The organism is Longicatena sp. (genome assembly GCF_982403165.1).
Genome location: NZ_CEVYEL010000008.1, coordinates 1 through 57,671, shown reverse-complemented (window position 1 = coordinate 57,671; position 57,671 = coordinate 1). Strand labels below are relative to the sequence as shown.

The 57,671-nt window shown below is 38.4% G+C and carries 54 protein-coding genes and 1 riboswitch (1 of these 55 running past the window's edge); of the genes, 1 reads left to right on the top strand and 53 read right to left on the bottom strand.

What is annotated here, in order from left to right; all coding sequences use genetic code 11:
• From AC1VS3_RS02935 to AC1VS3_RS02730, 42 genes are all read right to left on the bottom strand, one after another.
• On the bottom strand, positions 1-658 hold the 5' portion of the coding sequence (locus tag AC1VS3_RS02935; RefSeq protein WP_008689434.1) for an alpha/beta hydrolase family protein. It extends 1,334 nt beyond the left edge of the window; only the first 658 of its 1,992 coding nucleotides appear in the window; the start codon lies at positions 656-658; the stop codon falls past the left edge of the window.
• Positions 659-908: 250 nt separating this feature from the next.
• Positions 909-2,054 carry a glycerate kinase family protein gene (locus AC1VS3_RS02930; protein WP_008689437.1) on the bottom strand — a complete coding sequence of 382 codons (1,146 nt, stop codon included), beginning with the start codon at positions 2,052-2,054 and terminating at the stop codon, positions 909-911.
• Between the two features lie 33 nt (positions 2,055-2,087).
• Positions 2,088-2,519: a DUF4430 domain-containing protein gene (locus AC1VS3_RS02925; RefSeq protein WP_008689439.1), complete on the bottom strand. Its 432-nt coding sequence runs from the start codon at positions 2,517-2,519 to the stop codon at positions 2,088-2,090.
• Complete coding sequence (locus tag AC1VS3_RS02920; RefSeq protein ID WP_008689441.1) at positions 2,512-3,015, bottom strand: hypothetical protein; 504 nt, start codon at positions 3,013-3,015, stop codon at positions 2,512-2,514. Before AC1VS3_RS02920 ends, AC1VS3_RS02925 begins: the two co-directional genes overlap by 8 nt.
• Positions 2,996-3,499 carry an ATP:cob(I)alamin adenosyltransferase gene (locus AC1VS3_RS02915; RefSeq protein ID WP_008689444.1) on the bottom strand — a complete coding sequence of 168 codons (504 nt, stop codon included), beginning with the start codon at positions 3,497-3,499 and terminating at the stop codon, positions 2,996-2,998. Before AC1VS3_RS02915 ends, AC1VS3_RS02920 begins: the two co-directional genes overlap by 20 nt.
• A gap of 54 nt (positions 3,500-3,553) precedes the next feature.
• Positions 3,554-4,897 carry a 6-phospho-alpha-glucosidase gene (locus AC1VS3_RS02910; RefSeq protein WP_008689447.1) on the bottom strand — a complete coding sequence of 448 codons (1,344 nt, stop codon included), beginning with the start codon at positions 4,895-4,897 and terminating at the stop codon, positions 3,554-3,556.
• Positions 4,898-4,911: 14 nt separating this feature from the next.
• Complete coding sequence (gene larA / locus AC1VS3_RS02905; RefSeq protein ID WP_008689449.1) at positions 4,912-6,219, bottom strand: nickel-dependent lactate racemase; 1,308 nt, start codon at positions 6,217-6,219, stop codon at positions 4,912-4,914.
• An 11-nt stretch (positions 6,220-6,230) separates the two neighbouring features.
• A complete protein-coding gene (locus AC1VS3_RS02900) occupies positions 6,231-7,193 on the bottom strand; it encodes a biotin synthase BioB (protein WP_017144590.1) in 963 nt (320 codons plus the stop codon).
• A complete protein-coding gene (locus AC1VS3_RS02895) occupies positions 7,156-8,025 on the bottom strand; it encodes a GTP-binding protein (protein ID WP_481275510.1) in 870 nt (289 codons plus the stop codon). Before AC1VS3_RS02895 ends, AC1VS3_RS02900 begins: the two co-directional genes overlap by 38 nt.
• 56 nt (positions 8,026-8,081) lie before the next feature.
• Positions 8,082-8,732 (bottom strand): DUF1638 domain-containing protein, encoded by a 651-nt coding sequence (locus AC1VS3_RS02890; protein ID WP_481275509.1) that lies wholly within the window; start codon positions 8,730-8,732, stop codon positions 8,082-8,084.
• A complete protein-coding gene (locus tag AC1VS3_RS02885; RefSeq protein WP_008689457.1) occupies positions 8,729-10,183 on the bottom strand; it encodes an ASKHA domain-containing protein in 1,455 nt (484 codons plus the stop codon). Before AC1VS3_RS02885 ends, AC1VS3_RS02890 begins: the two co-directional genes overlap by 4 nt.
• Positions 10,184-10,199: 16 nt before the next feature.
• A complete protein-coding gene (locus AC1VS3_RS02880) occupies positions 10,200-10,841 on the bottom strand; it encodes a cobalamin B12-binding domain-containing protein (RefSeq protein WP_008689458.1) in 642 nt (213 codons plus the stop codon).
• 11 nt (positions 10,842-10,852) lie between these two features.
• A complete protein-coding gene (locus AC1VS3_RS02875; protein WP_008689459.1) occupies positions 10,853-12,013 on the bottom strand; it encodes a uroporphyrinogen decarboxylase family protein in 1,161 nt (386 codons plus the stop codon).
• On the bottom strand, positions 12,014-13,390 hold the full coding sequence (locus AC1VS3_RS02870) for a uroporphyrinogen decarboxylase family protein (RefSeq protein WP_008689460.1): 1,377 nt from the start codon (positions 13,388-13,390) through the stop codon (positions 12,014-12,016).
• A 15-nt stretch (positions 13,391-13,405) separates the two neighbouring features.
• Positions 13,406-14,953: a PTS transporter subunit EIIC gene (locus AC1VS3_RS02865; protein WP_017144588.1), complete on the bottom strand. Its 1,548-nt coding sequence runs from the start codon at positions 14,951-14,953 to the stop codon at positions 13,406-13,408.
• A gap of 253 nt (positions 14,954-15,206) precedes the next feature.
• Positions 15,207-16,052 carry a PRD domain-containing protein gene (locus tag AC1VS3_RS02860; RefSeq protein WP_008689462.1) on the bottom strand — a complete coding sequence of 282 codons (846 nt, stop codon included), beginning with the start codon at positions 16,050-16,052 and terminating at the stop codon, positions 15,207-15,209.
• Positions 16,053-16,054: 2 nt separating this feature from the next.
• Positions 16,055-16,543, bottom strand: coding sequence for a PTS sugar transporter subunit IIA (locus AC1VS3_RS02855; protein ID WP_008689463.1), 489 nt, complete (start codon positions 16,541-16,543; stop codon positions 16,055-16,057).
• 306 nt (positions 16,544-16,849) lie between these two features.
• Complete coding sequence (locus AC1VS3_RS02850) at positions 16,850-17,596, bottom strand: RDD family protein (RefSeq protein ID WP_008689465.1); 747 nt, start codon at positions 17,594-17,596, stop codon at positions 16,850-16,852.
• A 17-nt stretch (positions 17,597-17,613) separates the two neighbouring features.
• The gene (locus AC1VS3_RS02845) at positions 17,614-18,801 is read right to left on the bottom strand and encodes a MalY/PatB family protein (RefSeq protein ID WP_119983459.1); all 1,188 of its coding nucleotides are present in this window, start codon (positions 18,799-18,801) and stop codon (positions 17,614-17,616) included.
• A gap of 3 nt (positions 18,802-18,804) precedes the next feature.
• The gene (locus AC1VS3_RS02840) at positions 18,805-19,893 is read right to left on the bottom strand and encodes a M24 family metallopeptidase (protein ID WP_119983460.1); all 1,089 of its coding nucleotides are present in this window, start codon (positions 19,891-19,893) and stop codon (positions 18,805-18,807) included.
• A gap of 191 nt (positions 19,894-20,084) precedes the next feature.
• Positions 20,085-21,410, bottom strand: coding sequence for a PTS sugar transporter subunit IIC (locus AC1VS3_RS02835; RefSeq protein WP_119983461.1), 1,326 nt, complete (start codon positions 21,408-21,410; stop codon positions 20,085-20,087).
• A gap of 47 nt (positions 21,411-21,457) precedes the next feature.
• Positions 21,458-21,790: a PTS sugar transporter subunit IIB gene (locus AC1VS3_RS02830; protein ID WP_008689469.1), complete on the bottom strand. Its 333-nt coding sequence runs from the start codon at positions 21,788-21,790 to the stop codon at positions 21,458-21,460.
• 1 nt (position 21,791) lies between these two features.
• A complete protein-coding gene (locus AC1VS3_RS02825; protein ID WP_008689470.1) occupies positions 21,792-22,112 on the bottom strand; it encodes a PTS lactose/cellobiose transporter subunit IIA in 321 nt (106 codons plus the stop codon).
• Positions 22,105-23,169: an aminopeptidase gene (ypdE, locus tag AC1VS3_RS02820; protein WP_008689472.1), complete on the bottom strand. Its 1,065-nt coding sequence runs from the start codon at positions 23,167-23,169 to the stop codon at positions 22,105-22,107. The genes AC1VS3_RS02825 and ypdE overlap by 8 nt, the downstream gene beginning before the upstream one ends.
• Positions 23,166-25,067: a BglG family transcription antiterminator gene (locus AC1VS3_RS02815; protein WP_119983462.1), complete on the bottom strand. Its 1,902-nt coding sequence runs from the start codon at positions 25,065-25,067 to the stop codon at positions 23,166-23,168. The genes ypdE and AC1VS3_RS02815 overlap by 4 nt, the downstream gene beginning before the upstream one ends.
• 547 nt (positions 25,068-25,614) lie before the next feature.
• Positions 25,615-26,658 (bottom strand): bifunctional GrpB family protein/GNAT family N-acetyltransferase, encoded by a 1,044-nt coding sequence (locus tag AC1VS3_RS02810; protein WP_008689477.1) that lies wholly within the window; start codon positions 26,656-26,658, stop codon positions 25,615-25,617.
• Positions 26,659-26,759: 101 nt separating this feature from the next.
• Complete coding sequence (locus tag AC1VS3_RS02805) at positions 26,760-27,176, bottom strand: pyridoxamine 5'-phosphate oxidase family protein (protein ID WP_481275508.1); 417 nt, start codon at positions 27,174-27,176, stop codon at positions 26,760-26,762.
• A gap of 166 nt (positions 27,177-27,342) precedes the next feature.
• Positions 27,343-27,762, bottom strand: a complete 420-nt coding sequence (locus AC1VS3_RS02800) for a helix-turn-helix domain-containing protein (RefSeq protein ID WP_270373315.1) — start codon at positions 27,760-27,762, stop codon at positions 27,343-27,345.
• A 205-nt stretch (positions 27,763-27,967) separates the two neighbouring features.
• On the bottom strand, positions 27,968-30,427 hold the full coding sequence (locus AC1VS3_RS02795) for an ATP-binding cassette domain-containing protein (RefSeq protein WP_481275507.1): 2,460 nt from the start codon (positions 30,425-30,427) through the stop codon (positions 27,968-27,970).
• A gap of 221 nt (positions 30,428-30,648) precedes the next feature.
• Entirely contained in the window at positions 30,649-31,404 is a 756-nt protein-coding gene (gene pflA, locus AC1VS3_RS02790; RefSeq protein ID WP_119983469.1) for a pyruvate formate-lyase-activating protein, read from the bottom strand.
• Positions 31,405-31,466: 62 nt separating this feature from the next.
• Complete coding sequence (gene pflB / locus AC1VS3_RS02785) at positions 31,467-33,722, bottom strand: formate C-acetyltransferase (protein ID WP_008689521.1); 2,256 nt, start codon at positions 33,720-33,722, stop codon at positions 31,467-31,469.
• Between the two features lie 127 nt (positions 33,723-33,849).
• Positions 33,850-33,931, bottom strand: a riboswitch (ZMP/ZTP riboswitch).
• A gap of 321 nt (positions 33,932-34,252) precedes the next feature.
• Entirely contained in the window at positions 34,253-34,522 is a 270-nt protein-coding gene (locus AC1VS3_RS02780; RefSeq protein ID WP_008689523.1) for a short-chain dehydrogenase, read from the bottom strand.
• A 347-nt stretch (positions 34,523-34,869) separates the two neighbouring features.
• Positions 34,870-35,175 carry a hypothetical protein gene (locus tag AC1VS3_RS02775; RefSeq protein ID WP_008689526.1) on the bottom strand — a complete coding sequence of 102 codons (306 nt, stop codon included), beginning with the start codon at positions 35,173-35,175 and terminating at the stop codon, positions 34,870-34,872.
• Positions 35,172-35,804 carry a zeta toxin family protein gene (locus AC1VS3_RS02770; RefSeq protein WP_008689528.1) on the bottom strand — a complete coding sequence of 211 codons (633 nt, stop codon included), beginning with the start codon at positions 35,802-35,804 and terminating at the stop codon, positions 35,172-35,174. Before AC1VS3_RS02770 ends, AC1VS3_RS02775 begins: the two co-directional genes overlap by 4 nt.
• A gap of 1 nt (position 35,805) precedes the next feature.
• The gene (locus tag AC1VS3_RS02765) at positions 35,806-36,669 is read right to left on the bottom strand and encodes a class II fructose-bisphosphate aldolase (protein ID WP_008689530.1); all 864 of its coding nucleotides are present in this window, start codon (positions 36,667-36,669) and stop codon (positions 35,806-35,808) included.
• 74 nt (positions 36,670-36,743) lie between these two features.
• Positions 36,744-37,322 carry a D-sedoheptulose-7-phosphate isomerase gene (locus AC1VS3_RS02760; protein ID WP_008689532.1) on the bottom strand — a complete coding sequence of 193 codons (579 nt, stop codon included), beginning with the start codon at positions 37,320-37,322 and terminating at the stop codon, positions 36,744-36,746.
• 26 nt (positions 37,323-37,348) lie between these two features.
• Positions 37,349-38,626 (bottom strand): PTS ascorbate transporter subunit IIC, encoded by a 1,278-nt coding sequence (locus tag AC1VS3_RS02755; protein ID WP_008689534.1) that lies wholly within the window; start codon positions 38,624-38,626, stop codon positions 37,349-37,351.
• Between the two features lie 195 nt (positions 38,627-38,821).
• Positions 38,822-39,097, bottom strand: coding sequence for a PTS sugar transporter subunit IIB (locus tag AC1VS3_RS02750; protein ID WP_008689536.1), 276 nt, complete (start codon positions 39,095-39,097; stop codon positions 38,822-38,824).
• A 20-nt stretch (positions 39,098-39,117) separates the two neighbouring features.
• Positions 39,118-39,597, bottom strand: a complete 480-nt coding sequence (locus AC1VS3_RS02745; RefSeq protein WP_481275506.1) for a PTS sugar transporter subunit IIA — start codon at positions 39,595-39,597, stop codon at positions 39,118-39,120.
• Positions 39,590-41,578: a BglG family transcription antiterminator gene (locus tag AC1VS3_RS02740; protein WP_481275505.1), complete on the bottom strand. Its 1,989-nt coding sequence runs from the start codon at positions 41,576-41,578 to the stop codon at positions 39,590-39,592. Before AC1VS3_RS02740 ends, AC1VS3_RS02745 begins: the two co-directional genes overlap by 8 nt.
• A gap of 624 nt (positions 41,579-42,202) precedes the next feature.
• The gene (locus AC1VS3_RS02735) at positions 42,203-44,293 is read right to left on the bottom strand and encodes an alpha-helical endospore appendage domain-containing protein (protein WP_481275504.1); all 2,091 of its coding nucleotides are present in this window, start codon (positions 44,291-44,293) and stop codon (positions 42,203-42,205) included.
• A complete protein-coding gene (locus tag AC1VS3_RS02730) occupies positions 44,293-44,589 on the bottom strand; it encodes an alpha-helical endospore appendage domain-containing protein (RefSeq protein WP_008689543.1) in 297 nt (98 codons plus the stop codon). Before AC1VS3_RS02730 ends, AC1VS3_RS02735 begins: the two co-directional genes overlap by 1 nt.
• Positions 44,590-44,730: 141 nt before the next feature.
• Between AC1VS3_RS02730 and AC1VS3_RS02725 the strand changes: the two genes are divergently transcribed.
• A complete protein-coding gene (locus tag AC1VS3_RS02725) occupies positions 44,731-45,693 on the top strand; it encodes an alpha-helical endospore appendage domain-containing protein (RefSeq protein ID WP_008689546.1) in 963 nt (320 codons plus the stop codon).
• A 222-nt stretch (positions 45,694-45,915) separates the two neighbouring features.
• Here the strand turns inward: AC1VS3_RS02725 and AC1VS3_RS02720 are convergent, their stop codons facing one another.
• The 11 genes from AC1VS3_RS02720 to AC1VS3_RS02670 form a co-directional block, all read right to left on the bottom strand.
• A complete protein-coding gene (locus tag AC1VS3_RS02720; RefSeq protein WP_226897024.1) occupies positions 45,916-49,035 on the bottom strand; it encodes an ABC transporter ATP-binding protein/permease in 3,120 nt (1,039 codons plus the stop codon).
• A 484-nt stretch (positions 49,036-49,519) separates the two neighbouring features.
• On the bottom strand, positions 49,520-50,260 hold the full coding sequence (locus tag AC1VS3_RS02715) for a sugar isomerase domain-containing protein (RefSeq protein WP_008689551.1): 741 nt from the start codon (positions 50,258-50,260) through the stop codon (positions 49,520-49,522).
• 9 nt (positions 50,261-50,269) lie between these two features.
• Positions 50,270-51,019 (bottom strand): sugar isomerase domain-containing protein, encoded by a 750-nt coding sequence (locus tag AC1VS3_RS02710; protein WP_008689553.1) that lies wholly within the window; start codon positions 51,017-51,019, stop codon positions 50,270-50,272.
• Between the two features lie 63 nt (positions 51,020-51,082).
• The gene (locus AC1VS3_RS02705) at positions 51,083-53,008 is read right to left on the bottom strand and encodes a BglG family transcription antiterminator (protein WP_481275503.1); all 1,926 of its coding nucleotides are present in this window, start codon (positions 53,006-53,008) and stop codon (positions 51,083-51,085) included.
• A 62-nt stretch (positions 53,009-53,070) separates the two neighbouring features.
• Positions 53,071-54,255, bottom strand: a complete 1,185-nt coding sequence (locus tag AC1VS3_RS02700; RefSeq protein WP_119957550.1) for a MalY/PatB family protein — start codon at positions 54,253-54,255, stop codon at positions 53,071-53,073.
• Between the two features lie 99 nt (positions 54,256-54,354).
• Entirely contained in the window at positions 54,355-54,843 is a 489-nt protein-coding gene (locus tag AC1VS3_RS02695) for a PTS sugar transporter subunit IIB (RefSeq protein WP_008689558.1), read from the bottom strand.
• Between the two features lie 13 nt (positions 54,844-54,856).
• Positions 54,857-55,651, bottom strand: coding sequence for a PTS system mannose/fructose/sorbose family transporter subunit IID (locus tag AC1VS3_RS02690; RefSeq protein ID WP_008689560.1), 795 nt, complete (start codon positions 55,649-55,651; stop codon positions 54,857-54,859).
• The gene (locus tag AC1VS3_RS02685; protein ID WP_008689562.1) at positions 55,644-56,417 is read right to left on the bottom strand and encodes a PTS mannose/fructose/sorbose/N-acetylgalactosamine transporter subunit IIC; all 774 of its coding nucleotides are present in this window, start codon (positions 56,415-56,417) and stop codon (positions 55,644-55,646) included. The genes AC1VS3_RS02690 and AC1VS3_RS02685 overlap by 8 nt, the downstream gene beginning before the upstream one ends.
• Before the next feature lie 14 nt (positions 56,418-56,431).
• Positions 56,432-56,845, bottom strand: coding sequence for a PTS sugar transporter subunit IIA (locus AC1VS3_RS02680; protein ID WP_008689564.1), 414 nt, complete (start codon positions 56,843-56,845; stop codon positions 56,432-56,434).
• 28 nt (positions 56,846-56,873) lie between these two features.
• Positions 56,874-57,278, bottom strand: a complete 405-nt coding sequence (locus tag AC1VS3_RS02675) for a PTS sugar transporter subunit IIA (RefSeq protein ID WP_008689567.1) — start codon at positions 57,276-57,278, stop codon at positions 56,874-56,876.
• Positions 57,265-57,624 carry a PTS sugar transporter subunit IIB gene (locus AC1VS3_RS02670; RefSeq protein ID WP_481275513.1) on the bottom strand — a complete coding sequence of 120 codons (360 nt, stop codon included), beginning with the start codon at positions 57,622-57,624 and terminating at the stop codon, positions 57,265-57,267. Before AC1VS3_RS02670 ends, AC1VS3_RS02675 begins: the two co-directional genes overlap by 14 nt.
• Between the last annotated feature and the right edge of the window lie 47 nt (positions 57,625-57,671).

Sequence of the window (57,671 nt, the reverse complement as noted above, 5' to 3'; positions counted from 1 at the left end):
TATAATATAGCAGCTGCTTTTCCTTATCCCATTTCACATCCATTACATCCATGATATCCGTGCTGATGCGTGTCAATGTGTCACTATTTTCTTCATATAGAAATAAGCTATTTCGTTTTTTATTAGTATAACCTAAACCATTCCCATAAAAAGGAAGCTCATCTAAGATCTCATAATCCTCCATGTCTTTCTTTTCTTTTAATGCCTTGACTTTTTCTTCCTCACCCAATGAATAGCAATATGAGTAATTCAGATCGTAATCTACCGTACAGGCATAACAGCCATCACTTACTTTCTGGATGCCGGTTACAACTAGCGGTATTGTAAATGCTTTAATTGCTTCTCCTCCATGTAAAGAAATACGATAAAAGACCGTACGTTCTTCTCCATTTTCCACAGCTTCTTGATCTTGTTTATCACGCAAAGAGGAAAACAACAGGGTATCTTTATCTTCCCAAAGATACATGCTTTCCTTACCACCATTGGTAAGCTGTTTGTGTGTTTTTCCATCCCATACATACAAACGTTGTTGATACGTATTATGTTTTTCATCACAAGTTGCTATGACATAAGCCGCATGTTCACCATCTTGTGCATAGGTTACATTGGATACAAATCGATACTTCAAAAAATCCCTTAACTGTAATGTTTCTTTCATACAAGCTCCTCCTGTTACATAGTATCATTATAAGCTTTTAATTCCAGGAAGACAATCAGAAGATGCCTTGATAATACAGTGAAAAGCTAACGAAGTTATCTTTCCCAGACGTATTTGTAAGTAGGAAAAAGAAGGTGTTTTTATGGTAACATTTTTTTCATCCTACCCTTCTTACGTAAGCCATCAAAGCTCCTCAACCTAAAAAAAGCTTCTCGTAAAACACAATCTTTTACTAGAAGCTTTTTAAGCTTTATTTTAATAACCGCAAGGGATGTATTGCATGCAGGCTACGCATCAATTGATAACTGAATTCTTCTAAATTTTTTTCGGTATTCGTTATTGCGTCAGGAAGCGTAACTACGCCGGGTTGAATAGAGAAAACACCGTTAAAATATGTATCAAAAGATGAGACTTCTCCTTTTTTCTGTCCACAGACTGCAATTACCGGTACCTGCATCTGCTTTGCGATGGACGCTATACAGACCGGCAGTTTTCCTTGTAAGCTTTGCTCATCCATTCGACCTTCTCCGGTAATTACTAAGTCCATATCTTTCATGCTGTCTTCAATATGTAAATAAGTATTCAAAAGCGTGAATCCAGAACTTACGCTTGTCGCAAATAGTGATAAAGCTGCTGCAATACCTCCACCAGCACCATAATAAGGCTGTTTCAGATCACGTTTTAGTAATTTCGCAACCAATTGTAATTGATTATCTAAGAAAACAATCTGATCATCTTGTGCTCCCTTTTGTCTTGCGAACATAACAGCCGCACCTTTTTCGCCATATAAAGGAGCATCCACATCGCATCCTACTGCTATTTCTACATCCGCAAATTGTTTTAAAACAGTATCCAGACTGTTTTGATCAAGCGTTTTAATCTTTAGCAAGGGATTTTCGTTTAAACCAAGTTCGCGATGATCCTTATCATGCAACCGGACACCTAATCCCTGAAGCATTCCTAAACCACCATCGGTTGTAATTGTGCCACCTATAAAAATTATAATTTTTTTATAATCATCCATTTGCAGCTGCTTTAATAAAGTGCCTAATCCAAATGTAGATGTTTGCTTCACTGTATCACGTGATACCTTTTTATCATGCAATCCGAAAATGGCCGCTGTTTCAATTGCACAAGTTTTTTTACCATTGTCATAAAAACTCAATACTGTTACTTTACTATCTTCAAAAAAAGCATTTTTACATGAATACCAAATCCATTCATAATCTGAAAGTGCATGAGCTAACGCCTGTAAACTATTCTCCCCTCCATCTCCTACCGGAATCACCACTGTGTTATCGGCATGATATTTCTTAATACCTTTTTCTATGGCAGTTCCTGCCTGGATAGAAGATGTAGCGCCTTTAAAAGAATCTATTGCTATTACAATCTTCATTGTTAATCATCACCCGACCTTTTTCTAATGATCTTAAAAGGAAGAAGTGAAGTGGAACGTAAATTGATCTTGATCATTCACTTGTAAAATGTCAATTGCATCACACTGCCCCTTTTCCTTGCAAGAGGTATTATTATCTGAATCATATAGCCACCAAGGACCCTTTTTAAAATCTTCTGTTCTTACTCCCAGCATTCCCATTAAGGTTGTACCATACTGTCCTTTTGTTGTTTCTACAGCTAATTCATCCGCATGTTGTAAAAAATCCTCTAATGTATGAATATTGCCCTTTACCGTGATATCTTTGTTCATTAATTCTTTCTTTTCCACTTCATGAATGACTTGAATATGCAGAGTGATTTCTCGTTCTTTTTGATCAGATTTCACAATCTTTTCATCTTTTTTCATACATCCGCTTACGCATAGGAAACAAATAATAAGGAATACTTTCCACATCTTATTCATATAAAAACCTCCTTTCGATTCGCTCTAATACCGATAAAACCGGTCTGGCACACACCAAATATAAACAAAAAGATAAAATGAACTGGATTGTTGAAGCCTTGAGTCCAACGATGAAATAAGCAAGCGCAAGATGCTTCGAAAATAACATAAATGGCAATTGCAGAAATTGTCCAGTGAGAAAAGAAAATAGTCCGCATAAGAATGCCGCAAGCAGAAAATGCCTCTTTAAACACTTAGCAAATACACTGATCACTAAGCTGTATAATGGATATAACAACAGATACATGAATGACCAAGGAGTCACTCCCTGTATCATCATGTTTAGTGTCGTAAATACAAATGCTGCCAATACCGCTTGTTTACGTGGGAAGATCAAGGCAAATACAACAAGTGTAAACGTGATACATTCTAAATATAGGATGTAGGAAAAGGAAGTAAAAATCAGCAGTTCCAATGCAGCCATAACCGCTATACAACTAAGATTTCGTGCATGCATAAGATTTACTTTCAAATACTATTTCTTCCGTATCCGCTTGCTGATTCTCATATAAACACATCATAAAAATGATATTTGATAAAAAATTCATAAAGTCCCATAAGATAGGATTTACCGGGATTCCTTCTTGTTTAACAGCATTTAAACAGCGTATGACGACCTTTGTTTCTGTTCGAAGGGTATGCAGCCAGCATGCTTGAAGACTTCCGCCGGGCAATACAAAGCACTTCATTTCAACATAGTACTTTTCATATAATCTCTCCAATTGTTGCATATCTTCTTGCGTAATTGCACAATTTCCGCGAATAGATCCATTCGCGTGATAGATCATAGATGTCAGCAGTTGAAGATCATCGCTATCAATTACTTTGACATAATGGGCACATAGCGCTGTTAAAGATGCCAACTTATCGGTCGCTACTTCATAATCACATAATGATGATGATTCATCTAAATAGCTGTATGCGCAATATTTCATCTGCATGCACATTCCTCCTCTTGATGTACTTCTTGTAATTGTTTGAAACAATACTCTGGTTTAGGATAATGTTGGCCAATACTCTTTGTTCGCCTCCATTAACTCATCAAGAATTTTCTTTGCTACAGAAGCACTTGGCACCGTTTTACTAAGTGTAAGCGCCTGCCACAATTTTCCATAGCTACCCTCGATCCAAGCTTCTACAACAAGTTTTTCCACATATAATTGTTCATTGATCAACCCTAATTGAAAGGATGGAATTTTACCTACCGTTAATGCTTCCGCTCCTGAAGATCCAACTAAGCACGGTATTTCAACCATTGCCGTATCATCCAGATTCGCTATCGCACCATTATTTTCAACAATTAGCAGCATTCGTTCTTTGGTGTTATAACGAATGGCACAAGCTAAATCGACAATAAAGCTTGCATGAACACCAACGGCAAACGTATCCTCTTTGGCTGTTCCCTTAGCTATAATGCGCTCTGCGATTCCGAAAACTTCCTTTTCTCTTCCTTCCATGACTTCATTTGCTCTTGTATAAGCTGGATTGCTATGTGCAACAACTTCATCCGGGAACAGATAATATTTTAAATATGTCGATGGAATCGTGGTAGGATCTAAGGCATAAATATCTTTTGCTTTCTGATATGTTTCTTTCCAGCTAGCATCTTTATGCTGAAAATCCTTCGCATTTGTCGCAAAACCGTTTTCTTTGATGTAGTCTTTCAAAATCGGCATCACATCTTTTCCATCTTTTGTATGGATATCTGTCCACCATCCAAAATGATTTAAACCATAATAGCGAACTTCAAAATCTTTTCTGGTATATGTTTTTCCTGTACGTTCACTAAGTGCAGCAGCCATCATCGTCTCTAAAGCAACCGGCATATCACATATATTGATAATATGTTTTCCCGGACGTAAACGTCTTGTAGCTTCAGCGACAATGGATGCCGGATTTGAGTAATTCAAGAGCCAGGCATTTGGTGAATACTTTTCCATGTAATCTGCTATTTCAATGACTGGTCCAATCGAACGCATGCCATAAGCAATTCCTCCAGGACCACATGTCTCTTGACCGACTACGCCGTATTTCAAAGGAATTTTTTCATCCTTTTCCCGCATTTCATATAGACCTACCCGAATATGGGCCATTACGAAATCAATTCCGGTAAAAGCGGTTTGGGGATCACTTGTCCAATTAAATACGATATCAGGTGCTTTCTCTTTCATCATGATCGCACATGCTTGCGCAAGTTTCGCTTGCCGTTCTTCATTATTATCATATAGCGTTATGCGTGAAATCGGAAAGCGATCTAAATTATCTAATAACATTAATACAATACCGGGCGTATACGTACTGCCCCCTCCTGCTATACAAATTGCTGATGATTGTTTCATTTTTATCTTCCTCCTTACGCAGAAACTTTTGTTCTGCTATTAACAATTTCTTTTGGTGATATGATCACGGAAACGCCATCAGGAATGACGTTAATGCTAAACGTTTCGTTCGGTAACATTGCTTTTGCCAGATTCATTGCCTCATCTAAGCTATGTGCCGGTACCATATGAAAATTGCGTACGGTTTTATCGTCTAACGAGGATACTAATATTACACGAGCTTTTAATAATACACGCACCAACACCTGAACTTGCCATTGATCAGGTACAGTATCTTCCGCCTTTATCGCCAAGATTTTCTCCATTAAGGTCGCTAAATCACGTTCTTCTTCAAACATGTGATAAAACATTTCGCCCCCATGCCCATCAATGGCTTCTGCTAATAAAAGGATTACCCCACCTTCTTTCACGGCTCTTTCGGCAGCACTTAGTCCTTTGACTGCCTGATAAAGATTTTGATCGAGTGGATAACCGCCATTTGTTACAATGACAAGATCTGTTGGCTGTGCATATACCTGATTATACTTCCTTACAAATGCCACACCGTTTGCATGTGCTTTCTGCACATCGCCGGCAACCGCATGAATAATCTTTTTCTGCTCATCTAGAACAACATTCACGATAAATGCCAAACGTGCCTTACGTGCAGCATATAACATATCTTTATGAAGAGGGTTGTCTTTTAAAATGCCACATCTGGCATACTCGCTGGAAATGAAGAAAGAATTATGATTATACATAACACTTGCCCTTGAAGCTACCCCAGGCAATACACTTTTCCTTCCTCCTGAAAAACCGGCAAAGAAATGCGGCTCAATAAAGCCTTCCGCGAGCAATAAATCCGCATCTGCGGCTATCGCATTGATCCATAGCTCACCTTTTGATGGTAATATACCAAGAAAACGCATGTGTTTTTGATCATCACAGTCATGTATGATGATTGTTTCTTTCTCAACAATTTCTTCACCAAACTTCGCAATCAATTCTTCACGTTTTGTTTCTCTATGTAAACCAGTCGCAATTAATATCGTGATTTGCGCATGTGGATTGCCTTTTCGTATCTTTTTAAGTATGAGTGGCATCAAGATGCGGCTTGGCACTGGTCGTGTATGATCCGATGCTATGATCACAATCTTTTCTTTATGCTCCGCCAACTTATCCAATCTGCTGGAACCGATTGGATTTTGTAAAGCTGTTTCCACTATAGCCGCTTCTGTCATTGTAGGTTTCACCCTCATTTGGGCAGATAGTATCTGCTTAACACATGCATTTTCGATATTGAGTTTTTTATATCCTTTTCCATAAGGCAATGATAATTTCATAGGTGCTCCTTTCAATTAAGGTGATAGCCTCCTTGCAATAAAAGATTACATGCTTGATCAATATTCCAGCCTCTGTGATATTCTGTTTCATTGCACTCATCTCTTGGATTACTTCCACACTCTGCATACAATTGATTAACACCGGCAAGAATTCCGAGAGATCTTGGTTCATGCATATTCATGGAAATTGATGGATTACATACCAATCTGGTAACTGCCGCAATTTTAGCAAGCTCAAAATCATCAATTTCTCCATACTTCTTCAACGCACAATCTGAAGTGTTCACACGCGCCATTACCGCCATCACCTTGACATCATATTCTCTGGCACGTAACATTTCTTTTACTATTTCCTCATAGGTGTGTTCCGGTCCTATTGGTTCAATACAATAATATAATTCTAAACCGACGGATTTGATTGCATCCAATGTTTGAATTCGTTTTTTCACTGGTATTGCCGTATCAATTCCTTCACGAAGTCTGACTATATGATAAGCACCGTAAAATCCTGCATCCTTTAATGCTTGAGCCTGTGTTAAAGTAAAATCTTTGATATTCGCTATCAATTTGATATGTGATGGCAGCAAACACTTCACAGCTTTTCCGATATCAAGAAAACGCTGAAAAGGATAGTCTGCCGTTGTCATTAAAAATAAAGAATCAAGTTTATGAAAAGGTAAGGATACTACCTTTTCAATGACTTCTTCTTTTGATAGTTCCATTTGCATGTCATCATGAAATCCATCCATCCGCATTGAACAAAATTTACAATTTCCGGAACAAGGTGCAGCATTCAAACCAATTTGCAGAAATACATATCCCTTGCTTTGATAATGTGCTTTCGAAATTGCATGTGCTGTTGATAAAAGTTCAAAATAAGATGTAGATAAATTCGTTATGGATAAAAGTTCCAACGCTTCTTTTTCATTCAAAACCTCATTGTTTGTTGCTTTTTTCAGTATTTGTCGAATCATTCTCACGCACCTCCCATATCTTTGCATGTAATGTTGTAGCTATTTCAGAACTTGATGTGAAACGTGCAGAATACAAAATGACAAGCAGATTATCTTTCTTTCCATCTATGCTTTTCCAAGATAATTGATCCCCTGCAAGTTCTATATAGAAAGCACCCTCAGCTAAATGTAAATAACCTTTTGCTCGAAAAATTTTATCTTGTAATGTTTCCAAATATTTAAGTAATTTACTTAAAGACATATCTTTAGCAATTAGGCACACTGTAGAAGATAAATCCATATATTTCTGATGAATTATTTCTTCATTTGCTTTATTTGTATAATGATCGGTTAAGATTTGTAAAGGAATTTGACAATAATCCGTTTCTATTATTGGTGTCTGATAGATACTCTCTAAATGTATATGTAATGTTTGCTTTTTTTGCTTAGTCACGAAAGATATTTTATTTATTATAATATAATCCGACTGTTGAAGTTGACGATGTAATAAAGGCACTACCCGACTCCATTTTTCAAACGTCACTGCATCTACAACAGTAATATTGCATATTGAGAATATATATCCCTGTTTCCTTAAATAAGCAAACGTTGATTTTTGCGTACTTGGATCACTGAAACCGCTCGTTTCAATTACAATATAGGACAAATCAAAAGACAACATCTGTTGCAACTTATCTAGAAAATCATATTGACGACAAGTACAATAGATAGAACCATGATGAATCTCTGTCATAGGAATCGACATCCCTTTAAATTCTTCTTGATCAATGTTCACACTACCAAACTCATTGATACAAAGTCCGATTCGCTGCCCTTTTAAAAGGGTAATCAATCATTTAATCAAGGTAGTCTTCCCGCTTCCTAAAAAGCCATGGACACAAATAATTTTCATATGCTTTTTTCCTTCATGACCTCTACCATATCATAAAGACAACATATCTTATTTCCCTTTCGCACATGGAGAAGTCCTTGCCCATCTTTTGGTAATAATATATTTTTCAGCTTATCCAATGTTCCCTCTATTACTTCAACTTTATGAGTTTCCTTTAAGTTCGCTATATTCTCATTGTCTTTTTGAGTATGAAACGTGACGTACAATAACGTTTGCTCATGATACAGCATATGCATTACATAATCTGCCATTTCTTTTCCATAGCTTTCAATATAAGATGCATATTCCTTATTTTGATCATTGCCATCCATATTTGATAAGCATCTCCAACATGCATTTTTAACCTGTAAATCCTCAGCACAGTTATCATCACATAAGAGCGAAAAACAGTCATGTACCCTTGGAACATACATATCACAGGTTCTGGCACAAAGGCCTTCAATTGCATTTCCACAAATGCCATACAACAAAATAATTTCATCTGCATCGTATGCTTCATCACAAAGACTCTGTAGTTTATCGTGAAGCAGTGAAGGATGATTATGTGATGCGATGGTTACATAAGTTATCGTATAGGCATATGGCAGTTGCTGCTTGATCTTATCAAAAAAAGGACGAAAAATTTCACATGCTATGATTTGTTTCATAAGAACCACATATGCTCCATATAGGTATCCATGAAGCCTTCTTGTTGTGCCAATTCCACACAGACACCTTCTTTCTGTAAAGTTTCTGCTTTTGACAGCGCATTTGTTTGCATGATTTGAATAGTTCCTTGCAAAGCACTGTTACCAATTATGGAGCAACGTCCAAGAAATGCTGCCGGTAAGATACCCAGAGTAATCAATGTCTGTATCTTTAATGCTTTTCCAAAACCACCTGCGATATAAACATGTTGAATATCCGATGCTGTTAATTGACATGTGGCTAATAAGCTTTCGATACCGGTACGAATGGCCGACTTAGCCAATTGAAAATTGCGAATATCTTCTTGTACAATGGAAACATTTGCAGATAATTGACATGTTTGTTTTAAATAACCGGTTTCATCCATATCCTTCATTCTTAATAATTCAGCAATTCCTTCCATATAGCCACTACCGCAAATGCCGATTGGTTTCGTATTTCCAATTGTGTTAAAGCACCAACCGTTTTCGTAACGAATTTGATAAATCGCACCATCGGTTGCTGCCATTCCATGTTTCATATTCCCACCTTCAAAGGCAGGTCCGGCAGCCGTTGACGTCACATACATCTTCCCGTGATGACATAAGACCAATTCACCATTCGTCCCCAAATCAAGCAGCATCGTATGCTCCTTCATACGCGTACTTAAGGAAATAATACCGGCTAAAATATCGCCTCCGACAAAGGCTGAAAAATGGGGTAAGATCGTGATAGGTACCGTCATAGGTAATTGAAACCAATTATCCGTAAGGATCTGTGTTTCTGTAATAGGACAAGTATATGGATATTCACTGATTTTTCTGGGATCAACGCCTTGAAAGATATGCACCATGGCAGGATTCCCGCAAACATACATGCAAGATATTTCTTTTTGAAAGCAGCTTTGAAATGTTTGAATGCTCTTTTTCATCCGCTGCAAGAGAATACTTTGTAATGATTCTACCCCATGTTCATTACAATATTGAATTCTCGTTATGACATCAGCGCCGAAACTACGCTGTGGATTTACAAAGGCATCTTCCCATAAAACCTCCCCGGTTTTGCGATCGATATATGCCATTACCACGGTAGTAGTTCCTAAATCAATCGCAATGCCGATGCCCTTTTGTGTTTTATTCGCAAATACTTGTTTTTGCAAAGAACCCAGAATGCGAAATCCGGTTTCTTGATTAATTGAAATTGCTATATCTTCTTCAGCTTTTTCATGACAGCACGCCAAACGTATTCCGGCCTTAATTTCCTCTTTGCTTAACAGCCTTTTTTCAGTATCCGTTATTGGCATCGTTCCTTGTACAAGCGTAATACGGCATTTCCCGCATGTCTGATTTCCAGCACATGCCGCAGACAGACAAGAATTTTCTGACAACGTTGACCAAAACGGTTCCGCTTTTTTAAAGCTTAGTTTCATCATACTATCTTTCTTTATCTTATGATGATAAGTCAAGCAATCGCTGCGCTAAGGTTATCGCATCGGGTTCATAAATATCGGCACCAATTTGTTGGCAATATGCCAAGGTGACCGGTGCTCCCCCTACACAAATCTTAACGCTATCGCGTAATCCGGCAGCAATTAATGCTTCCACCGTTTGTTTCATGGATGGCATTGAGGTCGTCAGCAAAGCCGACATGCATACATAATCGGGCTGATAGGTCTTTACCGCTTCAACAAATTTTTCTGGCGCAACATCTACCCCCAGATCAATCACTTCAAAACCTTTTGATTTCAACATCAATCCTACAAGATTTTTACCAATATCATGTAAATCCGTCTTAACAGTACCTAATACAATGATTCCTTTCGTCTCAACGTTATGTTTCAATAATTCAGGGCCAATTAAATCCAATCCTGAATTTAAGCATCTGGCAGCAATTAACACTTCGGGAATAAACGCTTTGCCCTGTGACCATTTATCAGCAACATTTTGCATAGCTACTAAAAAGGCGTCATTTAATAATACGGTGGCTGGGATTTGTTCACGCAATGCCTCTTGAACATGCTCATTAAAATCCTTGATCTTTCCTTTTTGCAATTCTGTAATAATTGCCTTTAACAATTCTTCTCTTGTCATCGTTATCTCTCCTATTCATCTGATGTGGTAGTTGCTTCTATCCCATACCATTTTTCTTTATCTGCATAAGCGGGAGATGCATGCTGTCCATTTCCCTTTTGTTCAATCTGTGATCCATAGCGATATGCTTCTTCCACAAATGCCAAATAGTTTTCCAAAGGTACATTATCCCCAATACGGTTACTGATGGTATAAATCATCTTACCTTTATGCGGCTGCCAAAAGGTATCTGCTAAGAATCGTGTTTCTGCACGAATATCTTCGACATTGCCAAATGGAAATAAACGCTGCAAATCAAATCCACACCAAAAGGCCAAATCATCTCCATATGTTTCCACGATTTCTTTTTCATCCATGCAATATTTTTGAACAGGATGCAATACATCAATTCCGGCTTCTACTAATGATGGTAATAATTCACGGATGTCTCCACAGCTATGGAACCAAACATCAATACCTAATTCATGGGCACGCTCACAAACTTTTTTATAGTAAGGTAAGTAAAATTCATCAAATAATTCTTTGGACATAAACGGCCCTGTCTGCATTCCGATATCATCTAACACCGTAATCCCGTCAATATTAGCTTCCTGTACCCCACGTTCCATCGTCCGTAAAATGTATTTCAAGCGTTTCTGATTCAGTTTATGAACACGCTCAGGTTCCAAATACATATCCAGCAGCGTATTTTGTAACCCCCGGAATTTTACCTGATACCACATGAAGAAAGGCGTGATTGACATTAAACGATATCTTCCATCTTCTTGTGGCGCTGTTTCAAATAAATCAGGATGTTCGGCATCCGGACAATTTTCGGAAATCTGTTCAATTACATCCCAATCCAAAGCATTTTCTTCATCAACGGCAACGGATTCTCCCGGCTTTCTTTTCAATGATGGATCTGCCCCTTCTACATCACAGTAGCAAAACTCCCCCTTTTTCCCAAAAATGGCCGGTTTTTTCATATAAAACGGAGCGGCATCACAAGGCATACGTTCATGCAAATCATTGATTGGTTTATGTTTATACTCACTTAATTCATCAACATGAATCCAATGACCATGGATGATAACAGCAGGGCGCAAGGCACCTTCACCCTTAATCAGACTGCGAATTTCTTCCCTGGATAATGGCGGATATTCGGCATTAGGGAATTGTTTATATAATGGCATTTACTTACCTCCTATTTTTTTAATGGTACTTAAAAATTCATCTACTGTAGGTATCCGTGAGGACCATATACAGTTTCCATTTACATAAATACAGGGCAGATGCTCTACATTCATTTTGCGACAACGCGCTATGCTTGCTTTATCTACATACATATATTCGATGTAATCAAAAGCATCACTTTGGCGATGATATGCTTCCTTAACCATATTCATCGTGTAGGTACATGCTGCGCATGTTCGTGAATCTAATGTAAATACTTCGACGATTGGCCGTTGCAAATCATCATAGTGTAAAAGCTCTATTTCGACATCATCGAATGTCTGTTCAGGATCATAATATTGTAAAGCTGTTTTAACATTCTCATAATCAGTGACTGCCTGATAACAAGCGATGCCATTCTCTACCGGAACATCAAAGGGCATATCACAGCCCGGTGATATAATCAAATCATCTGTACCTTCACATTGCTCAATAATATCAATGACCGCCTTCATATTGTCCTGTGAGCTACCATGCAGCATAGTAATCGTAAGCTGGATATTTCCTCCTAAAACCACATCATATTTTCGGCATACTGCCAAAGCATCCTTCATACACACGTTTTCATCAACCGAGAGACAATCTGGTTTCATTCGACATAAGACTTCCAGATTCGCCGTAGCATCCCCACAGACAAACAAGCAGGAAGGAACATGACACGTTTTTAAATGTTGAAACAACTCCGCATATGCATCTAGCAAAAACATTTCGATATGCTCAGATGATATTTGCGATAATAAAGGATCGACATAACCGATAATATCCATACCATTTTGCAGATACATCTGGGCAACAGATGCACAAACCTCTTTACAAAAAGCAATTAATTTATGAACATAATCCGCATCATCATACATATCCATAAAGAGCATTTGTCCTCGTAAATGTGATGCCAAGGTAAATGGTCCGCAGATCAATCCATATAATGCCGTATGTTCAGAAACAAGTTCCTTCATTTTCCGCATAGCTTTAAGAACAATCGGAAACCGTCCATCTTCTTCCTCTGGTATCATGCAGCGACATGGTATCTTTTTTTCATTTTCAAAAGGATGTGTACGGACAGTGGGAGGTACTTTTCCTCCCTCGTCCCAGTACAGTTCACAACCTAAAGCTTCTGCTTCTAATTGAAGATCGAAAATAACAGGCTGTCCATCCGGATGATAATATGTGTTAACACTCATCAATGCCTCAACAAGCTTATCTGCATCATGTAAGATTTCATTGGCATCATAGCCACATAGCGAACCTGCATGTACTCCTGCAAAGGGCACCCACGGCGCTCTTGCGAATCCTTTTTGATGTTGCAATACTGACATCAACAATTGTTTATCACTCATATTGCCTCCTTTGACTTAATCTTCTAATCCTAACGCTTCACAAACCCTTGTGCGATGATCTCTTGCGGCAGGCCCATAAATCACTTGGATATATTTGCCATTCATAGCGATTCCACTATTGCCTGTTTTATTCAGCATCTCTTTATTTACAAGAGTTTCATCCTTCACATCGACACGTAAACGTGTAAAACAATTGCTCACTGCAAGAATGTTATCCTTGCCTCCCAAACCTTCAATAATCAATCCGGTAATCATATCTTTATCAGAAATAGTCACTTCACCATCTGTGTTTAATGCCAATTGAGAATCACTAAGATCTTCTAAATTATCGGTACGACCAGGTGTCTTTAAATTGAATTTCACAATGAGGAACTTAAAGACAAAGAACCAGGTAATCGTCGCAATCGGACCTAAAATTAATGCTAAAGGCCATTTGGTCAATCCAGCTCCTAATACGAAATTCTGTAAGATGGTTTCTAATAATCCACGCCAGTATACTTGTATACCAATCAGATAAGCAACCGTCGCAAATACCCCGGTAAGAACGGCATCGACAACCCATAATAACGGCGCACAGAAGATAAAGAGGAATAGCATCGGCTCCCCAAGTCCAGCCATGACGCAAGCAATACATGCCGGAATCACCAATTTCTTAATCTTTGCTTTATTTTCGGGTTTCGCAGTCGCAATAATAGCCATTGCAATTCCAGGGAAACCAAAGATAACGGAAATATTCGTCTGGAAGAATCGCATGGATTCATGCAAAGAAGTAATACTATTAGCATTTGCTAATTCTGCTAAAGCGATTGGTTGTGCTCCTGCATATACCTGTCCTGCGATTTCAGCAACACCACCTAATTCAGTATAGAATAATGGTGTCCAGATAAAATGATGCAAACCGGTCGGAATTAATAGACGTTTCAAGAAATCGTATAGGAATACACCAATACCACCGGATTCTCCTAAGAATTGTGTAATGCTATAGATCACACCGGACAATAACGGCCATACATAAACAGCAATTAGAGAAAAGGCAAAGGCTACAAAAATTAATAAGAAATAGGTAAATTTAGCACCGCCAAATGGCTCTAGCAACCCTTTAAAGGAAGTTGAACTAAACTTATTATGCATATAACCGACCAGGCAACCTAAAATGATACCAAGGAAGACACCCATATCGGTAATTTGCATGCCAAGCTCCATTTTCTGACCTGTCCCCATCAGCATTTCAGCATCTGACAGTTTTCCAGTCACATTCAACATGGCATTGTTTAAGGACATAAAGGTTAAATACGTTAATACAACAAGAATGGCTGCTTCCATTTTGTTTCTTTTAGCGAAATGTGTTGCCAAGGCAATGGCAAACAGAATGCTCAGATTTCCGATAATATATGTCATTGCTCCAGATATTTGTTTTGCGAAAGTGCTTACGATGTCTGGCATAAAATCAAACTGCAAAATCTGACAAATAGCCACTACAATTCCCATAAGTGCCGCAAAAAATACAGGCTGTAAAATACCACGAGCAAAGCTTTGCATGGTTCTTGATATTTTTTCTTTCATAATGCTTTTATAACGTTCAATATTTGAATGTTAATCTCCTTTCCAAGTTTATTTGATAAGATTGTTGTTGCGTTTTGTTACTTAACATTGTTAGTGTTGGTTTGTAATCATCCTTTCTTTTCTTGCATCATGTGGCCACTTCTGATTCCAAGGATCTTTATTTCAAAAAAACAAGACCCGATGATAAAGTAGCGCAACTCTTTCCTGTGCGTACTTATCACCGGGTCTGCCTTTTCAGTAACACTCCCAGTACCTATTTCTTTTTCACGTTTCGGTTAATATGGATAGCCAAATAGATACGTTCCTGTTCCGAAATCGTATACCCGAAATTTTCTTTCACATATTTGACTATTTCATCCACACATTTTTGAGCCTCCAGATATTTCCCTTGGAGTAACTCAATAACTTCCTGATCATTTTCTTCCATTTGCTTTAACACGATCCGTTTCGCAAAGAAGTTCAGATGTGTTAATAAGCGTAAATAATCTAAACTATTTTCTTCAAATTCGATTTGATAATACTCTTTTATGATGCGTACAACACCATTGACGATAACCATGACATCCAATGTCTGATTGATGTCAGATGTACAGTTGGTAGCGTTCATAATGTGCATGGCAATAAATCCTGCTTCACTGGAAGGTAAGCGAATATGCAATTTCTTCTCGCAGTAATCCAATACCTTTTTCGCAACATTGTATTCATTCTTATAGATAATCTTAATCTCTGCTAACATAGGACATGATAGATTTAAATGCTCTTTTGCTCTTTCAACAGCAAAGGAAAGATGATCCATAAGCAGTACATAGATTTGTGGATTCAGCTTAATACCCAAATCCTTTTTTACTATTTCTACCGTATAATCGACAATATCAACATATTCTACAGATACACGTGTTAATGTGTTAAAAAGTTTTTTATATAAATCTTCACTGTCCGCGGCAATGAATTTCTTTTCCATATCCTCATCTGAGATATATTCACCGCGTTTCTTTCCAAAGCCTACACCGCCACCCAGAGCTATGAGCTCTCTATCCTTTTCATCACATACAATAACAACGTTATTGTTTAAAACCTTACTTATTTTATAATTACCCATTTTTATTGCTTCTTATTGCAAATACTGGCGATGGCTGTCTTCCCCTGCGTGACTAAGTTCTCACTGTACAACTGAATACGCTCACTTTCGCAATCCATGAAAATTAAAATGGTATCTGTATTTATGTTTTTTTCTTTAAAGAATTGTCTGTCAACCTTGATTAAAGGATCACCGACCTTTACTTCTGCATTTTTTGTCGTCAGCACCTGTAGACCCTCTCCTTTATACATGCATGTATCAACACCTACATGAACAAGTATATTGACACTTTCATTTTTCACAATGACTGCATGCTTCGTATCTGCAATCATCTCAATTGTTCCTGATATTGGGGAAAAAACGTAAGCGTCATCGGTTTTGATAGCGATTCCTTCTCCCATCATCTTTGTGCTGAAAATATCATCCTTCACCTGTTCCAGCGCATATAAACACCCGGAATTCGATGAATAAACCTCAATTTTTTGATTTTTTGGCTTAAAAAAACGTAACATAATTACCTCCATTAAAAAGTATACAAGTTATTACTATAACTCATGCCTGTTTTTAACAGTAACACGTTACAAGTATATTATAAGCCATTTATGGCCATTGTCAAGCGCTTACATAAATTACCATTTAAAATTTTTATAACCTGTTCATCTTATGGGAGTAGCTTCTGTCGATCATTATGATTTTTTTAATAGTGTTTAGACATAGCTAGCTATCGATGTCCTACTTTATAACCGCCATATAAATTCATGTATATGCTCTACAGAAAAAGGACTCTTCTCAATGAAAAGTCCTTATAAGAGTGAAACTTATTTCTTTCCGTTCTTTTTTGGCAGACGTTTCTTCTCCGTCTTTTTCTGAGGTGCAGGCATTGGCTTCTGTTTTCTTTTTTGCTGCTCTGGTTTAGGTTTCTCTGTTTGTCTTGGCGTATCCTTTTTTACTTCCTCTTCTTTTAAAGCTAATACAACTTTTGTTCCCCCAATGTAATCATGCAAAGCACGATGACTCGCCGTATAGATTGCTAAAACGACCGATAGCAATGTAAAGGCAATCCCGATATACTGCCAAATAGCATCAACATATACCCATGTTACTAAAGTCACCAGCTGACGAATATACGTAGATATGATAAATAAGGTTCCTTCCATCAGGAAGATAGCAATTCCTTGACGTAAGATCAATTCCTTTACTCTGACAGCTTTCCCATCTTTGCGTACGATACGCAGACCAAGCAGATGCTTACCAAGCGTCTGTCCCCTCCAAATCTTACATGGTACGACAATATAGTACAGAATGGCTGCCAACAGGCATAAGATACCTGCTATCATGCCCCAATAACGTTCAAAACCTAATGCCTCAAACACATACAAATCAGAAAACATGTCACTTTTACCGGTAATGACACCATACAGCAAGACCGCTGGAAAACCACTGATGATACCGCCTAAAGACCAATCGATAAAATAGGCACCTAAACGTTTCCCCATAGGGATATCATTCGGTGTATGATCCAGCTTGCTGCTTAATTTACGAAAGATACCAGTTGTTTCACTCATATAGTTAACCTCACTTCTTATTTGTTTTTTGCATATAGCCAATCCATGGCTTTTTTAAATCTTTGTAATCCATCCTCTAATTTTGCTCTTGGACAACCACAGTTCAAACGCAAATATTTTTCACCGTTTGTACCATACGTTTCCCCTTTCATGATGGCTACCTTGCCTACATGTACCAAAGCCTCCTGAATCTGCTCACTGGTAAATGGCACATCCCTGCCATCAATCCAAGCTAAATAGGTAGCATCCGGTGCTTTGAAATGGAAATCCGGTAATTCCTTAGCAAGGAAGGTTTCCACATAATGCATATTATCTCTTAAGTATTCCACCATCTGATCGATATAATCATCACACTGTGTATAGCCAACCATGGTTGCATACATCCCTAAGATACTGACAGAATTCAGGAAATCTTTCTTTCTTGTCTGAAAGAGGAAGCCATCTCTGATTTCTTTGTTAGGGATGATGACATAAGAACCAATCAATCCCGGTACATTTAAGGTCTTGGAACAGGAGGAAGCTAAATACAGCTCATCGTATTGATCCAAAAATTTCAAGATCGGGGAATGACGGCGTGCACCGATTTGAATATCCATATGAATTTCATCAGATATGATCTTTACCCCATAACGACGACACAAGGCAATGAGCTTACGTAATTCTTCCTCGCTCCACACTCTGCCAGTTGGATTATGCGGAGAGCATAATAGGAAGAGTTTCGCCTGTGCCAGCTGTGTTTCTAGCTTCTCAAAATCAATTACAAAGCTGTCATTCTCATGTATGAGATCATGTGAAATCAATACACGCTCATTATCCTCAATCACGGTGAAGAAAGAATCATACATCGGATTAAAGGTCACAACTGCATCGCCTGGCTTTGATAACAAGCGAATCAATAAGGATACAGAATACATGACACTAGGACTGTACAGCACCCAATCTTCTTCCATGGCGGTAGCAAAACGGCGTTGAAAGAAACCTGTGATAGCACCTTTGAAATCATGATGATTCCATCGGGTATATCCATAAATTTCATGCTGCGCCACAGCTAAGATTTTTTCCGTGATGGGTTTGGGGATCTTAAAGTCCGTATCGGAAATGGAAAAAGGCAATAAATCTTTTTCTCCAAAACGATCTTCAATATAATCCCATTGCGTACAATACGTACCTAAACGATTGTTGACTTCATCAAAATTATATTTCATAGCTTATTCCTCTTTTAAAATTATCATATCTTTTGTAGTCTTGTTCATTGGTCTGCCAATACCATCAATAATGACAACATCATCCTCAATGCGAATACCACCGACATTTGGCAGATAGATGCCCGGCTCACAGGACATCATCATATGTTCATCCAGGATGACATCCCCCTTCTCATTCAGAATCGGATATTCATCTCCATCACCGATTCCTAAACCATGTCCTAAGCCATGATCGAAGTAATCGCCATACCCGGCTTTGGTGATAATATCACGAGCTGCTTTATCTACATCACTCGCCAAAGCACCTGTTTTCATAGCGGCAATTCCTGCCAGCTGTGCTTTCAAGACGATATGATAGATCTTTTCAATTTCCGGCTGTGGTTTGCCAAAGAAAGCAACGCGTGTCATATCAGATTGATAATTTTTATACTGAATACCAAAATCCATAAGAATCGGTTCATGTGCTTTGATCTTACGTCCGGTTGGACGACCATGTGGCATAGCACTGCGTTCTCCTGTTCCTACGATGGTTTCAAAAGACATCTGCTGCGCTCCTGCCTTGATGGCAAAGTATTGTAACAGTGCACTGATTTCATACTCACTCATCCCAATGTATAACTCTTTTAACACACGGGCATAAATTTCATCCGTGATATCCACTGCTTCCTGCATGATGGCAATCTCTTCATCATCCTTTTGGATACGAATCTTGGCAATTTCATCACCAAGCAGACGAATGATAACACCTAATTCTTCTACCTGACGATATTCTTTGATCAGCATTTGACTGGCTTCAACACCAAGTGAAGTACAGCCATGCTGTTTCAGTAACTCTTCAACCGTTCCTAAATAGTTACGACCAGTTTTATGGGGAGCATGAAGAATGATGGTTAGATCATGTTCACGTTGTTTTGCTTCGGTAATATAACGACCATCTACAATCAGATATGCTGCATCTTTTAGGATCAATACCTGACAGCCACTTCCGGTAAGAGTGTCCATATATTTCTTCATGGTCTTGCTTTTGATAAGCAGTGCATCTAACTTTTCGTCTTCCAGAAACTTTTGTAATTTCTTTAATCGTTTTGCCATGTTGCACCTCCTTGCTTTCTTTTTAGGGTAAAGTAGAAACTGTTTTTCTGATGCTAGGTGGTACTAATACAACTTGGTAGTTCTCCTACTGCCTATGATTTTATTCTACTTAACCTTTTTTTATCTCTTTAAAATACGTAAGGCAAGCGAAATGCTTGCCTTTGCTCGTAAGATTTTCGCTTTTTACGTAATTAGAAGTCCAAATCTAAATCATTTAATAATGCTTCATCTTCTGCAGAGATGACTGATTTCTTCTCTTCATTTTCATGTTCTTTTTCAAGCTCACGTTTTTCAAATAACTTGAAGAATGGATACCAGATTAGAATTGAAAGAATCAACTGAATACCGTTTGCCACAATTGACATGTAATCGCCATTGGTTAAGAAACCTTCTAGGAAGACACCAACGTATGGAGGGGTAAAGGTAGAACAGCTTACCCAACCAAAATGCATCATCCAGTGTGGAATCGTACCGATGATACCACCGCAGATTACATAAGGGATAAAGAAGATTGGATTTAATACGATAGGTGCACCAAATAGGATTGGTTCATTGATACCGAACAATGCCGGAATCAAGGCAACACGTCCAACCTGTTTCTGCGCTTTTGATTTTGATAATAAGCACCAGAATACCAAACCGAAGGTTACACCGGTACCGGTAAAGTTACCAAATGCAGATTCTACACCAGGTGTGAAGAAGTGCATAGCTTTTCCACCGGCTTTTACCATTTCCATATTTTCAGCCAAGAACTGTGTAGAAATTGGGCTTGTAATAGGGCTTAATACAGATGGATGGATACCGAAGAAGAACAGTAAACAACGTAAGATCTGTAAGAAGGTAACAGCAAATGGGTTATCCATAGAACCAACAAGTGGGGCAAACAGATTCGTAAAGATCATTGGTGGCACAGTGTGTAAACCATTGACACAAACCACGCGGATGATCAGGAAGAAACCAATTACGATAACAGAAATAGGAATCATTTCAAAAGATCTGGATACGAAATCAGGTACTGATTCCGGCATCTTGATCGTAAAGTTTTTCTTTTTACACCAGCGGTATAATTCTACTGCGATAATAGAGGCAAACATTGCCGCAAACAAACCTTTTGGGCCAAGGTAAGTTGTCATGATACCGCCATCTTCAGTATAATCAACGGCCATCATCAAGAAGGCAATGACACCCATGCTTAAGGTACCAGGTACATCCAGCTTATAAGACTGAGCTAGATGATAAGAGATAACAGCGGCTACATATAAAGACATCAACGCCATACCGACATTGTATGGAATATAAATAATGTCAAGGTTTGCTAAGATCCACTGTGAAATAGGATTGTTTTCTCCAATCATGTTTGGAATCGCTTCTGGAATCAAACAGAAACTACCGATGATCAACAATGGTGTCATTGCTACCATCGCTTTTTTAACGGCACTTAAGTGTCTTTGTTTATCCATCTTATTGGCGATTGGAGTCAGGTATTTGTTCATAAATGCTTCAAATTTGTCAAACATACGTTCACTCTCGCTTTCTTATGTGTGTGTATTTCCCCCGATGGAAACTATTTGTTCATGTCAGCTTTTTTTCTTGCGATCAAAGCCATTTTCATGACGGTTGCCCCATCCATTTTTCCATAGGTTTCCTTGTCAACGATGACATATGGAATCTTATATGGATCAATGATTGGTTTGATGTAATCAATCTTGTGGGCAATCTGTGGACCAACAACCAGAACATCCGTGTTTTCTACTTCGGCATTCAGTAAATCTACTGGAATAGCTTTAAATTCAAAATCAGCTTCATTCAGTTTAGCACTGTCTTTTACCGTCTTTTTCATACTGTCCATCAGCATGGTTGTGGAAAATCCACCAGCGCAGCATAATACGATCTTCATCTTACTTTCCCTCCTTTGCTTCAAATACGTTTATCATTTCCTCAATCAGATCTCTTGCCAATTGAGATGTCATGTAATGGTCCTGTGCATGAACCATTAATAACCCAACTTCCGGCTTGTTTTCGCCTCCGGACATTTCCGCTGTAATCAGCTGTGTCTGGATCTTGTGCGCTTCCAAGTCAATCTCTCTTGCTTCCTGTAACAGCGCTCTAGCCTCGTCATACTTACTTTCTTTCACTTTCTTTAAAGCTTCAAATGCTTTTGCTTTGCTGTCCCCAGCGGCAGATATCATTCCTACGATCTGCTGTTCCATTTCATTCATACTTCTTACCTCCTTGAAAATCGATGAATGTTTCGTAACGTTTTTTATCGATTGCCAATGCAAGTTCCCTGACGAGTGCAATGGCATGTTCTAAATCTTTTTGATGCACCAATGACCATGCACCATGGCAATAGCGCAATGGAATACCAATAACGATTGCGAGTTTACCATTTCGTGTTAAATGGGCATTTCCTGCATCGGTTCCTCCACCGCTGAACATATCACATTGATAAGGAATCCCATGCTTGCTTGCCGTATCTTTCACAAATTGCAATAGTTTGGCATTCGGTGCCATCGTTTTATCATAATGGACGATCATACAGCCTTTTCCAATCTGCCGATGATTCGTATAGTTTTTTACCAGTTCCGGGTTATTGGCAACATCAATGGCAAATACAATATCCGGATCTATCTGATAGGTTGCCGTCTTTCCACCGCGTACGCCAACTTCTTCACTGCTGGTTGCGGCCATATATAAATCACAGCGATGTCCGCATGCATGTAACTGTTTGAGTGCTTCTGCGATGACATAACAACCACTTCGATCATCCATTGCTTTTCCTGCGATGATCGCATCACGATTTAAAATATCACAGTCACTGGCAAAGCACACCATATCACCGATGGCTACACCAAGTGCTTCGACTTCTTCTCTGGTATCGCAGCCTACATCGACATACATTTCTTTTACAGCTCCCTGTTCATTTTTCGTAACATTCAAGATACCCTGTACTTTCTTTCCCTCTGCGGTTGTGATGCGTACTTTTTGCATCTCTTTGCTTTTATCCAAAACACCGCCTAAGGCAATCAAATAAACAAACCCAATATCCGAAATATGCCGAACCAGAAAACCAACTTCATCCATATGTGCCGCAAACATCAGCTTTACGCCATCTTTTTCACTGCCCTTATCATGAAACAGCATGCTGCCAAGATGATCATAAGAAATATCATCACAGGCATCCTTTAACTCTTCATAAAGAATCTCACGTACTTCATCTTCCTTTGATGCAACAGCATCCGCATTGCTTAAACGTCTTAGTAAGTCTTCTTTCATAGCGTTCCTCCATCCAACTCTTTCATCACGATCAACAATTCTTCCAATGTACGATTGCGCAATACCCGTTGTAAACGTTTTTCATCATTCATCAACTGGTATAACTTTTTCGTAATATCCTTATGCACCTCATAATCCTCTTTTGTAAGAGAAACCATGAAGATGATGGAAGCTTGTTTATCCTCATAGCAAATTGGCTCTTCCAGTATGCATACGGAAATCAAATTGCGGTTTGCACATATCTCAATCGGATGTGGGATACAGACACCATTCATATAAATGGTACTCATATACGATTCGCGTTCCATGACATATTGTGCGTAAAGCTCACCGCCATAGCCACTCTCTTCAATCTGCTGTGCCATTTCCTGCAATAAGGCAAGGTAGTCATCACTCTTGCGAATTTGAAAGAAGTGTCGATCAAAGATAGAATACAAATAGGAATTCGCATCTGCGATGGATAGAGAATCACAGTTATCATACTGTAATACCTGTCGGATGCGCATGAGATCTAAATCATCCAGAAGTTCTTTGATATAGATGACAGGTGCCGCAAAATCACGATCCAGCGGCATAATGGTAAAGATTAAATCGGGATGATAGCGTTCCAGCTCATCCATTTGCAGGAAGCTAAAGGTTTCCACATCCGCTTGTGAGAATAACGATTCGATTTGCAGCTTGATTAGATATGCACTGCCTCCACCGGAGGAACAGACAACGCCAATGCGATTAAAGCGCAATATCCGCGATTTTCGCTCGCGTTCCATATGAGCCGCAAAATGAGTGGCAATGAAACCCGCTTCATCATGGGTAACCTCCACATTGTACTTTTCCTTAAGCATATCGCTGAAGCGAATGGCAATGTTGAAGATCATTGGATAACGGATACAGATTTCTTTAATTAAAGTATTCTTATAGGAAATCTTTTGATGCAGACGCTCAATCAACAAAGATACATGGGTCAATAAGGATTCCTTAAAGTCCTGATCTTCACTGAAAGCCGTGTTGTACAATTTGTCAATATCCAGTAGGAAGAGATCAACATCTTGACGCAGCTGATCAGAGAAAGAAACCGTTGGCTGTTTTGCCCTGACATTCAAGCGGAGAACGACTTCCATTTCCTGCAAGCTTTCTGCACTGATTGCAATATCGAAGCAGGCTTCCATCATTTCCTTCATCTTCCAGGCGATGCGTTGTATCGCATTCACCGGTTTGCTTGTCATAAACATTTGTTTTTCCACATGGATACGGGCATAAAAGACCGTGATCTGCAGCCAGACTATGACATTCTTTAATTCATTGTAATTGATGTTTAAATCTTCTTTTTCAATCTGATTCACCAGTAAAGAATTCACCTGAGCAAAATCCTTTAAGATATCTTGCATGGCATTTTCTAAGAATGGATTATTTTCAAAGAAGAAGTCCGCCAACATCTGTTTGCAGTCATGAGCAGCACCAATCAGCCGTATGCCGTAATGGCTTTTTTTCTCTAGCTGTAAATGAAAGCTTTCTAATAGCTCCTCTACTTCCCGCATTTCCTTTTTAACGCTTGTTTTGGATATCTGGAAAGTTTCAGCCACCTTGTCCATGGAAACATAATCACTTTGCATAGCTAGATACACAGCAATACTTTTGTTGCGATCTTTGGTATCTATGAGCCGATCACTTTCCAAGGATTTGATAAAATCATTTAACAGCTCTTGATTGGTCACCTCTAATAGGTAACCCCTACCGCGGCGCATATGCAGCTGATACCCTTTCCGTGAAGACATCTGCATCAGATACGATAGATCGTTTTGTATCGTTCTTTTTGAAACCTCATACGTTTTTATGAAATGATCCAGACTCAAATAATCTTTTGCTTCAAGTAAATCATTCATAATATGACAAAGCCTCATAGCAGGTCCTCCTTTCTATCGGTATCGCTTACATTGCCATTATAAAAGTTCAAAGTGTGAAAGAAAAGATTAAGAATTTCACGCTAATGTGCAAAAGCGAACTTAATATTAAAATCACTTGTTTTTATCAATGTTTTACTACCTATGCTAGTATGCTCCACATTTCAATTGTCATGATGATATAGCAATTACTCTCGATAAAAAAGCACTCAATCAAAGTGCGAATTCATGAATCCATCTATTTTTCGTGTTTATTTTACAGGGCAGTTTTTACCCTTTATGCGCTTTATTGCTGGTACCGGTTTGAAAATCAAAATCAACCATCAAATGTTCTTTTGCTTCTTGGTGCGAACAAGAAAACGCATGCACTGACATAGTTTACATTACCCGCAAGAATGCGTCAACTAGAATCAATATCGTTTATGACATTCAATGTTTTCTATCCAGAAAGTAAAGGTGTTCATGTTATGTAAGATATTAAAATCTTTGATCCTTTTCCTATTAGGCAGCAGTTATGACAGTTTTTGAAGTATATATAGAGCATGTATCATACCATGTTATGCAGTGCTTTTTCATAGTAGTAGCAAGGTTTCCCATGTTTTATAAAGGTTTGTTTACGTAAGAATCCATTAAATTCCAGAATCTGCATAGAGCCAAGATTATCTGCATAAAGATATGCGCTTATAAAGGACAGGGTACAATGCTTTTTACAATCAGCTAAAAACATTGCCACAGCATGTTTCCCAATGCCTTTTCCCCAATAGGCTTTAGCAAAGATGCAACAGCTTAACACAGCTTTTTCATCTGCCATATTATGACACCAAATATCACCTATATATTCATTCGCTATAAAAATCGTCTTGCGATATGTTTGAGAATCCTGTGCATCATAGATATCCATTGCTTCCTGTAAAGAAGTCGGCAATTGGTACATATGTTTTCGTACTTCCTGCTCTTGCGTGCGTGTAAAAAATATGCGTACATGTTCTTTGGTTTGTTCATGCAAAGAGATGGCATATGCTTTTGTTTCATAACGATTTCCATAAGCTGTACGTGCTATTGCCGTTATATGCTTCACAAAAGCCGTTTTCCCTTCGGTATAAGCATCACGATGATATGGATAAGCAAGCGCTAATTTCATCTTCAATTGTTCATACGCTTGAGCGTGCTCTTCATGCTCCTTCATATAATCACGGAAGTACAATTCATCATGATCATTGCGCTGACGTAGGTGCAAATGAAACACTTTTTCCGCAAAACCTTCTGGCGTATATCCCTTATTAAATGAAATACGTGAGGCATCTTCTGACATACACAAATAGCCCAGCTTCTTTAAGATTGCTGCAATTTCCATACGTTTTTCCCAGGGTGCTATTTCCACCAGGATATCAATGATCGCCTTTGCCTGAATTGAGCCAAATGAGGTAGAACCTATATGGGCAATACGTACCACATGTTCCATAGGAAGGCATTGTGTTAATAAGCTTTTTTCCTGTTCATACCATGTTAGCCATACCTTTTGGTAGGGTTGTAACGCAATCGGAAACAAATGCCATAGCTCTTCTAATGTCATATCTTCCAAAGCTTTCATCCATAACCGCCTCCTCATCTCTTCTTTATTTCCAAGGAAATACATAAGACATAACTTTACCTTCTTTTATGCTACTTCATCTTATAAGATGTTTCTACTTATCATAATACATATCTTGTCCCATGGGAAAAGAGCACCCCATCTGTTAACTCCACACATAAAATAATCGTATTCTCATCCTCAAAATCATTATGCCCATTGTCAATCCATTCGGCAAATACATTTTTCAATTTTTCCGCAAGATGCTGATTTTCCTTCTTTCGAAAATAGCCTAAATTCACAGCCTTTCCATGCGCATTAAACCATTCTCCAGCTATCGCAACCATCGTATGATGCTGCATTTGTCGCATTTTATTTGAAAGGGCATGAGTTATTATATAAAATGCGCCTTTTTCATAATAAGCATTTACATATCTTACATAAGGCAGTTCGTTTTCAACGGTTGCTAATGCAATTACCGTGTCTTTTCCAAAACGTTCTGCCATAATTTTTTCAACTTCCGCTGTGCATGGTTTCATAAAATATCCTCCTTGCTTTTTTTCATTGATATTTTTACATGATCCTATCCTATAGAATGCTGGATTCCCTTGATTTCAGTGTTTTATCAAAAATTAATTTGAAAGATCAGCTTCCATTGTCCTACTCATCTTTCCATAAAGTATCGTATTTGCTTATCACATACAATCAACTTTCTGTTATCTCTACCACCGATGCTTCCGGAGCTTGATAACTTTTCATAGCAACCGCGTTCAGTAAGATACATAAAATACCAAACACCAAACATGCGATAGCGATAAAGCGAATAACTTTCCACACTTTACGACTGCGTTGATTCCGCTGAGCAAGCTGTAAATTTAATTGTTCAAGCTTCTCTGCCAATAACGTATTCTCTAATGTATCTTCTTCATTAATAGATCGGTTCAGTAACGTACTTACCGATACCTCAAACATCTCACTTAGTGCAATCAACATATCTGCATCAGGTACAGATAACCCTCTTTCCCATTTTGAAATTGTTTGTCTTGTCACGTGCAGCTGATCTGCCAAAAATTGCTGGGACATCCCTTTTTCTATACGTAAAGTCTTTAAGTTTTCATGAAACATAACTTAACCTCCTCATGTCTCGTATACTCTATCATAAATCGTTTTGTTTTCCTAGCAACCATAACAAACATTATGTAACGTATCGCATACATTGCGCGTATATCCTATTTTATCAACGTAAAGTATCGTATTTTTCTTAACCGTGTTCTTTCATTCAAATCCTACACTTCATCAAGAAAGTGATACGGCGCAGACATTAGTCTTCCTAATCCTTTATAAACCTTTTTAAATATGGTGCAATAACACTTTCATTTTGATGTAAGAGTGCTAATGGACTTCCTTGAGCAATCAACTGTCCGCCATGAACGCCGCCTTGAGGTCCTAACTCAATAAGATAATCACAAGCTGCTAATAGTTGCTCATTATGCTCAATCACCAGAATGCTGTGTCCTTCTTCTACCAATTCCTGCAATAACTTAATAAAGTTTTCCACATCCTGCATATGCAGACCTACGGTTGGCTCACCTAAAAGATATAGATTATGTTTCCCTTTGGTTTGCAAAAGCTCTCTTGCCAGCTTCAAACGTTGCGCTTCTCCTTGGGATAACGTGGTTAAAGATTGATTCAGCTTTACATACCCTAGCCCGATATGCTCTAACAGTCGCAAGATTTTCTGTATTTCTTTTTCCTCTTTAAAAACAGTTATCGCCTCTTCTACACTGAGCTGTAAAACCTCATGAATCGAATATCCATGATAGGTTACGCGTAATACTTGTTCCTGAAACTGTTTGCCATGACATTGCGGACAAATAACCTCCTGATCTTGAAAAAACAACATATGGCTTTTTATCGTTCCCATGCCTTCACAATGCTCACAACGTCCTTTTTTTGAATTAAAGGAAAAATAAGCATCTGTGAATCCCAATGCTTTTGCTTGCTTAGTTTTGGCATACACCTTGCGTAAAGGGTTGGCAAGATTGGTGAATGTGGCAATATTGCTGCGTTTCATACGTATCGGTGGTTGTTGGTCGATACAAATCATTTGATCAAACTGCGCTAAACCTTCTACACGATTTACTTCTGTTTGCTTGTTCCCCTTTGCCAATACATCAAATACAAGCGTAGATTTTCCAGATCCAGAAACACCGCATATTCCACAGAGCAAATGTATTGGCAATTGCACATCCACATGTTGCAGATTATGTCGGCAGGCATTTGTGATTTGGATATATGATGATGGTTTTCGATATGCATGTACTTTCCTGGTAAGATGTTGCATGGCATAGGCAGTAGCACTATTCTTACATTTCAATACTTCCGCAAAACTTCCTTGCGCCACAATTTGCCCACCGTGAATCCCCGCTTTAGGACCGATATCAACAAGATGATCCACTTGTTGTAATACACCTGCATCATGTTCAATCACAAGTACGGTATTCCCTAAATCACGCATATCCTTTAAAATCTCTACGATGCCATCGGTATCTTTCGGATGCAGTCCAATCGTTGGTTCATCTAAAATATATAATAAACCAGACATTGTTGCATCTAACAGCGATGCTAAGTGTAAACGCTGTGCTTCGCCATTGGATAGACTTATCATACTGCGATTCAACGTTAAATAACTTAAGCCTAATTTTTGTATACGTCGAAGCTTTGTTTCCATATCCAAAAGATAAACATCGCAAAGCGCATGTTCATTTTGTGTTAGTGATGCTCGTACAGCTTGCAGCCAACAAGCTATTTCTTCCAATGTCAGATTTACAATTTCCGGTAAACGTTTGTCAAGAACCGTAATTGCTCTGGATGCTTCCTTTAAACGTTCCCCCTGACAGCTTGGACACACAGAACGTTTATAACAAGCCTCAAGACTGGTTGGTACTCCTTCATGCTCTTTTAATTTTCTCCATAAATAAGGGAATACTCCTTCAAAATGTATAGCTGTTGTTTCCCTGTTTGTTTCATCCTTAACATACGATAAAAATTTTTCATCCTCACTGCCATATACAAGTAAACGATATGCCGCTTCTTCATATTGTGCAACCGCTGCTTTTAAATCTTGTTTGATACCATAATATGCCAATGCATTTGCATATTGACTTATCATATACGATTGATAGCGATGCTTCCAAAAAGTCACTGGACCCTGTGATAAGCTTAGATCAGCATGCAACACCTGTACAAGATCGATTTCCCAGACACTGCCCATGCCCTCACAATCCTTACAGGCGCCTTCTCTGGTATTAAAGGAAAAGTCTGTATGCATCAATTTTTGTACTTTCTCATGACAATGAGGACAATATTGATATGTCATATATTCATCCTCTATGCGTATCGTTTCTTCTGCACAGACGCTGTTTTTATAAAGCTGATGACAATTCGGACATTCTCGAACACCTAGTTTTTCATACAGCATACGCAGATCCGTGTATAGATTTGTCGCTGTTCCCACACTAGAGCGCGGATTGTGATTACCGCTTTGAGCATTTACACATACAGCAGCACATGCATGTTGAATCCTTTCCACAGCTGGTTTTTGTATGCCTTGCATACCTAAAGCTTCTAAATATTGTCGTTGACACTCGTTGAATAAAACATCAAGGGCTAATGTTGATTTTCCAGAACCGGAAACTCCGGTAACAGCAATTAATTTATTCTTAGGAAGACGTAAAGAAACATCCTTTAGATTCCCTTGATTGGCATGCTCAATGATGATCTCATCCATGATATCCACTTCCTTAACTTTACATGTGATTTCATTTTAGCTTACTTTTTGCTATCTGTATACTTTCGATAATATTTTCAATGGTATCATCCTAACATTATCTTCTTCAAGTACATAAAAAAGTAATAAAATGTTGTTAACATAAACAATATAAAAATAAAGAAATAGCCATCTTATAGAAAATATTCTCCAGTAAGAATGGCTATCTCTTTTGTATCTGGTTACATGTTTTTATAGTCTTGATAATCTGCGGTATGCAGCAATGTATTTGCTCGCTCTATCGTTTCCTTATCTGGAGGTTCAATGCCCTCTAAAGGGTACTCCATGCCAAGCTCTTTCCATTTGTAAGCACCGAGTGTATGATATGGCAATACCTCAAAACGTTTGACATTATGCAATGTCTTCACAAATGCATCCAAACATTTCAGATCTTCTTCATCATCACTGCGCTGTGGGACTAAGACATGACGAATCCAAACCGGTTTATTGATGCTTGAAAGATAACGTGCCATATCTAAGATATTATCGTTGCCCCAGCCGGTTAACTGCTGATGTTTCGCTTGATTGATATGCTTGATATCCAGCAATACAAGATCCGTATACTGCATCAGCTCTTGAAACTTAGAAAAGAAAGGTTCTTCTCTAGTAAAAGGATTGCCGCAGGTATCAATTACGGTATGTACGCCTTTTTGTTTCGCCAATTTAAAAAGTTCCAATAAGAAATCAATCTGTAACAACGGTTCTCCCCCACTCACCGTAATCCCACCTGAATGCTTCCAGTAAGGTTTATAGCGCAAAGCTTTCCGCAAGACTTCTTCTGCGGTTTCACTGCCTTCCTTGATTTTCCAGGTATCCGCATTATGACAAAACTGACAGCGCATGCGACATCCCTGCAAAAAGATTACATAACGTACTCCTGGCCCATCTACCGAACCAAAGGTTTCAATTGAGTGAATGGCGCCTTTTCCATTTTCCATATGCATATCCTCCATAAAGAAAGGTCTGCAGTCAAACGACTTAAAACAGACCTCCTTCTTTTTTATAAATGATCGTGGCAAGTTCTGGAGATTACATCCAACTGCTGTTCACGTGTTAAGTCGATAAACTTCACGGCATATCCGGATACACGAATCGTAAAGTTTGCGTACTCTTCTTTTTCTGGGTGTTCCATAGCATCCTTTAATTTTTCAATACCGAACACATTCACATTCAGATGATGTGCTCCCTGATCAAAGTAGCCATCTAAGACATTTACCAGATTGTCGATACGTTCTTTTTCATCATGACCTAAGGCATTTGGGTTGATTGTCTGGGTATTACTGATACCATCCAATGCATATTCATATGGCAGTTTTGCCACAGAGTTTAAAGATGCCAATAAGCCATTCTGTTCTGCACCATAAGCAGGGTTAGCACCTGGAGATAATGGTTCTCCGGCTTTTCTTCCATCTGGTAATGCACCGGTCGCTTTACCATATACGACATTAGAAGTAATTGTCAGGATAGAAGTTGTTGGTTCTGAATTACGATATGTGTGACGTTTTTCGATTTTTTCCATAAACGTCTTTAACAGCCATACAGCGATTTCATCTGCACGCTCATCATCATTACCATAACGAGGGAAATCTCCTTCGATCTCATAATCGACAACTAAGCCATCTTCATCACGAACCGTTTTTACTTTCGCATATTTGATAGCACTTAAAGAGTCTACAACATGCGAGAAACCGGCGATACCTGTCGCAAAGGTACGACGTACATCGGTATCGATCAATGCCATTTGGCTTGCTTCATAGTAATATTTATCATGCATATACTGAATCAGATTCAGGATGTTGACATAAAGATCTGCCAGCCATTCCATCATATTGTCATATTTATGCATAACTTCATCATAATCTAAGTATTCACTGGTAATACCGCGATATTCTGGCCCTACCTGTGTTTTTGTCTTTTCATCAACACCACCATTGATTGCATACAATAAACATTTTGCTAAGTTTGCACGCGCACCAAAGAACTGCATTTCCTTACCTGTCTGCGTAGCAGATACACAGCAGCATACAGCATAGTCATCGCCCCAAACCGGACGCATAACATCATCATTTTCATACTGCACAGAGCTTGTATCAATGGAAATCTTTGCAGAATAATCCTTGAAGCTTTGTGGCAGCTTGCTGGAATATAAAACCGTTAAGTTTGGTTCCGGTGCAGGTCCCATGTTTTCCAAGGTATGTAAGAAACGGAAATCAGATTTTGTGACCATGTGACGGCCATCCATACCCAAACCGGCTAAATCTAAGGTAGCCCATACTGGGTCACCGGAGAACAGCTGATTGTAGCTAGGAATACGCGCAAATTTTACCATACGGAATTTCATTGTCATATGATCGATTAATTCCTGTGCTTCTGTTTCTATTAAGATACCTTTGGCCATATCACGTTCAATATAAATATCTAAGAAAGTAGATACACGACCAACGCTCATCGCAGCTCCATTTTGCGTTTTAATGGCAGCCAAGTATCCAAAATACAGCCACTGTACAGCTTCTTTGGCATTTGTTGCAGGACCACTGATATCATAGCCATAGCTTGCAGCCATTTCTTTCATGCCCTTTAAAGCTTTGATCTGTTCTGCCAATTCTTCACGCTGACGAATAATATCATCGCTCATGGTTCCACAGCCACAGTTTGCTTTATCCTTTTGTTTCATGGCAATCAGATAATCAATACCATACAATGCCACACGACGATAATCACCGACGATACGACCACGTCCATAAGTATCCGGTAAGCCGGTTACAATCTTATTACGACGTGCCAAACGCATCTCTGGTGTATAGCAATCAAAGACAGCATCATTGTGTGTCTTATGATATTCATGGAAAATCTCATGTAATTTTTCACTTGGCTCATAGCCATAAGTCGTACATGCCTCTTCACTCATCTTGATTCCGCCATAAGGCATAAAGGCACGTTTTAAAGGTTTATCTGTCTGCAAACCGACAACCTTTTCTAAATCTTTTAATTCGTTTGATATATATCCTGGGCCATAGGATGTCAAGGAAGAAACAATCTCTGTTTCCATATCCAGAACGCCGCCTTTGGCACGTTCTTCTTTTTGTAATTTCTGTAATTCGCCCCATAGCTTGTTTGTAGCTTCGGTTGGTTCTGCTAAGAAAGACTCATCACCATCATAAGGTTTATAGTTGTTCTGGATGAAATCTCTGACATTGACTTCTTCTTTCCAGATACGTCCTTCAAAGCCTTCCCATTCTTTGCGTTCTATGCTCATTTCACATACCTCCTTATTACCGTTTCATTATACGGATTTTTACGTGGATTTGCAATTGAAACGATAGGCTTTTATCGCTTTTGTTGCTATCCCAAAAATAAGAAAAAGAGCCTATACACATCCTGGACTCTTTCGCCCAGACGGTCGGCCCTGCTTTACCATTATACTCCATGTGGTCAATTCCACTTCCGTCAGTCATATAACTGTCTACACTTTATCATGTTCTTTTTGTGCCGTCAAGATATTACATATGTTTTTTTATCATAGAAAGGATGTTTGTTTGCGTTAAACATCATGTGACACCTTTCAACATGTTTTTGCTTCTACTACCAGCCTGTCAGACAACCCATGCTGAATCATTCATATTTGATTCTTTCATAAGAAATTTAATCTTTTCTCGTTAAGTTATCTTTACAAAAAGATTACTATTTTAATGAATTTTTCCCTTTCTGCTAAAATGAAAAAAGATCAGAAAACCATAGGTAATGTCGTCTGATCTCTTCATGATTTGGTAACGGAAACACTGTTTATTAATGAATATAAATAAATTGTCGTGCAATATCATCTGTACGTAATGCATCCATTGTTTTGCATAATTCATAATAAGGCTCATTATCCAAGGATATCATTACACAATCACTGCCACAAGCATAAACCTTTTCAGCTAATCGTAAGGCAGGATCAAACTTCTGATACAATAAGATCATTTCGGCACCATGTCTTGCCAGAATGCGTGTCATGCGCTGTCCCAATGTACTATCCGCATGCGATATGACAACCGTCAATCCTTGTTTCTTCATGAATGCCACCTCCTTCATCAGCAATTCGCCATCATGATGGTTTTCTGCTTCACAGTTTACCTTTTTCTAAAAGAAAAAAGCAAGCGGCTTCACGAAAAATTAAGAAATTCATGACAATTCTCATGGATATCCGTCAATACTATACAACAATGTCAACCGTACCATCTTCATTGTATGTAAACCCTAAAGAAATTATGTTGGTTATAGGATAGCGCAGATAATTATACACTGCTATGTTTTATCCATACCCTTATCCTATCCCTTATTGAAACAACCTATAACACAACATAGCGCATATGAGAATAGTAATCGGCAACTGTTCATGAAAGCAAAGCGTAGTTTTGTTTTCACCTTTGCGCCTTCATCGTCTTTTGTTGTATCCTATTTGTAAGCTTTTGATATACAAAAAGGCATGTACATAGAAACAAGAAGAAGGCAAACACCGCCATGATATAGTTTTTTCTTTCATAAAACAAATAGCTAAAACCACCAAGGGCAAAGGGCGCAAAGATATAAAACAGGAATAGATCCACATAATAAAATGCATAAGCCAACAAGCATATTAACGTAGGATACTGATTAGAATGTGCTATTTGATATAGTTTTTCTGCTATATTTCCTGTAACAAGATCTTTGATTCGACTTTTTTTCATGCTCCTGCCTCCTTATCATTTTCTTCTATACGTCGTTTTAATGCGGTTAGGAATGGTTGATAATCAACTTTCGTAAAATCGCTGACATCAAATTCATGCAGCTCACCTAGCGCAAAAGCATTGTACTGACGTTCTTCGATTATGGCTTTAAACGCTTCTTTGGTGATCAGATCATCAGCCAAACGATGATCCTGTAATGTATCCTGATATCGATAATGCGTCATGATATGACACAAATGAATATCAGAATGCAAATCGCGGTCTCTTCGTCGCTGCCACAATATTTCAAAATCAGCGATTAACCGTATTGTGATTACTTGATAACCATATAATTCACTCAAGGCCTGTAAGCATGGTTTTTGTTTATCACTGAATGGATATTCACTTACGATTATTTGTTTGCCAGCTTCCATATACGTATCTAAGACACGATAATAAAATCGCCATACTCTTTTTTCTAAAGCTTTTTTTTCTTCCTTTGAATGAAACCCTATCGCATCAGCCAGCATTTCCTTACCTTCGTCCGGTGTAATCGTAAATACCGTAGGAAACATGGTTTTTATTTCCCGAATAAGATAGCTTTTCCCTGTTGCCGGACAGCCGGCAATCAAAATCAAATACTTTTTCATATCATTTGCTTTGCAATGGACGATATAGATTCATGAATAATCCCGCCTTATGCTTCACTATTTCCTTGACTGCCATGTTTGCCGGTATGATGTTATGACGCAAAGATTTGTTTACTTCCGTTTCTTGAAATTTTTCCTTAGCAACACGTGTCCAATTCACAAGCAATTCAGTTCCGACATTAAACTTACGGATTCCATTATCAATCAATTCCTGATAATCTTCTTCTTTCACACCGGTTCCCCCATGAAGAACAAGAGGAATATCGACTGCCGCATGAATCTTCTTCAATAAAGGTATATTCACTTCTGTTTTTGATTGATATTGCCCATGATTGGTACCAATGGCTATCGCCAAGGCATCAACATTTGTTTCCTTAACAAAGATGGCTGCATCTTGTGGCCGTGTATACTTTTTATCATCCTCACTGACACAAATGCCCTCTTCTGTACCGCCAATGGTTCCAAGTTCACCTTCTACAGATGCACCATGGGCATGGGCATACGCAACGACCATTTTCGTTTTCGCAATATTTTCTTTAAATGGCAGTGCCGAACCATCAAACATTACACTGGAGAAGCCTGCATCAATCGCCGCTTTAATTTCATCAAAATCCTTGGCATGATCCAGATGCAAACATACATCTACCATTTCATCTTCGGCCATTTCTTTCGCTACCGTCACCATCACTTTATATCCGATATATTTTGCCGTAGCAATGCTTGTTTGAATGATAATGGGAACGCCTAATTCTTTCGCTGCGCGGATCATCTCCGGCATCATTTCCAGATTATGTGTATTAAAAGCACCAATGGTCATATTTAACTGTGTTGCTGTCTGTGTTACTTCTTTTAACGTTTTATACATAATGCTCCTTCCTTTTCCCCTCGTATGAATTGGCGCTTGTTTTACCCCTTACAATAACAAGCGCCATCGTTATTTTATAAGGGAGAAATGATCTGTTCGATCGTTTCGGCAATGCTGTGTATATAAAACAGATGCAAAGCCTCAGCAAGCATTAATTCATCTGTGTTCACAGGAATCCATACATCAGCTAGTTCCTTTAATTTCCCACCGTTTTTACCTGTAAAAACGACTGTTTTCATCTGTTTCTCTTTTGCTTTATTGACAGCAAGCAGAATATTTTGTGAATTACCGCTGCCACTAAAAGCCCATAACACATCCTTTGGTTTTCCTAAAGCAACTACCTGTTTCGCAAATACTTGATCATAACCAAAATCATTTGATAATGCCGTTAGCACGGAAATATCAGCGGTTAATGCAATTGCCGGATATCCATCACGCTCCCAGTTTTTCATATGTCCTATAAAATCGTTGGTAATATGAGATGCTGTAGAAGCACTGCCGCCATTTCCACATAGTAATAGCTTATTCCCTTGCAAGAAAGCCTCAGCTGTCAGACGTGCACATTGTTCTGCTGGTTCATAATATTCTCTTCCTGCTGTATTCACACTTTCTTTTAATCGTTCAAAATTGGTTGCAAATATTGTTTTTTCCATAATCTTATCCTTTCCTTACACTATGGTTATGCTAATCCAAACATTTTACCAATTGAGTAAATCAATAAGCCGATGATGGAGAAGTCTGTATCTGCGAAGGTCGTACCTGAGAATCCCAAAGATCCGAAAACCGGGAAGAGCATAGAACAAAGAATGTTATTCAAGATACCGGCAATTAAGGCACCAAAGAAAGCTCCGCGTTTTCCACCAGTCGCATTACCGAATACAGCTGCTGTACCACCCATAAAGAAGCTATGTAATAAAGTAGGAACAATGACGGTCATGCCCAATTGCAAGAAGATAAAGAAAGCAATCAGCTGACCAATTGTATAAGCGAAGAAACCAACTAAGACCGCATTTGGTGCAAAGGTAAAGACGGTTGGACAATCCAAAGCAGGAATAGCATCCGGAACAATTTTTTCGGCAATCCCTTTAAAAGCCGGAACAAGTTCCGCTAAGATCATACGCACACCGGTAAGAATAACCGTAACCCCGGCACTGAAGGTGAAGCCTTGAATAAAGGCCCAAACGACCATGTTGGTATCCCCGGCATACTTCGCTACAAATGGGGCGCCGGCAAAAATACAAGAGATAACAGTTACTAAGAATACACCAATGCCCATTAACAAGACAGGTTCACGGAAGAAACTCATCCATTTTGGGAACTCTAGTTTTTCTGTTGAAGTTGTTTCAGGGTCCCCACCGAGAAGTTTACCTGCAAATCCTGCTACGACATAGCTGGTTGTTGCCCAATGTCCCATAGCAATCGTATCTCCCCCGGTAACCTTACGCATAAATGGCATAGAAATGGCTGGCGTTATGACACTTAAGACACCGACGATAATGGTACCGATCACGACAACAACAACCGGCTCTAATCCTAAGGCGCTCAACATAACGGAAGTCAATGCACCCATGAAAATCGTATGATGGCCACTTAAGAAAATATATTTAAAGCGAGTAATGCGGGCTAATATCATATTCAAGATCAAACCGAAGAAGGCGATTAATGCCATTTGGGTACCAAATTGTTCTGCCGCAATCGCGCTGATTGCCTCATTGACAGGAATGACCCCTTGAATGTGAAAGGCTTCCATCATAATTTCATTTAATGGATTTAACATACCAGTAATAATCGTGCCACCCTGTGACATTACCAGAAAGCCCAGAAATGTTTTAAGTGTACCGGTCATGACACGTTCAAATGGTGCTTTTTGCGCAATCAAACCGATAAAGCTCATTAATGCTACCAAAACCGCCGCTTGTGAAATCAGCGAAGTCAGAATATTCATCATTAAGTCCATACAAATCCTCCTCATCCCTTATTTTCGGGTTTTTGACTTATCTGAAAACAACTACGCACAATGGTAATTGTTTTGTTGAAGATAATGCAATCATCATCTTACTATTTTGATGATACCATTTGTTTTATACTCTTATACGAGTTACAACACTCCCCCATGATTACGAATGTATATGCATATACGTTGCTTTTTTTGTTATTGTGCAGACAATATCTTTTGCAGCTGTTCCTTGATATAATTCGCATCCGTATAATTGACAACTTCAATCATGGCTACTCCCATATCACTCAGCTGTTCACAGAAGCTGTGCGAAGATACGATAATGTCGGCCTGTGATCCTCTGGCAGTCGAGGTATCTACCACCTCAACCTCGACATCTTTCATATGTAATTGTTTTAATGCGGTTTCCACCGTCATTCTCAGAATAAGACTGCTGCCTAATCCCATGGCACAAACACATGCTATTTTCATTCTTCATCCTTCTTTCCTTATCATGAATTAAATATCGTCAGTACTTCTTCTACCGTCTTGGCATGTTTTACCCTTTGTACACATGTCTCATCTGACAATATTTGCGAAACCTTTTTTAATAATTCAATATGCGAATTATTATCTGTCGCTGCCAGACAGATAACCAGCTTGACCGGATTATTTAAAGAATCCATAAATGCCACTTCATTGGCTAGCGTCACCACACTGATATCTACCTGATGGACACCGGAAGAACAGCTTGCATGGGGTATGGCAACACCTGGTGCTAATACAAAATAAGGTCCATATTCCTGCATATTTTCGATAATGGCATCAATATAACAGGATTCTATCGATCCTACATCAACCAGCAACTGGCCACTAACTCTAACTGCCTCCTTCCAATCCTTTACCCTGACCTGCAATGCTACTCTTTCTTTATTCAATAAACGCAAATCTAACACCCCGTTTCTTTCCCTGTTATGTTTTTGTTCACCCATCTGTATCAACATTCAACTGCATATCCGCAATAAACTGTTCATAATTTTGATGCTTAATCAGTTTATTCACACCGGCGTTTAAGATCAGATTGTGATATAACGTTTTAAATACACGCTCCCATATCTGATACTTCTTCTTTGGAATATTTAACAGAAAGATTACTTGTACCTTCTGCTTATCCCAAAGAATTGGTTTCTTTAAGACCATGATGGATACCGCAAAGCGTTCAATATCATTCAGCATGGCATGTGGTATAGCAATCAATCCCCCCATTTCCGTTGTGGAGATCTCTTCCCGCTTAAAAATGGAAGCTTTTACTGCTTCATCGATATACCCCTTCTTCATCATGGCATTTGCCATAAACTCAATGACTTCATACTTGTCATGCAGTTGCTGTTTGGTAAAGAATAGTTCTTTTCTAAAGATGGTCGTATAATCGATTGCTTCCGCCTCGCTATCCTTTTGAATGACTTGTGAGATCATCTTAAAATCATCTTCATCCGGAAATAAACCGATCTTAATGATTTTATTGCTGTGCAGATTGCTTAGATCAACCGTCGTCAAAATGAGATCAACGGCATTTAATAAGGCTTCATCTACCTGTTGTGCAGGACTGGTTCTGACGATTTCCAACACATCACCAAATTTACGGATTAATTTTTCCTTAAGCAGCAACGCCATCGCAACACCGGCAATACAGACAAGAGCCACTTTGATGCGTGGATGAGATTGCTGAGGTTGTACATCGTTATGAAATCCTTTGCGCTCTAAAGATGCCCCAAAATGAATGGTCAGAAAGCCGATTTCTGCTTCTCTTAGTAACAATGCATAACTTTTTTCAATCGTTCTGCCTGCGATAGTGGCAAGCTCAAATGCTAACGGATAAGAATTTTTCAAAATATCGATGAATTCATTGCGAATATTCATATCAAAATGAACTCTTTGCATCGCCGTATTCAAATGCATTGCCAATCCATTAATCAGCTGTAAATCATCTGCCAAATCAATGTGCATGGTTTCTTTAATTTCTTCCAGAATATGAATGATGATATCCTTATACTGATAATCATCATCGACATTCTCAATAAAGAACTTCTGACTGGCGATGAGATGCTGGCTCAGATAGAAAATTTCATTCATTAGGGAGATACCTAATTCTTTACTGATGTTTGTGATGATCGCATAAGCACATTGATATTCCTTTGAACTTTTCAGCATCTGTATATCCTCATGGTTGTACATGACATGCTGTTTTCCCTTACTGCGTTTCAGCATAATCAATGTATGGATATTTAAATTTTTAAAAGCAATATCCGTTAACTTTAAATCATATTGAATGATGGCATTGGTTAAAATATTTTTAATAATTTCAATATCGCGATGATCAAAGATATCCTCATAAAAAGCTTGGGAATATTGAATGACATTGCTCTTTGCATTAAAGACATATTGTGAAATGCAAAAGCGTATCTTGGCTTCATCTCCAACGATATGTAAACCATCCTGTTTCGTATTACTGATCTTTAATCCATATTCCTTTAAGATTGTTTTGATTATCTGTAAATCTTTATGCAAGGTAGAATCACTGATAAAAAGCTGTTCTTCCAACATGTCTGTGGTAAGCAGATCTTTTTCCTTCAAAGAATGAATCAACAGCTGTGATGTAATGTACCAGATACGTTCATCCGCATTGGAAGGTACAATGTTTTTTAATGGACGAAAGCGTTCCGCAGCTTTTATTTCTTCTAGGAAGTTTTGAAACTTTTGGTTATCATTGATTTTAAGAAAATAGCCGATGCCTATTTCTGATACGATTTCTGCATCATATTGAACAAGCAGAGTGTTAAGTTCTTTAATATCATTGCGGATCGTTCGGCTGGATACACCAACGCTCAAGGCAATCTTATCGCCATTGGCAATATCTTTATGATCAAGAAAATAATACAGAATCGCAATCCATCGTTTGTTATAATTTTCCATTCGTACCTCCTTCGATGTTAGTATATAAAAATACCAAAGAATATAATAGGTATCCTTTTTCCACTTAAAAAGGAAAAACAGAAAACAGATGTTGAAGCAGATGCCGAAGTTTGGTATAAACTGGAAGTTAAACCATCCACCTGTTCCATATCCATTATTTCTGTATTGTTTTATCATAGCATTTTCTTTATTATCATAAAACGAGGTTTATCATTCTAAAAACTGATAAACTTTACATTATAAATATCATTATTCAAGCCGCGTACATCCAGTACACAAGCATATCGATGCAACTTATGTATAAAACCATTCGATAATGAATTCCAGTATGCAAATAGTCCAAATATCTTTTTAAACCTATAAAAAAACATTATGTAATTTATTAAAGCAGCAAATAGTCAATTAAGTTTCTTACATACAACCATCATTCAGTCTATGCAATAACGATCATGACATTTCCTCTTTACCATGATAAAACCATAAAAAAAGCAATACACAGGACGTTTGCTGTTTCTGATACGCATCATAAAAGGAAGAATACCAAAGCAGTATCCTTCCTTTTGATGCTATTTGAAAAAACAAGTGTTTAATCTATTCATTCCATATGGTTATAAAAGGATGACATTATGAAGAAAGATTACAATCCGCCAATTCATCAGAAGCCGTCTGCAATTTCATTTGCAACAGCAGTTCATAACGGGTAATGGCATCCATGAGAGAAGTGATGCGACAATTTAGGCGGAAAAGTTGTGAGGCAGTAGCATCTTCCATCTGTATAATTTTCTGCATCTTACTGCCTTCTGCCTGGATGAGATTTGCTAATGCGGCTTCCTGTAAGGCAATGGAATCCATAATATCAATCCAAGCCTGACAGCGTGGTGTTGCAATCGGTGTCGTGATCGTTGCTGTATTATTTTCAAGATTGGGATCCGGTGTCTGGGCACTTACGCGTGCCGTGTTGGTTAGTGGTGCAGTTACATCATTCGCAACTGTTGCCCGTAACAGAAGTGTTCTTGTCTCATTCACATTTAGATTTCCTAAAGATAAACTTCCACCCCATGGCTGAAAACTATTACCGCCATCCAACGAAACTTGTGCATTGTTAAGACCTGCAGCCAATTCATCACTCACTACCACATCCTCTGCGATCGATGGGCCTGCATTCACAATGGTTAGCGTATAGGTGAGTGGTTCATTGGGCTGGGCATTCGTTGGTGAAACGCGTTTTGTAATGGATACATCTGCTAACGTTCCCACAACCGTTACCGCTACTTCATTGGAAGTTACTTCAAATTCCTGTGGAATTCCACCTTCTACCGGTGTATAGGAATATCGCATATCGGCATGATTTAAGGTAGGATTTGTTGCAGGTATGGCATCTGCACGTACCGTAAAGGTCACTACTACACTGCTATGAGGAGCCACATTCGGTAAAGCAAAGCCTGTATTCGGCTGCAACGTAGGTTGCGAAATACCATTCACAATAACACTGCCAGGCACAAAGCTGAGCCCTTGTGGAATCAGATCTTGGAAGAAGACATCGGTTAAGGGATTATCACAAGTATTTTCTAATGTTACCGTATATTCAAAAGTCTCTTGTAAATATACGGTCGAGGTGCTAGCGGTTTTTACCGGAATAAATTCACGAATGAGTATTTCATGCAAAGCAATATCATCTATAGCATAGTCATTACCGATAACTTCAGGCCCTTCACTGAGAAATTCGACAGTTAACGTCGTATTGTTTTGGGAATTGATCACACTGCCGATTTCCTTCCACTCCGGTGCATTTGTATTTACCGGAATTAAAGCGCCAAGGGTAGCACTATATAGGACAGCACCATTTTGATCAAGTATTTCCACACCTAATTCTGGATTAGGATATCCCGTAACACGAAACAGATTTAAGATCCAAGAACTAAAAAGATAATTCGTATTTGGTGTGACATTTACGGTTTCGCGAAAGAAAATAGCCCCCGGATTAAACCCATTTACGATCATCATTCGTCCCGTTTCATTGCCAGAGGTATGATCCGCAATTCTCCACCAAGCGCCGATTTCTGCACTCCTTGAATTATTCATAATATTTTGTACGGTATATTCCCCATCTAGCGGTGTAAAGGTTTCAGGATTTGGCAATACATAGGTGAAATCAGGTGACACCCCGGGATATGGCTCTGTTGGAGCACCTGTATTCGCAGGTGTACCCGCTGGGAAAGTCCCAAAGGTTCCTTCATCTGCAGCTTGAATTAAGTTTTCCCCGGAAATAATGGCACATTGATCTAGAATTGCTTCAATTGGTGTATAAATAACCGGACCATTGAAGAAATTCTGATTTCCGATATCTGCTTGATTCACCGTAATGAAAAGAGTATCCGGCGTTAAAGAATCAATATTGGTCGCTCCTGTAGGCGGATTGAGTACGGCACTTATCGGTGGATTCGCACCTGTTGGAATACTCCCTACACTGGCATTGGTAAAATCGGCAGGTGATGTTACCCCACCATTTGTTCCATAAGACTCAACAATACGATAACTGCCATTCGGCACATTGATAAAGCTATAATTTCCATTGGCATCTGTTAAGACGGTTAGTCTTGCCCCTGTCGCAACATTTTGTAAAACGATAGGGATATTGGCTATACCACTGTCTCCAGTATTAACACTGAGACTGCGATCACGATCAAAGATGACTCTTCCTGAAACTGTTGCCACTAGCTATCCACCTCTTCTTCTTCGTTAATGTTACATTCCTGGTTACTTAGCTCCAATTTGGCCTGTAAGACGGTTTCTAAACGTGCTGCGGCATTGATCATATGCTCAACGGATTGATTCAGCTGTAAAAGCTGTTGTGTACTCACAGTATCCATATTGATGATTGCCTGCATTTTTTCCGATTCGGCATTTACGATGTGCGAAAGAGCTCGTTCCTGCATCGCAATGGATTCGATAAGATCCGTCATCACCTGTTCCTGTGTACGGTTTCCCGGGGTGATCGTCGGCATTCCCATATGCATTCCTCCCTCTTTTTATTTGCATTTACTTACATAGTTTATTCTATGTATGAACAAGCGGAAATGTGCACATGAATACGCATGTTTTAAAAATCATCATCATACACTACAAAAAGAACTACCATGGAGGTGATGAATATGGAATATACACTGCAGCTTACGGATGAAATCGCATTACAAAAAGATGACCTTGCCACTTATGAAGGAGCCGCCTTTACCGGTGAAGAGTATTATCTGACAGTTCCTTTAGAACACAGCATCCATATTTATGGGGCAGATTTTACATTTTTTACGTCATGCACATGTCCACATGCTTATGCGGCGATTTGCTATGATTCCATAAATTATTGTTTTTGGGTGAGTGATGCCCAACAGCATAATGTAGTATACTGCTTGGACAGCGATTTAAATGAGCTTCAATGCTTTTACGTGCAGATGAACCTAACCGGCGATATTCAGCAAATCGCATATCAGGAAGAACGTGATACCTTGCTATTGTCGTATACAGATGGAATTGCAGAAATCACAAAAAACGGAGAGTTTCTGCATAAATGCCCGCTTCCCCTACCAGCCTGTCACACTGCGTTACCCTTTGCGGATGCCTTTGCACTTATTCGAATCAGCCAAAACATGTCTTTTTTTGATATCGTCTCATCGCAAGGCGATATGTTAGAAAGCTATGATCTGCCCGTAGAAGGTGTCATAAAAGATATGCTGTGGGATCATGATAAGATGGCTACAGGCTCATCCTTATGTTTCTTATTGTTGCTGCAAAAACCGGATGGCTGTGGTTTTTGTCGTTGTATCTTAAAGCCCTGCACCTGTAAGCAACCGTGCTGTTGCGAAATGGATTGTAAAACCGATTGCATATGTAAACTATTATCATCCATTGCCTGTATGGAGGCAGCCCTTTCTCATATTCTCAATGCAGAGGGTGAAAAACTACAGCGAGCCATAGCATTATCCGATTCTATTTGTGAGTTACTGGAAGTAAATCGCTCTATCATCCAGACCATTACCAATGTTACGATGTTGGAACAGGTACTATATGCCAAATTAACAGCGATACAAGAACGACAAAATGATGTATCGTGTGAATAGAAAAGGAAGGGATGCTTTTTCAGAATCTGTTTCAGAACCCCCTTCCTTTGTAATGAACAGGTTCTTCCTTAATCCAACAAATCAATCAAGGAAAAAACCATTGTATAATAGAGGAAAAGGGTTCACGTTAAGAAAGCTTCTTTCTACAGTACTATAATACTGTAAAAGAAGCTTTTTTAGGATATTTTACTAACATGATTACTAAAAGATATGGCTTATGCACTATTCACTGCGCAAAGCTTCCACCGGATCTTTACGAGCTGCTGCTGATGCCGGGAACAAGCCTGCAATATAAGTCAATACCATACTGATAATGACTAAAATGATAGCACCAGAAATCGGCAATTGGGCAATATTTTCAATTGCAAATTCCTTTTCTACAATGATATTCGCCGGAATACATAATAAGGCTGTTACGAAAACGCCCAACATTCCTGCGGCAAAACCGACAATCAAAGTTTCCGCATTAAAGACACTGCGGATATTGTGCTTGCTGGCACCAAGTGCACGCAAAATACCAATTTCTTTCTTACGTTCAATAACCGAAATGTACGTAATGACTCCAATCATAATACTTGATACAATTAAGGAAATAGCTACAAAGGCAATTAATGCTGCACTGATCGTATTCACGATATCAGTCACGGAAGTCATCATCGTCCCTACCAGATCCGTATAATGAATCGGATCTTTTCCTTGTTTCTTTAAATCGGCATTATAACGATCAAGAAAATTCAGAATATTTTGTTTGGATTGAAAGTTCAAAGGATAAATATTTACCTGCTGTGGTGTATTCACATCCGCATAACCTAATGCCGTCATATTACGTTCATATGTCGTTACCACCGGATTCATCAGCGTATTTAAGAAATTCATCAATTCCTCTTCACTCATATTCATCTGGAAAGCATCTTGAAACGCTGTTGTATCTATCTGAATGCTGTTTTTCAGCTGTGCCGGCAACTGTGCCATAAGCTGTTGCATAACTTGCTGCGATTGTCGCTGTATTTGTTTTTCAACGAGTGTGCTCATTTGTTTGACATACGTCTGCATAACACCTTCCATCTGTGTCTGCAAAGCTTTGCTTAGCTGTTTCGATAATTTCGTCGTATCAATGGCACTTCCCAATTGCTGCCCAATCTGTGCCTGCACCTCTGGTTTTGCCAGATACGTGTTGAGATCTTGTGACATCTGGGTAGGATCACTTACACCATTTTTTAATTCTTCCGAAATGAAATTCATCATAAGGGAAGAAAAGATTGTCGAGAGCTGATCGGTTGGTATCTGGACCTGACTGGCAACAGAAGCAAACACCTCTTCCATATTGGCGTTCACTTTAGGAAGCTCATCGTTCGGTATTTCAAATTTATCGACCTTAACTTTTATTTTACTCATATCAAAGGCAGAAGTATCCATTTTGAAAGCATTCTGAATCTTTTGTTCATCAATGGAAACAACATCCGCAAATTCCAACTTCGGCTGCTGATCATTGTTTTCTTGTTGAAAAGATTTCCCTGTAAACACATTAATCGTCGGATTTTTTAATTGTTCCTGGACAATTTTTTGCTTTTCGGCTTCCTTCATTAAATAGCTTGTCAGCTTTGGTGAATAATTAATGCCTGAGGATAAAGAGGAGATAGCCGCATCCGATTCAGGTTTGACAATGCCGACAATTTTCAATTCCACGCCATTCGCTATGATTTTTTTCATATACTTCTTATTTTTTGATTCATCATTCCATATCTTATGTTTTTCATCATAACGATATTTATCCGCAGGCAGAATGACCTTGAATTTAGGAGACAATAACGTCTCATAAGAATGTTTCGTTACTGTCTTTTCCTTTTCCACTTTTACTTTCTTACCATTTTGTGAATCTTCCAATAAATTACGTAATTCTTCACGGTCGTTGATTCCCATGGAATATAAAACAAAATCCGATACTTTGCCACTGGAGGACAAGACTAGCACCATTTCATCATATTCCTTCGCCCAACGCCCTGCTACTACCTCATATTGATTTTCATACATCTTGGTTTCTTGTGGTAATTCATGAAAGGCATTCATGCTGGTGAAATTTCCCATTCCCATCATGGCACTCATATTTTGTGCCGGATCATTTGTGGTGTTAAATAACGAATCCGGATTCACTTGTTCAATCGTTTTATCCGTATCCTTTAAATAAATCTGTGGTGTGATATTGTAGGTATATTGTATCGTATTAACATAAGGTGAGATTGCTGTTTCATGTGTTTCCAGATATGTTTTTAATGCTGTCATATCGTTTTGTTTTTGATAAGAAAACATATCTTTGATCATGCTGATTTCACTAACGCCTTGCTCATCCTTCTTATCTTTTACTTGCGTACTCTGTCCATGTTCACTCATCATACTGGTAAGATCAATACCACTTTGCTGAATCGTCAATGGATACAGGCTTAACGTTTCCCGCTCTACATCTTCGATATACAAATTGATACCATTCGCTAACGATAAGATTGCCGCGATACCGATGATACCGATGGAACCGGCCAAAGCGGTAATAAACGTACGTGCTTTCTTGGTCATCAGATTACTGAAAGACAACGATATGGCGGTACGTAAAGACATCTTAGCTTTTCTTATCGTGCGTTGCACTACCCCTTCTTGCTCATCCAACGCAAATGGATGACTGTCCGCGGTAATTTTCCCATCCTGCAGCTGTACGATACGGTTTGCATACTGATGTGCAAGTTCTGGATTATGTGTTACCATAATGACCAATCGATCTTTGGCAATATTCGTCAATAGATCCATGACCTGAATACTTGTTTTGGTATCCAGTGCCCCGGTTGGTTCATCCGCTAACAAGATTTCCGGATTATTGATCAAAGCTCTGGCAATCGCAACACGCTGCATCTGACCGCCGCTTAATTGATTTGGCTTTTTGTGTATATGCTCTTTTAATCCAACTTCTGTTAAAGCCGCAATTGCTCTTTCTTTGCGCTGAGCCGCCGGTATACCACTTAATGTCAAGGCTAGCTCTACATTGGAGAGAATCGTTTGGTGAGGTATTAAATTATAACTTTGAAAAACAAAACCGATACGATTATTACGATACGTATCCCAATCTCGTGAGGTGTATTTTTTGGTGGAAATCCCTTCAATGACAAGATCACCACTGTCATAATGATCTAAACCACCGATAATATTCAGCATCGTTGTCTTACCTGAGCCCGATGGTCCAAGAATTGCCGCAAACTCATTGCTGCGGAAATTAATGGATACCCCATCCAATGCTTTTTGTTCAAAGTTACCAGTCTTATAAGTTTTACGTATTGTATCCAGTCTTAACACTTGCATACCTCCTTGTCTTATTGTAAGCATGGTTTTCATGCCTTATGCATCTATTCTTAAGATAATCATAAAAGATGCTGTTATCAAATGGAGAAGATTATTTGAAAAACAGATAATAATTGATATGCTGTATACAAGAATACAGAGGAATCCTTTTTTATGAGCAACCATTTCTTATATCATTTCATGATGCATAGGTTACAAGATAGATTATACCATATTTTATAACCTAACAAAAAGTAATTCCCCTCAAGATATGTAGTCGGCAACAAGCGAAACCGATTTGGAGCAACACTGTATCAATACTTTACAGAAATAAAGAACTGCGTGTTTCATTAAGCTTTGGATATAAGAAATGGTAATATCCAAAGTGCTTTTTAATAAAAAGAAGCGGAAATAACTTAAAAAGCATCTTATAATGGATATTACAAGATGCCAGTGCGAATCTTACTATCGTCAGGGTTTCATAAATTCTTATGTTATGCTATGACTACATATAAAAAATCTGATCCTTATATTTTTCGATGAGCGCTTTATTGAACGCATCTCCGCCATCAACATTCGCCGAATGAAAAATCGGCGGCTCTATCTGTTGCTTTAATAACTTTTCTACAACTTGAATGACCAAACTGTTAATGATGGCAGCTCCCGTTATTGTAGAAGTAGGCGCTACTTTCTGCTTCATACCATCCATCAACATGCAGGAATCTTCAAAATCCCCGCAATTATCAATTACGATATCGGCGATTTGATATAAGTTTTTTCCACATGCATGACGACTTTTGACCTGTTTGGAATATGTGACATTGGTGATGGCGATTACCGCAATTCCTTTTTTCTTCGCTTCCAATGCCATATCAATGGCGATTGTATTTCTACCTGAGACAGAATGAATGATCAAGACATCATGCGCTTTCATCTTACTATTATCTGCTAAGATCTTACCATATCCAGCCAAGCGTTCCATTTGCGATGTCTGAATGATCGGCCGTACATCTAGCATGACTTCTCTTGGTAAAATAGGATTTACCACTACCAGACCGCCTGTACGATAAAACATTTCCTGTGCCAAAATACCGGCATGAGATGCCCCAAAAATAAAAATGCTATGTTGTTGTTTTATCGTTTCCACAAGCAAATCACTTGCCTGCTGTACATAAACATCTTGCTCATTGGCGATTGCATGCAAAAGTTCTATCACATGCTCAATATACAATTTGCTGTTTTCCATAAACAGCTCCTATAAATTACGAATGCGATAAAAATACTTATCGACTAATTGATCATTATGATCTGCACATTCCGGTTTCATAAATGCCATATGCCCATTGTAATACACATCCGGTTCCATGCCTTCTTCAACCAATAATTCAACCATCTGCACCAAAACAGCATTTTGCAAATATACTGAAGGTATCGTACTGGTAGCGCCAACCTTCATATCAAAGCCTTCAATCGCAACTGCGGCATCCCCAATCAAAGAGCAATTATCCAATACAACATCGGCAATGTCCTTTAATTTTACTCCGTCTTTATGCTTCGTTTTTAAATAATCACTATATGCACATGCCGTAATGCCAATCACCGGTATCCCCTTTTCCTTTGCTCGCAGTGCCGCATCTACCGGCGCAATATTGTTTCCGGAATTAGAAATGATGATCATACAGTCTTTAGGGGTAATACGATGGTAATCTACCATTAACTTCCCGATACCATATGTATTTTCAATGTGATAACTTTTGGTTATTTCGAAGCTGCCGGTTGCACTTTGTTCCAATAAAGCACAATAATTAGCCGGTGTAGCGGCTCTCCAAAACGCATCATCCGTAACTAAATGTGAATGACCTGTACCAAAACCATAAATAATACCGCCGTTCTTTGTTGTATTGGCAAGTATTTTCGCCGCCTGCATAATATTTTCTTCCTGTGTATCCAATACCTTTTGTACTACATCTTGCATTGTCAAAAAATAATTTTTCCAAGCCTTCATGATATCCTCCTTTTGTTCTCATGTTTTTCTCTGCATGGTTTTATGCTGCATGCAGTAAGTAACTTATAGACGACTGTTATCTAAACTTTCGATTAATTCTTGATAATCCTGATTTTTCGCATAATATGTAATGCGTGTCTTTACATCAGCCCAGTTTGATATTAAATGATACATATGATGTACCATTTCTTTATCACTTTCTGCATTCATATTCATAAAAAAGATATAACGCACATGCTGCTTTTCCCATAGCATATGATTTTTAAGACTTAAAAACGCAATAAATGGCGTATGGTAATCATAGCGGGAATGCAAACAGATGATGTCATTTCCAACTTCATTTCCTAAATGATAAATACCGTTTACCAATTTCGTAGCTTCCGCTTCCCCCCACATAGCTGCCAAGAGCTTTTCTAGCTCCTTGTACACATCTTGTTTATTTTTACACAACAACCCTTCTTGATATAAAGAAGGCAGCAAATATTTGCGGATAGAACAATTGATATCATATTCACTCTTTAATAACGATAAAATCTCATGGTAATAAAATTCTACCTTTCCCTGTATATATACAACCGGTACTTTACTGCTTGGCATAATAGGGATAGTCGTTATTACGATATCATTGTGTTGAAAAGAGAAATTTTCCAATTCTATGACATCACAAGTAACAATATCATCAATAAAGCCTTTAAAATTTTCATTCAGCGTATTCAGCGTCATGATCATTTCCGGTCTGCCATAACCACTTACTAATATTAAACGTTTCTTGATTCGGCTCTGATAACGATTTAAGGCTAGATTGAAATATAGTACCAGATACCCAAATTCATTATGGTCTATTTCAATCTGTAATTCCTCTTCAATCACATCAACAGCTTCCAACGTTAGCTCCACTGCAAATTGATAACGCCGATTATTTTCCAATAATAATGGATTCCGTAAAGTCAATTGCAGGCGAATACGCTCTGCCATGGATGGAATATGCAGCTTTAAGAATTCATATATCTCCGTATCCTTTTTGAAAGATATGGCGAAGCGCTGCTCAATACGTTTGAATACCTTTTGTAATAAAGCATCCATATAGGATAAATCAAATTTGCGGATATCTTCATTTCCCATCACTGTCTTAGATAAGATATGCATCGTTAGATAAATCGTTTCATGTTCAGGAAAAATGATATTCATCTGCTCTTCCAACATTTGCTTCAATTCTATGGCAGCTTTGTACGCTTTATGTTCTTTCATCTGCTGCATTACAGCGTCATCAAAACGAACATATTGATAAAATTTACAACGACGAAGCTCTATAACGATATGTATGACCATATTTTGAATAGAAACATCTGAGAAATGAATGTTATGTTTATTTAAAACATGCAATAGTGCCTCTCGTATATAACGTATCTCATTTTGATTATATTCACTGGAAAACATCACATTGTTTTGAACAAAGAAATCTTGCATCTTATCTTGAAAGAAAAAATCATTGATACAAATACGTTTCTGAATTTCACTTCCTTCTACGATGATTCCATTGTTGTTAGATTGAACGATGATAAGGTGATAATTATGTAATAAACGTTTCACTTCTTTAATATCCAAAGAAATCGTATTGCGGCTTACGTATAGTTCATCCGCTAGATCATCTAATTTTATCGGATAATCTAAAGATAAAAGCTTTCGGATGATATATATGGAACGTTCTTTTTGCGTATGCGGAAACTGCCGAGGCGATTCACTCTGGATACGATTCTTGATAGGTAAAAAAGCTTCTTCATTCAAGATATGCAACCGATAGCCTACACCACGTTTAATTTCTAATTCAGCACCATAGGCTGTTAATTCCATCTTTAAACCTTTTAATGTACTCTTAATGGTTCGTACACTGATATCCATTTGATCCGCCAGTTGTTTACTGGTGATATAATCTTGGGTATCCTTGAGAATACGGATGATACCTTTTAATCGCTCATTTAACAATATCATATTTCTCCTCCTGCTTTTTCCATAAATATCCTGCTGTTTGGATATTCAAAATTAAGAGTACATTATAGATACCTGTTCTTTTTCAACCAGGCATAAATGCGCAACATACCCTCTTTTAGCGTTTCTCTTGGGCAGGCAACATTCACACGCTGATATGCTCCATATGCTTTTCCGAAACCAATTCCCGGCTGTAATTCTACATGCGCTTCAAATTTCAGGCGTTCAGCAAAGTCTGCCGGTACCTGCAATGCAGAAAAATCAAGCCAAGCTAAATAGGTAGCCTGAGGAATTTCATATCTTACCAATGGCATAGTATTGGCAAGAAATTCCTTTAAGAACAGAAAGTTATCATAAATGTATGCACAGCACTCCTCCCTCCATTGATCCCCCTTTGTATATGCTGCAATCAAAGCCTCAATACCAAAAATATTGATGCTAGATAAACCGCTTGCTTTCGCTACGGATGCAAATGTTTCTTGTAACACCGCATTTTTGACAATTGCATACGATATTTTTAATCCGGCTAAATTAAACGTTTTGGTTGGTGCACCTAACAGAATCAAATTGTCATGATATGCACATCGGCATTTTAACGCACTCACATGATGTTGATTCGGCATGATGATATCCGCATGAATTTCGTCAGATACTACCCATACATTATAGCGCTTACACAGTTCCATTACATTGTTAATTTCTTCCAATGTATAACACTGCCCCGTTGGATTGTGTGGGTTGCATAAAATAAACATACGAATGGATGCATCTTTTTTCAAACATTCTTCAAAATGCTGCAAATCCATGTGCCATCCGCCTTGTCCATGTTGTAAAGGATTATAAACGACTTCTCGTTGTAAACTTTTTGGTATATTAAAGAAAGGCGGATATACCGGAGGTTGTACGATTACCTTTTCATCATGTTTTACCAACATATCGATCAACGTATAAAAACCATATACAACGCCTGTATTGAAGATGATTTCTTCTTTTCTCACCTCCACATCATGCTGTCGTTTTTCCCATTGTATGATAGCGTCATACAATTCCTTTGGAGGATCTGTATAACCATATATCGGATGCGCTGCCCGTTTTCTTATTGCTTCACTCACTTCAGGCAGACATTCAAAATCCATATCCGCAACCCATAAAGGTATCACATCTTCTTCTATTTGATAACGGCTCTTATAACGATCCCACTTGGTACAACTGCTGTTTAAACGTGATTGGGCTTTATCGAATTGATACATTTCATCACTCTCCTTTTCTTACATCCGGTTTACGATGCTTTATTTGGTATTATGCAGAATAGGATAGAAAACATCACAGAAGCTGTGATGTTTTCATACTCATAATTTATTAATCAGCTCCATTAGATCATCATCTGCATTATCTGGTACCTGTTTGCCGGTAAGTTTTACACCACGTCGTGACAATTCTTGAAAATCTTTAATTTCTTCATCTGTTACATTGATACTTTTTTTCACATTTCGCGTTCCATCACGCGCTGGAAGATTTCCAACATTGATTTCTTGAACCTCTACGCCATGATCCATCATACGCAAGATATCTTTAGGTCTGCGTACGACCAAAATGACACGCTGACCTTCATATTTACCACTTACTAAATTTTTTGTAGCTTTTTCGATATTCAATAACGATGATTTTAAACCTGCCGGAACAACTAAACGTAACGCTGCTTTTTGAACATCATTTTCATACATGACATCATTCGCCACCATGATTCTTGTCGCGTTTACAGCATTACACCAATATACCGCTACCTGACCGTGAATCAAACGATCATCAATACGAACATGTACCAAACCTTTTGTCATAACACTACCTCCATCAGCCTAAAATGCCGGCTACACTACAGACAATTCCCAAAATCATCACAAAGATAATAGCTTTAAAAGATGTCATTCCCTTTCTATTTAATAATGTATACACCAATGCTACTAATAAAACCGGAATCAATGAAGGCATAATTTGATTTAAGATGTTTTGTAGTTCCATTTTAACTTCGCCGCTTTTAAAGACAAATGGTACATTGGCATTTACAACACTAGGTATCAAAGCTCCTACGACCGTAAGTCCTAAGATACTCGCAGCTTCTGTTACTCGATTCATCTTATCCCCAAGATTTTGAATTAATTTTGTCCCTTCACGATAACCGATACGAATAAATTGACCTCGCAAAGCAACACGGATACAACCCCAAATCAAATACATGATAATCCCGATAGGATTTCCTTCTAATGCCATATAAGAACCAATAGAGAAGAAGATCGTATTGGCAATCACACCGAATAAAGTATCCCCGATACCGGCAAGTGGTCCCATCAAACCAGTTTTGATGGCAGATACAGCTTCTAAAGCTTCAATTCCTTCTTTTTCTTCCATTGCGATATCTATACCGAGTATGATTTCCGCAAATTCCTGATGAGTATTAAAGAATTGTAAATGTGTATTCAGTGCTTTTTTCATATCCTCCTGCTCAGGATACAATTTTTTTAATACAGGTATCATAGAGAAACAATATCCCAAACCTTGCATCTTTTCATAATTCCATGCTGCCTCACCTAATAACAACCAGCGATATCTAACTTTTTTAATATCTTGTTTTGTAATTGGCTCATTCATCTTCATCAGCTCCTTCCATAACGGATGTTAATTCTTTTTCGCCACTTCTGCGATATGCCAATAATGCCAGAGCAGCACCGACTAAAGCAACTCCCAACATAGGAATACTCATGTATGCAGATAGAACAAAACCGATTATCAAATATGCTGTATATTTTTTGGTAGGAAGATATTTCAACAAGATAGCAATACCAACAACTGGTAATAATCCTCCGGCAACTTTTAAGCCATCACCTAACCAATCCGGGAAGTAAGCAACAAAATTTTGTACTAATTCACTGCCTAGCAATAAACATAAGAATACTGGTATTGCTCTTGAGAATCCCCAACAGAAGATACCAAGGACATTCATCCGTTCAATGCCTTTTATATTACCGCTTTCCATATAACGATCCGCACGGTGTTGAAAGAACGTATTCGCAAAACGAGCAAATACATCAAGCTGAACCAATAACATTCCAACCGGTACAGCCAAACCGATACCGAACTCCACACCTTTGCCACTGATCGTACCCAATGCCGTACCAATTAAAGCAGCAGACATGAAATCCGGAAGTGATGATCCCCCAAAATTAGAAACACCTAAAACCATCAATTGTAAGGTTGCCCCTACAGTGAGTCCAAAGCTCAGATTCCCCATGACCACACCGGCAAAACAGCCGGCAATTAAAGGTCTGTTTAAACCAAAATCCATATGAATCGCATCGTTTATAGCAATAAATGCATAAAGCGATAGCAATATAATTTGTAGAAAATTAATTTCCATTTCCTTTTTCTCCTTTACTCGTCTTCCATATTTTGTTTTGTTTTCAGTAATAACTCATTCACATTAATCACATTTTCTTTTGCAACGGAAATGAGATTGTCCACAATTTGTGATAATTCCCCATTTCTTTGTAAATACGCTTCCATAACAAGAGGCAGGCTGATGCCGGCTATTAAATAACTCTTTTTTGAACTGGAAAATAACTGCGTAATAGCACTGCGGCAAGGTGAACCGCTGTAGATATCTGCTAATACGAGCAATGGCATAGAATTTTGCCAATGGATACAGGTGTGAATTTTCTTTTCCAAATCTTCACTTGAATCATCCTCTTCAAGTGCGCAGTATGTTATATCCGGTTCCTCACCTAAAATCATTTTCATCGTCTGATGATACCCCTCTGCTAAAGCACCATGCGATAGTATCAGCATCTCGTACAAGTGCCTCTCTCCTTCCTGTTTATTCTTCATCATCTATTCGTTTGCGAACATTTACGATATCTTCTACAGCTGTTTTTTTCACGACAGCAGCCAATGTCTTTACATCATAATTTAAGCTTTCACGAATGGCACTAATCAACATTACCAGATTCATACCCGTAATAACCTCTACCTGTGGATATTGCAAGGATAATGCAGCTATGCGTGTTGTCGCCCCGGACAGCAAATCGGTTAAAATTAAGACAGCGGCGTGATGCGATATAAAGTTTTCTACTTTTTTGTGAACATCGTTTATATCATCATCCGCATAAAGTCCGATAACATGGACTTGCTGCTCAATTTTTATAAACATGGAGGCACTATCCAATAACTCTTTGCCGATGTTTCCATGTGTTACGATCAAGATCGTATTATCCTGTTCCATGTCTGACCTCACTTAGATCTATCAATTGTTCCTTTTCTGCAGGTATTTGACGAATTTCCAACTTAACACCTTTGTTCATGAGCCGCTGACAAATTTCAATATCTTCCTTGCGCAAAATCACAAAACGATTCAATACTATGGCTTCTTTATCTGATTTATTACGGTAACCGCCCACATTAATAGAGTGAATCGTAGGTAATATCTCATGAAGCTGCCAAGCATCACTGAAATTTTCAACGATGACCATCACGCGATCATCATTTTCTAAGGCATCTAATAAAGCATCTCGGCATGCAGCAAGTTCATAAAACAGCAGTTCAACATTTTTAGGCTTCGCTAAATTGATCAGCTTGTGTCAAGTAGACACACAAAATAATTAAAACATTTTTGTCC

Coding starts and splice junctions, on each gene's coding strand:
- AC1VS3_RS02930 (WP_008689437.1), bottom strand. CDS start 2,054: ATGAAGATTGTAATAGCAATAGATTCTTTTAAAGGCGCTACATCTTCT.
- AC1VS3_RS02925 (WP_008689439.1), bottom strand. CDS start 2,519: ATGAATAAGATGTGGAAAGTATTCCTTATTATTTGTTTCCTATGCGTA.
- AC1VS3_RS02920 (WP_008689441.1), bottom strand. CDS start 3,015: ATGCATGCACGAAATCTTAGTTGTATAGCGGTTATGGCTGCATTGGAA.
- AC1VS3_RS02915 (WP_008689444.1), bottom strand. CDS start 3,499: ATGCAGATGAAATATTGCGCATACAGCTATTTAGATGAATCATCATCA.
- AC1VS3_RS02910 (WP_008689447.1), bottom strand. CDS start 4,897: ATGAAACAATCATCAGCAATTTGTATAGCAGGAGGGGGCAGTACGTAT.
- larA (WP_008689449.1), bottom strand. CDS start 6,219: ATGAAATTATCATTGCCTTATGGAAAAGGATATAAAAAACTCAATATC.
- AC1VS3_RS02900 (WP_017144590.1), bottom strand. CDS start 7,193: ATGATTCGACAAATACTGAAAAAAGCAACAAACAATGAGGTTTTGAAT.
- AC1VS3_RS02890 (WP_481275509.1), bottom strand. CDS start 8,732: ATGAAACAAATCATAGCATGTGAAATTTTTCGTCCTTTTTTTGATAAG.
- AC1VS3_RS02885 (WP_008689457.1), bottom strand. CDS start 10,183: ATGATGAAACTAAGCTTTAAAAAAGCGGAACCGTTTTGGTCAACGTTG.
- AC1VS3_RS02880 (WP_008689458.1), bottom strand. CDS start 10,841: ATGACAAGAGAAGAATTGTTAAAGGCAATTATTACAGAATTGCAAAAA.
- AC1VS3_RS02875 (WP_008689459.1), bottom strand. CDS start 12,013: ATGCCATTATATAAACAATTCCCTAATGCCGAATATCCGCCATTATCC.
- AC1VS3_RS02870 (WP_008689460.1), bottom strand. CDS start 13,390: ATGAGTGATAAACAATTGTTGATGTCAGTATTGCAACATCAAAAAGGA.
- AC1VS3_RS02865 (WP_017144588.1), bottom strand. CDS start 14,953: ATGAAAGAAAAAATATCAAGAACCATGCAAAGCTTTGCTCGTGGTATT.
- AC1VS3_RS02860 (WP_008689462.1), bottom strand. CDS start 16,052: ATGGGTAATTATAAAATAAGTAAGGTTTTAAACAATAACGTTGTTATT.
- AC1VS3_RS02855 (WP_008689463.1), bottom strand. CDS start 16,543: ATGTTACGTTTTTTTAAGCCAAAAAATCAAAAAATTGAGGTTTATTCA.
- AC1VS3_RS02850 (WP_008689465.1), bottom strand. CDS start 17,596: ATGAGTGAAACAACTGGTATCTTTCGTAAATTAAGCAGCAAGCTGGAT.
- AC1VS3_RS02845 (WP_119983459.1), bottom strand. CDS start 18,801: ATGAAATATAATTTTGATGAAGTCAACAATCGTTTAGGTACGTATTGT.
- AC1VS3_RS02840 (WP_119983460.1), bottom strand. CDS start 19,893: ATGGCAAAACGATTAAAGAAATTACAAAAGTTTCTGGAAGACGAAAAG.
- AC1VS3_RS02835 (WP_119983461.1), bottom strand. CDS start 21,410: ATGTTTGACAAATTTGAAGCATTTATGAACAAATACCTGACTCCAATC.
- AC1VS3_RS02830 (WP_008689469.1), bottom strand. CDS start 21,790: ATGAAGATCGTATTATGCTGCGCTGGTGGATTTTCCACAACCATGCTG.
- AC1VS3_RS02825 (WP_008689470.1), bottom strand. CDS start 22,112: ATGAATGAAATGGAACAGCAGATCGTAGGAATGATATCTGCCGCTGGG.
- ypdE (WP_008689472.1), bottom strand. CDS start 23,169: ATGAAAGAAGACTTACTAAGACGTTTAAGCAATGCGGATGCTGTTGCA.
- AC1VS3_RS02815 (WP_119983462.1), bottom strand. CDS start 25,067: ATGAGGCTTTGTCATATTATGAATGATTTACTTGAAGCAAAAGATTAT.
- AC1VS3_RS02810 (WP_008689477.1), bottom strand. CDS start 26,658: ATGAAAGCTTTGGAAGATATGACATTAGAAGAGCTATGGCATTTGTTT.
- AC1VS3_RS02805 (WP_481275508.1), bottom strand. CDS start 27,176: ATGAAACCATGCACAGCGGAAGTTGAAAAAATTATGGCAGAACGTTTT.
- AC1VS3_RS02800 (WP_270373315.1), bottom strand. CDS start 27,762: ATGTTTCATGAAAACTTAAAGACTTTACGTATAGAAAAAGGGATGTCC.
- AC1VS3_RS02795 (WP_481275507.1), bottom strand. CDS start 30,427: ATGGATGAGATCATCATTGAGCATGCCAATCAAGGGAATCTAAAGGAT.
- pflA (WP_119983469.1), bottom strand. CDS start 31,404: ATGGAAAATGGAAAAGGCGCCATTCACTCAATTGAAACCTTTGGTTCG.
- pflB (WP_008689521.1), bottom strand. CDS start 33,722: ATGAGCATAGAACGCAAAGAATGGGAAGGCTTTGAAGGACGTATCTGG.
- AC1VS3_RS02780 (WP_008689523.1), bottom strand. CDS start 34,522: ATGAAGAAACAAGGATTGACGGTTGTCATATCGCATGCGGATAGTACA.
- AC1VS3_RS02775 (WP_008689526.1), bottom strand. CDS start 35,175: ATGAAAAAAAGTCGAATCAAAGATCTTGTTACAGGAAATATAGCAGAA.
- AC1VS3_RS02770 (WP_008689528.1), bottom strand. CDS start 35,804: ATGAAAAAGTATTTGATTTTGATTGCCGGCTGTCCGGCAACAGGGAAA.
- AC1VS3_RS02765 (WP_008689530.1), bottom strand. CDS start 36,669: ATGTATAAAACGTTAAAAGAAGTAACACAGACAGCAACACAGTTAAAT.
- AC1VS3_RS02760 (WP_008689532.1), bottom strand. CDS start 37,322: ATGGAAAAAACAATATTTGCAACCAATTTTGAACGATTAAAAGAAAGT.
- AC1VS3_RS02755 (WP_008689534.1), bottom strand. CDS start 38,626: ATGGACTTAATGATGAATATTCTGACTTCGCTGATTTCACAAGCGGCG.
- AC1VS3_RS02750 (WP_008689536.1), bottom strand. CDS start 39,097: ATGAAAATAGCATGTGTTTGTGCCATGGGATTAGGCAGCAGTCTTATT.
- AC1VS3_RS02745 (WP_481275506.1), bottom strand. CDS start 39,597: ATGGGTGAACAAAAACATAACAGGGAAAGAAACGGGGTGTTAGATTTG.
- AC1VS3_RS02740 (WP_481275505.1), bottom strand. CDS start 41,578: ATGGAAAATTATAACAAACGATGGATTGCGATTCTGTATTATTTTCTT.
- AC1VS3_RS02730 (WP_008689543.1), bottom strand. CDS start 44,589: ATGGGAATGCCGACGATCACCCCGGGAAACCGTACACAGGAACAGGTG.
- AC1VS3_RS02725 (WP_008689546.1), top strand. CDS start 44,731: ATGGAATATACACTGCAGCTTACGGATGAAATCGCATTACAAAAAGAT.
- AC1VS3_RS02720 (WP_226897024.1), bottom strand. CDS start 49,035: ATGCAAGTGTTAAGACTGGATACAATACGTAAAACTTATAAGACTGGT.
- AC1VS3_RS02715 (WP_008689551.1), bottom strand. CDS start 50,260: ATGGAAAACAGCAAATTGTATATTGAGCATGTGATAGAACTTTTGCAT.
- AC1VS3_RS02710 (WP_008689553.1), bottom strand. CDS start 51,019: ATGAAGGCTTGGAAAAATTATTTTTTGACAATGCAAGATGTAGTACAA.
- AC1VS3_RS02705 (WP_481275503.1), bottom strand. CDS start 53,008: ATGATATTGTTAAATGAGCGATTAAAAGGTATCATCCGTATTCTCAAG.
- AC1VS3_RS02700 (WP_119957550.1), bottom strand. CDS start 54,255: ATGTATCAATTCGATAAAGCCCAATCACGTTTAAACAGCAGTTGTACC.
- AC1VS3_RS02695 (WP_008689558.1), bottom strand. CDS start 54,843: ATGACAAAAGGTTTGGTACATGTTCGTATTGATGATCGTTTGATTCAC.
- AC1VS3_RS02690 (WP_008689560.1), bottom strand. CDS start 55,651: ATGAATGAGCCAATTACAAAACAAGATATTAAAAAAGTTAGATATCGC.
- AC1VS3_RS02685 (WP_008689562.1), bottom strand. CDS start 56,417: ATGGAAATTAATTTTCTACAAATTATATTGCTATCGCTTTATGCATTT.
- AC1VS3_RS02680 (WP_008689564.1), bottom strand. CDS start 56,845: ATGCTGATACTATCGCATGGTGCTTTAGCAGAGGGGTATCATCAGACG.
- AC1VS3_RS02675 (WP_008689567.1), bottom strand. CDS start 57,278: ATGGAACAGGATAATACGATCTTGATCGTAACACATGGAAACATCGGC.